This window comes from Sphingopyxis sp. 2PD (assembly GCF_005503695.1).
GTDB lineage: Bacteria > Pseudomonadota > Alphaproteobacteria > Sphingomonadales > Sphingomonadaceae > Sphingopyxis.
Window position 1 is genome coordinate 1 of record NZ_SCMU01000014.1, and the last position, 56,673, is coordinate 56,673.

Consider the following 56,673-nt stretch of genomic DNA (forward strand, 5'->3'; position numbering starts at 1 on the left):
GCGCTGCTCTGGCCGGAGTCCATTCACCCCTCCCCTGAAGGGGAGGGGTGAATGGACTCCGGCCAGAGCAGCGCCGCGGTCTCCGCCGTATCGCCAACGAAATGGCGCGACAGCCGGAACAATTCCTCATCGACCCGCGTCGCCAAGAGCGCCCGAACCATCGCCGACTTCACTGCCGGAAAATCGAGGCTTTCGGTCAGCGCCGCGATCGCCCACCCACGATCCGGGTCAGACGTGTGGCGCAGATAATCGACGATCAGCGCCAGCTTGCTGTTGCGCGAGCGCGTGTAGATCAGCCGATCGATCAGGGCCGCGAACGCCTTCACGCCTCTTCCTCCAGATCGCGGCCGACCATATGTAGCGCGCGCGCTTTGCGCTGATGCAGCTCGCACCAGCGCAGCAGGCCGTCTTCGCTACCATGCGTGATCCACGTCTCCTTGGGGTTCACCTGCGAAATCGTCGTCGTCAGCTCGTCCCAGTCGGCATGGTCCGAAATCACGAGCGGCAGCTCGACCATCCGTTGCCGCGCGCGCTGGCGCACCCGCATCCAGCCCGACGCCATCGCAGTCACCGGATCGGGCAGCCGCCGGGACCAGCGGTCGTTCAGCGCCGAGGGCGGAGCGACGACGATCTGCCCCGCCATGTCGGCCTTGTCGGTTTCGCTCACCAGTCTGAGTTCGCCGAGATCGATGCCGTGCGCGGCATAGAGCGCGCACATTTTTTCGAGCGCACCATGGATGAAGATCGGCGCGTCCCACCCCGCCGCGCGGAGCTCCGCAATCACGCGTTGCGCCTTGCCCAGCGCATAGGCGCCGACGAGCACCGACCGATCGGGCTCGGCGCGCACCGCGCCGATCAGCTTGGCGATCTCCTGCCCCGTCGCGGGGTGGCGGAACACCGGCAGGCCAAAGGTCGCCTCGGTGATGAAGATGTCGCACGGTACGACCTCGAACGCGGCGCAGGTCGGGTCGGCACGGCGCTTGTAATCGCCGGTGATGACAATGCGCTCGCCCGCATATTCCATCAATATCTGCGCGCTGCCCAGCACGTGCCCGGCGGGATGGAAGCTGAAGCGGACGCCGCCACGTTCGAACCCGTCGCCATAAGCGAAAGCCTGATTATGGCTCGCCGCGGCATCGACGCCATAGCGCAGCGCCATGATCGCCAGCGTTTCAGGGGTCGCGAACACCGCGCCGTGGCCGCTGCGCGCATGGTCGGCGTGGCCGTGCGTCACCGCAGCGCGTTCGACGGGGTGCGAGGGATCGATCCACAGGTCGGCGGGCTTCACATAGAGCCCGTGCGGATGCGGTTCGAGCCAGGGCTTGGGTTTGGCCATCAGGCGGCGAGAGCCCGGGCCCGCGCGAGATCGGCGACGAACATCGCCCGCTCCTCGGCGGCGCGCGTCCGATCGGGCAGGCGAAGCAGGAAGGAGGGATGAATCGTCGCGACCAGCTTCGTACCCCCCGCCAGTTCATGCACCGCGCCGCGCATCGAGGCGATGCTCGCGCTCTTGCCCGTCACCCCGCGCAGCGCGCTGCCGCCCAGGGTGACGATCAGCTTGGGCTGGACCAGCGCGCGTTCCTTGTCGAGCCACCAGCGGCAAATGTCGATCTCGCCCGCCGTCGGATTCTGGTGAAGCCGCCGCTTGCCGCGCGGTTCATATTTGAAATGCTTGACCGCATTGGTGAGGAACAATCGCTTGCGGTCGAGCCCCGCTTCCGCCAGCGCCTGGTCCAGCGCCTGCCCCGCCGGTCCGACAAAGGGACGCCCCTGCAGATCCTCCTGATCGCCGGGCTGCTCGCCGACGAGCATGATCTGTGCGTCCGCTGGCCCCTCACCCGCGACCCCCTGCGTCGCGTTGCACCCGATCGGACAGCGATTGCAGCGATCGACCGCGCGCGCGACGTCGGCCAGCGTCTGGATGTCATCGTCGAGGAGCAGTTCATCGGCCACGCGCGTCCGCCATTTGTCGGTCAAGGGGTTGGCCATGGAAACGGCGGCCTCGCGCATCCGTTCCACCCGCGCCTCGGCCGCAGCCAGCAGCGGCGCAATGTCCCGCGCCTCGGGCAGGTTCTTCCAATATTTCTTGGGCATTTCGGCGCGCATCGCGTCGACCTTGACCCGCGCAGGGTTGAAGATGGCGCCATAATAGGTGCGCCATTGATCCTCGACGACGTCGCTGTCCGGCACCTCGTCCTTCGTGCCGCCCGCGCCATAGACCAGCGCCTCCCCGTGCCAGATTGCCCGCGCATCGGGGGTCACGATCGCCCAATCCATGCCGTAAAAGCGCCGCCGAAAGAAAGGCGCGGTGAGCCGCAGGATGCGGTGATCGGGCTCGAACCACGCCGCAAAGGATTCGCGGCCCGCGTCCTCGCCCAGCCGACGGAAGCGCACGAACGCGTGCATCTTGTGGACGTCGCGCCGGATCGCCTTGTCGGCCTTGCGCAGCCAATCAATGTCGGGGTCGGTGCGCCGCGCCAGCAGCTGCAGGTCGCGCGCCGCGCGCCAGACGATGCGGTAGAGCCGGGCGGGAACCGCGGCATCGCGGAGGCAGATGACGCGATCCGCCATCGCCAGCAATTCGCGCGGCAGCGACACAGTGCCGGGCGCCGCCAAGGGCGCCGTGCCGCCAAACAGCGACGCGCCCTCGTCGGCGCTGCGCCAGCTGACATCCTCGGGCGCCACCCCGCCCGCGAGCAGCCCGCGCGCCGCGTCGCGCCATTCGGCGAAATCGCCGGGATGGGCCAGCACGACCTCTCTCATAGCGCCAGCGACAATTGCTCGGCGGGCGGCGCAAAGCGCTCGCGCAGGCTGGCGCTGTCGGTCAGCGAACCCGGCCGCCAGTCGGGGGTGACGATGAACGGCAACAGCTTTTTCACCGAGGCGGTCAATTTGGCGAGATCGCCCAGCCTGAGTTTCCCCAGCCGCCGCGCCGCGACGATCCGGTCGACCGCGCGCGTCCCCAGCCCCGGCACGCGCAGCAGCATCTCGCGCGGGGCGCGGTTGATGTCGACCGGAAATGCTTCGCGCCGCTGCAGCGCCCACGCAAGCTTGGGGTCGATCGCCAGGTCGAGCATACCCCCATGTGCGCCCTCCATGATCTCGGCGCGTTCGAAGCCGTAGAAGCGCAGCAGCCAGTCGGCCTGATACAGCCGATGTTCGCGCATCAGTGGCGGGCGCACCGGCGGCAGGTCGCTGCTCGCATCCGGAATCGGGCTGTACGCCGAATAATAGACGCGGCGTAGGCGATAGCCCGAATAGAGGTTCGTCGCGGTCGCGAGAATGTCGTCGTCGCGCGATCCGTCGGCGCCGACGATCATCTGGGTCGATTGCCCCGCCGGGGCAAAGCGGGGCGGCTTCGCCTTTTTGAGCAACCGCCCTGTCGCCGCCTCGATCGCATCGTCGGCCCCGACGCGCACCGATGCCATCGTCTTGCGGATCGTTGCGGGCTTTTTCTCGGGCGCAAAGCTCGACAGCCCCGCCTCGGTCGGCAATTCGACATTGGTCGACAACCGGTCGGCATAAAGACCCGCGAGCGCGATCAGGCCCGGATCGGCCCCCGCAATTGTTTTCAAATGGATATAGCCGCCGAAGCGATGCTCCTCGCGCAGGATGCGCGCCACCTCGACAAGCTGCTCCATCGTATAATCTTCGGACCGGATGATCCCCGACGACAGGAACAGCCCCTCGATATAATTGCGCTTGTAGAAATCGAGGGTGAGCCGGACGACTTCCTGCGGATTGAACCGCGCGCGCGGCACATTGCTCGACGCCCGGTTGATGCAGAACCGGCAGTCATAGATACAGAAATTGGTGAGCAATATCTTCAGCAGCGAGATACAGCGGCCATCGGGCGCATAGCTGTGGCAGATGCCCATGCCTTCGGTCGACCCGATGCCTTTGGTACCGGTCGAATCGCGCTTCACCGTTCCCGACGACGCGCACGACGCGTCATATTTGGCGGCGTCGGCCAAAATGCCAAGTTTTTCGAGAATCGCTTTTCCAGACATTTCCTACACATAACATAGGAACATAACAGGAACAAATCACATCGCCGCGCTCAGGCGTCGCGCCACCGCGCCGGCAAGGTGATTTCGAGGACCAGCCCCGTCGGTTGCCAGTGTCGCTCGATCGTCCCGCCCAGATTGTTGCGGACGCTGCGTTCCATCAACAGCGTGCCAAAACTGGTTTTTTCGGGCGGGCCGATCGGGCCATGATTGCCGGTTTCGGTCCAGGTGAGCCGGAACAGCCGCGGATCGCTGCCTTCTGCATCCTGCGTCCATTGAATATCGACATCGCCGGCGGCGCCTGACAGCGCACCATGCTTGACCGCATTGGTCGCCAGTTCGTTGAACACCAATGCCATCGCGACGAGGGCGTTTTCGGGGAGCAGGAGATCGGGTCCCGACCAGCGAATGCGCGGAAAGGCGGCCTCGACCTCGCGCAGCAGCGCGTGCATCGACCCGGTCATGAAATTGGCGCCGAGCAGCACATTCTGCGCGCGATTGAGCGCGTCCAAGCGCCCGGTGATCCGCTCTACATAATCGTCGACGTCGGTCGCGGCATGACGGGTGAGCGAGATGATTGCGCTGACCGTCGCGAACAAATTGCGCATCCGGTGATGCAGTTCGCGCATCAACAGATTGGCATTTTCCTGGCGGCTCTTCTGTTCGGTGATGTCGATGCTGATCCCGGTCAAGATCGCGTCGGTGGTGTTGACGTCCCAATCGGCGCGGACCGCAATCCAGCGCACCCCGCGTTCGGGGTGCTGGATGCGATACTCGGTCGCATAATGGCTGCCGCTTTCGATCGAGCCGCCCAGCACGCCGCGCACCATGTCGCGATCGTCGGGCAGCAACCGTTCCCAGAAGCCTTCGATATCGACCAGCGCAGTGGCGAAATCGGCGCCCCACAATTCGGCGACGGCACCGCCCCATTCGATCGATCCGGTCCGCGTATCATAACGCCACGTCGCGATACCCGAAAAATCGAGCGCCCGCTCCAGCGTCTGCCGCGCCTCGTCGCGCTGCGCAACGATGCGCCGCAGATCGGCTTCGGCCATGATGATCGCCGCGAAATCTTCGAGCCGCTCCAGCTCGCGATCGTTCAACAAGGGGCGTTCCTTGCGATCGATCACACATAATGTGCCCAATATCGCCCCGTTATAGGCGCGCAGCGGCACCCCCGCGTAAAAGCGAATGAACGGGTCGCCGGTCACCAGCGGATTGTCGCGAAAGCGCGCATCGCCCAGGACGTCGGCGATCACCACCGGCTTGTCGTCGGCGATCACATATTGGCAAAAGCTGATGTCGCGAGGTGTTTCGGCGGCATCAAGGCCATAAGAGGATTTGAACCATTGCCGACAATCATCGACCAGCGAAACCAGCGCGATCGGTGCATCATAAAGGTCGGCGACCATTTTGGTCACGCGGTCGAACGCTTCCTCGGGATCGGTATCCATGATCCGATATTCACGAAGTGTATCGAGGCGCAGGCGCTCGGCCTGTTCCGGACTTGCATAACCACCGTCCGCCAACTGATGCCCCTCACCTCCGCCGGATCCTGTGGGCCGCTCTGCCATGAATATGGTCCCTACAAAAGTCTGTTTGCCATTGGAAACAGAAAGCGGCCCAATTCCACTGACTTACCGATGGCGGCGAAGCGTCCCGGCTGACTCTACGCATTGCGCGATGACAAGTTGCAGCGCTTCGTCGTGCATTTTTGACCCAAGGTTACGGAACCGTCGCCCGCCGGGGCGCGTATGATGGGCCAAAGCGGGAGGTAATATATGCCGTTGGGTGAAGAGCTTCGGGGACATTTGCCGTATCTGCGGCGCTACGCGCGCGCGCTGACGGGCAGCCAGCAGCATGGCGACAATTTTGTCCACACGACGCTGGAGGTGATCGTCGCTGCCCCGGACGAATTCAGCGCGGGCAACGGCACCCGTATCGACCTTTACCGCAATTTCCACCGCATCTGGGAAAGCGCCTATATCGACGATGGCGAGGGCGATGACGATGGCGAAGACCCGCTGGTTCGCGCCGCCAACCAGCGCCTCGCCCGGATCACCCCGCTCGGGCGGCAGATCCTGCTGCTGACCGCGCTCGAGGGATTTTCGGTCGCCGAGGCCGGGATCATCACCGGCACCGACCATGGCACCGTCGAAACTTTGCTCGCCGAGGCGGTCGGCGAACTGGACCGCGAATCGCGCACGTCGGTGCTGATCATCGAGGACGAGCCGCTGATCGCGATGGAACTCGAACAAATCATCCGCGAACTGGGGCACACAGTCGCCGGGGTCGCCACCACGCATGCCGACGCGGTTGCCGCGTTCGAGGCGACCGACGCGGGACTGGTGCTCGCCGATATCCAGCTTGCCGACGGATCGTCGGGGATCGACGCGGTGCAGGACATTCTGGCGATCGCGCCGGTGCCGGCGATCTTCATCACTGCCTTTCCCGAACGCCTGCTGACCGGGGGGCGCGTCGAGCCGACCTTCCTGATCTCGAAACCCTTCCGCGAGAATACCGTGCGCGCAGCGATCAGCCAGAGCCTGATGTTCACGCCGCAGCTGGCGGCGTAGCGAGGCTTAGGGTCAGGACCCTAGTCGCGCCCCGGACCGTTCGCGGTCAGCTGGTCGACATCGTCCATGATCGACCCGAATACGTCGCTCGACGCCAGCTCGTCGGCGCTGCGCAGCGGCATCGTGCCGCTTTCCAATATCGCTTGCAGCGCGGTGCGTGCGCGCGACACGCGGCTTTTCATCGTCCCGACCGCGCAGTCGCAGATCGCCGCGCCTTCCTCATAGGACAGCTGCCCCGCGCCGATCAGCACCAGCGCCTCGCGCTGGTCGACGGGCAGCATCAACAGCGCGCGCTGGACATCGGCCAAATGCAGGCTGTCGTCCTGATCGTCAGGCGCCACCAGCAGCCGCTCGGCGGCCATTTCGTCATATTCGGCGGTGAATTTCTTGCGCCGCATCTGCGACAGGAAACAGTTGCGCAGGATCACGAACGCCCAGCTTTTCATGCTGGCGGGCCCCGGCACATATTGCGCGCGCGCCTTCCACGCCTTCAGCATCGTTTCCTGCACCAGGTCATCGGCGAGGTCGGCGTTGCCGCACAGGCTGCGGCCAAAGGCGCGCAGATGCGGCAACATCGCCGCCAGCTCGCGCTTGAAGCTGGCATCGTCGAGCGGCTGGGGATCGAGCGGCGGAGGCGTCAGGTCGTTGATAATCTAGCCTTAGTTTACGCAGAAGTCGTTGTTGTGCCCGTCAGGCTTAGCGCGTCGGACCAATGATGCAAACGAGAACCGCTGCACGACATGAAAACGTCAGCCGGCGGGCCGCGTCCGGCGCCCCAACGCGATGAAATTTTCCATCATCAACGCATCCTGGGGGTCAAGCCGGCCGCGCGCCGCCACCCGCGCCAGATCATCGTCATGGCTGCGAAATTCGGGATCGTACAGCATCGTCCATTCGGCAAACGCCCGTTCCGCGATTTCGCGGCGGCGGATTTCCACCATCCCGCTATGCCGCGGATCGTTGCGGATCACCGCCAGACAGGCATCGACCTTGTCGCCCGGCCCTTCCAGCAATTGCAGGAAATTGTGGCCGTTGAAAATCAACGCGCCGGTCAAGGCATCGCGCTGATTGTTGCGACGGGCCTGGACAAGGAGGGCAGCAATATCCTGTTCGCCGATCAACGGATCGGCAACGCTGACATAGATAACGGAAAGCAAGCGACGTCCTCCAGCCTACCGCCACGCGGGAAAGGCAAAGCAAAACCCCTCGCCGCAAGCCTGGTCGCCTACGCGGCGGACCGGATACGGCGGTTGTGACATCTTGGCAACGCTTTCGTCGCAAAAAAAGCAACTGCCGGGAACCCGCGGCGCTTTTCGTCGTTGCTCCGACATGGCTACGCAAGGCAACAACAGGTCGAACGGCACGGGCACCCCGCCCCCGGGGGCTGATGCGCCAAATCGCAAGCAGGGAAGCTTTCCCGGCACCGACAGCGACGAGTGGCATCGCACGCTGACCGGTCGCCAGGCGCCCGAGCCTGTCAGCGCCAAGCTGCGGATGATCTATGGCAACATCGTCTCCGAACAATTGCCCGATCAGATGCTCGACCTCTTGTCGCAACTCGATCAGAAAAGTCCGAAGCGGTAATGGCTGCGTCCGCTGCTGCGGCGCCGACCGGCGGAAGCCTGTCCGACGCCGAATTCAAGGCATTGCTCGCCGCCGTCATCCCGCATCTGCGCGCCTATGGCCGCAGCCTGTCGGGCAATCCCGACCTCGCCGATGACCTGACACAGGACACGATGGTCAAGGCCTGGGCGTCGCGCGATCGATTTGAGCGCGGCACGTCGATCAAGGCGTGGACGTTCGTCATCCTGCGCAATACGTTTCTGTCGCAGATGCGCCGCAACAAGTTCGTCGGCGAATATGACGAAACGGCGGTTGAACGCACGATGTCGACCCCGGCCAGCCAGGAAGACAGCGGCGAAATGGCCGACCTGCAACGCGGGCTGATGGAATTGCCGCAGGACCAGCGCGAGGCGCTGATCCTGGTCGGCGCGGGCGGGATGTCGTATGAAGAAGCGGCCAGCATCTGCGACTGCGCGCTCGGCACGATGAAAAGCCGCGTATCGCGTGCGCGCACCGCGCTTGAGGAAATCATGAACAGCGGGCAATTTTCGCAGAAGCGCGCCGATGCGCCGCCCGCCAGCGAGGCCGTCGACGCGATCATGGACAGCGTCGAGACGATCACCGCGCGGCGTGAGGCGGCAAACCGTTAAGCCCTCTCGACTTTGCCGCACTGCCGCGCCAGATTGGCGTTTCCCTCCCTAGCAAAGCGAGCTTCTGTCCATGAAATCACTGCCGCTCCTCGCCATCGCCGCCGCGCTTGCGGCAGGCGCTTGCTCGGCCACCACGGCCTCGAGCCAGGCCGCCGATCCTGCCGCGCTCGACGCTTCGGGTGAGCACCCGGCGACCCCGGTCGCCGATGCGCCGTTCACCGTGCAAGAGGTCGCGAGCTTCAACGAACCCTGGGCGATGACCTTCATCCCTGGCACCCGCGCCGCGCTGATCACCGAAAAATCGGGCAAGCTGAAAATCTGGCAAGAAAATGGCCCGACGCTGGATGTCGCGGGCGCTCCGGCGGTGGCCTATGGCGGCCAGGGCGGATTGGGTGACGTCATCGTTGCGCCCGATTTCGCGACGAGCGGGACCGTCTATCTGAGCTGGGCCGAACCCGGCGCCGGGGACACTGCCGGCGCGGTCGTCGGCATGGCGAAGCTGGTGCAGGGCGCCGCGCCGCGGCTGGAGGGGCTGAAAACGATCTGGACGCAGTCGCCCAAGGTCAGCGGCAAAGGCCATTATTCGCACCGCCTCGCCTTTTCGCCCGACGGGCAATATCTGTTCATCGGATCGGGCGACCGGCAAAAGATGGAACCGGCGCAGGACAAGAGCGGCACGCTGGGCAAGATCGTCCGGCTCAAACCCGATGGCAGCGTACCGGGCGACAATCCGTTCGCGGCCGAGGGCGGCGTCACGGCCCAGATCTGGTCGCTCGGCCACCGCAACATCCTTGGCCTGACCTTCGACGGCGCGGGCAAGCTATGGAACCAGGAAATGGGGCCGCGCCACGGCGATGAAATCAACCTTGTCGAACGCAGCGCCAACTATGGCTGGCCGGTGGTGTCGAACGGCGACCACTATAATGGCAGCGCGATCCCCGACCACCCGACGCGGCCCGAATTTGCGGCGCCGAAGCTGTGGTGGAACCCCGCGGTTTCGCCCGGCGGCCTCGCCTGGTACGGCGGCGACCTCTACCCCGCCTGGAAGAACAGCCTGCTGATGGGCGCGCTTTCGGGCGAAGGCCTCGTCCGCGCCAGCATCGATGGCGAGCGGCTGAGCAAGGCCGATCGCTGGGACTTCGGCACCCGCATCCGCGAGGTCGAGGTGCGCGATGACGGTACCGTATGGCTGCTCACCGATGGCGAGAATGGCAAGCTGGTCAAGCTGGTTCCGAAGCGCTGAACCGAAACCCTCCTTTCGCGGGAGGGACGGTGATAGGGTTTTTCCATGATCCGCGGCTTCCTCACCCGGCGCGCCGAATGGCCCGCGCGCATTCCCGATCCCGACGCGCTGCCGCCGCTGGGCCTGCTGTGGCGCGAAGTGACAAGCCTCGCGCGTGCGCTCTGGGGCCGCATCCGCCCGATGCCCGCCGAGCCCAATCCCGACAGCGATCATCCGCCGGTGATGGTCCTGCCCGGTTTCCTGTCGGGCGATTGGGCGACCAAGGCGCTGCGCGCCGACCTGCGCCGTGCGGGCTTTCGCTGCTACGCTTGGGGGCTCGGCTTCAACCGCGGCGCCACCTCCGACATCATCGAACGGATCGACAGCCGCGTGCAATGGATCATCGATCGCACCGGTCAGGCTCCCGCGCTGGTCGGCTGGAGCCTTGGCGGCATTTACGCGCGCGAATATGCCAAGCATCACCCGCATAAGGTCGCCCGCGTCGTCACCCTCGGCTCGCCCTTTTCGGGCAGCCGCCGCGCCAATCGGGCCTGGCGCCTCTACCACCTGGTCGCGCGCCATCCGGTCGACAATCCGCCGATCGACTTCCACCCCGCCCCGCGCCCCGAAATGCCGACCTTTGCCTTATGGTCGGCCTATGACGGCGTCGTCGCGGTGGGCAGCGCGCGCGGCCAGCCGCACGAAAGCGATCGCCAGGTCGAGGTCGATTGCGGCCATATGGGCTTTGCCTATGCGCCGACGTCGGTGGCGGCGATCGTCAAGGCGCTGAAGGAAGAGGTTGCTGAGCAGGGTGGCAATGACTGTTAGTGGCCAGAAGTGGACGTGTCTTCTCCCCTCCCTTTTAGGGAGGGGCTGGGGGTGGGTAGCCGCCGAAGGCGGCATTCTGCCTCGGCTCGCTTCGCTCGCACCCACCCCAAACCCCTCCCTGAAAGGGAGGGGAATGGCTTAAAACCACCCCAAAGCCGCCCTCACTCCTGAAACGGCGCCACCACTTCGGCGGTCACGCGCAGCGGCCGTCCGCTTGCCTTGTCGAGCAGCGCCCAGACCGTCCGCGCCCGCACATGCACCTTGCCGTCGGCGCCGGTGAATTCCATGAAGCGGTCGAACTTCGCCCCCTGCGGCTTGTCGGCGACCCACGTCCGCGCGGTCACCGTTTCGCCGGGACCGAGCGCGCGCAGATAGTCGATCTCGTGCCGCACCACGACCCAGACATAGGCGTCCTTATGGCTTTGCGGCGCCGCGGCGTCCCAATGGCCGGTCGCGACCTGCTGGATCCACTGGACCCAGACCGCATTGTTGACATGGCCGAGTTCGTCGATGCTGTCGGGGGTGGCGGTGAGTTGGAGGGTAAATTCTTTCATCAGTCGCCCAGACTATGTCGAGATTCAGTTCGTGGTGGAGCGAGAATGGCTGGCTCCGAGAACCGGCGCGCAGCGTACTTCAGTACGTGAGCACCGGAAGCGCAGGAGACGGCCGTTCGCAGCCCGCCACGGGCTGAATATCGGCATGGTCTAAGCCAGCTCCACCGTCGTCACCATATAGCCCGCATCGCGCAGCGAGGCGACGAGGCTGTCGAGATGTTCGCGGTCACGCGCCTCGCATTCGATGTCGGTGATCAGCCCTTTGGCGGGCAGCGTCGTAAAGATGCGCTGGTGATAGATTTCGATGATGTTGACCTGCTTCTCGTCGAATAGCTTCATCACCTTGAACAACGCGCCCGGTCGATCCTGCAAGCGGATGCGCAGCCGCGCGATGCGGCCCGAGCGCGCGAGGTCGCGCAGCAGCACATTGGCGAGCAGGCGGGTGTCGATATTGCCGCCGGTCAGCACCAGCCCGACCTTGCGCCCGGCGAATTCTTCGGGGTGTGCGAGCATCGCGGCGAGCCCGGCGGCGCCGGCACCCTCGACCACCGTTTTTTCGATCTGGAGCAGCAGGCTGACCGCACGCTCCAGATGCCGTTCGGCGACGAGCACGATGTCGTCATTGAGTTCGGCAACGAGCTTGCGGGTGTAGGATCCCGGTTCCTTCACCGCGATGCCCTCGGCCAGCGTATCGCCCTCGCACGCCATGTCGACGCCGTTCAGCTCGGCGTACATCGACGGATAAAGTTCGGCCTGCACGCCAACCAGCCGCATGTTGTTCTTGATCCCGCGCGCCGCGGTGCCCATGCCCGCAAGCAGCCCGCCGCCGCCGATCGGTACGATGAGGGTATCGAGCTCGGGCACGTCCTCGAGCATTTCGAGCGCGACCGTCCCCTGCCCTGCCGCGACATGCGGATGATCGAAGGGGTGGACAAAGGTCAGCCCGCGTTCGATTTCCAGCAGCCGCGCATGGGCATAGGCGTCGTCGAAGGTCTCGCCGTGCAGCACGATCGTCGCGCCGTGGCTCGCGGTCTGCGACACTTTCACCTGCGGCGTGGTCTTGGGCATCACGATCGTCACCGGCACGCCCAGCCTTTTGCCATGATAGGCCAGCCCCTGCGCGTGATTGCCCGCCGATGCGGCGATCGCGCCGCGGGCCTTGGCTTCCTCGCTCAGCAGCAGCAGCGCATTCAAGGCGCCGCGTTCCTTGTACGCCGCGGTGAATTGCAGATTTTCGAACTTCAGCCACACGTCGGCGCCGACCAGCTCCGAAAGCGTCTGCGACTTCAGCGTCGGCGTGCGCACCACTGCGCCATCAATTCGCTCCGCCGCCGCGCGCACATCGTCAAGGGTGATTGCCGGAAGTTCGGCAGCGGACAGGATGGGTGCGGTCGTGCTCATGATGCCGCTCGCCCTAGCCTATCTGGCGCACCGCGCAAACCATGGTTATGGGTCGTCTTATGAGCGAACAAAAATTGCGCATCAGCTTCATCGGCACCGGCGTCATGGGCGGACCGATGGCGGGCCATCTTGTGAAAGCGGGCCATGACCTCACCGTCTATAACCGCACGCGCGCCAAGGCCGACGCCTGGGTCGCGGCGCATGGCGGCAAGGCGGCAGCGACCCCGGCGGAGGCGGCGCAGGACGCCGATGTCGTGCTGACCTGCGTCGGCAACGACGATGATCTGGCGCAGGTGACGCTGGGGCGCGACGGGGCGTTCCGCGCGATGCGCAAAGGCGCCTTGTTCATCGACCATACCACGGTCTCGGCGCGGATCGCGCGCCAGCTGTCGGTCGAGGCCGACGGGCTTGGCCTGCTCTGCCTCGATGCGCCGGTATCGGGTGGCGAAGCGGGGGCGCAGAAGGGAGCGCTCTCGATCATGTGCGGCGGCAGCAAGGCCGCCTTCGACGCCGCCGCGCCGGTGATGCAGGCCTATGCCGCGCGCATGGTCCATATCGGCGGCCCCGGCGCCGGGCAGACGACCAAGATGGTCAACCAGATCGCGATCGCCGGGGTGCTGCAAGGCCTGTCCGAAGCGCTGCGCTTTGCGCAGGCGTCGAAGCTCGACACGGACAAGGTGTTCGAGGCGGTGTCGGGCGGCGCGGCGGCGAGTTGGCAGATGCTCAACCGCTGGGATACCATGGCAAAGGACGAATTCGACTTCGGGTTCGCGGTCGACTGGATGCGCAAGGATCTGGGCCTCGCGCTCGACGAAGCGCGGTCGAACGGCGCGACGATCCCCGTCGCCGCCATCGTCGATCAATTTTACGCCGATGTGCAGAAGGCCGGACACGGCCGCCGCGACACCAGCTCACTCGTAACAAGGTTGCCGAAATGAACCGCCTCCTGCTCACCGCGCTCGCCCTCACCCTCGCCGCGCCCGCGCACGCCGACACGCTGGTCGACAATGTCAACGGCATCACGCTCGACAAGGACGGCAAGCTGGTCCGCTTCACCGGGCTAGTCATCGACAAGGACGGCAAGGTCAAAGAGCTGCTCGACCGCAAGGACAAGCGCCCCGAACGCCCCGATTTCAAGGAGGATGGCAAGGGCCGCACCCTGATCCCCGGGCTGATCGACGCGCACGGCCATGTCATGGGGCTGGGTTTCCAGCTGATGCTGCTCGATCTGTCCGACACCAACAGCCTTGCCGAAGCACAGGCGGCGATCCGCAAATATGCCGCCGAAAATCCCGAAATGCCGTGGATCATCGGGCGCGGCTGGAACCAGGAAAAATGGGGCCTGGGCCGCTTTCCCACCGCTGCCGACCTCGATGCGGCGGTGCCGAACCGCCCGGTGTGGCTCGAACGCGTCGACGGGCATGCGGGCTGGGCGAACAGCGCGGCAATGGCGGCCGCGAAGGTGACCGCGGCCAGCAAATCGCCGGAGGGCGGCCGCATCGAAATGGCGAGCGGCAAGCCAACCGGGGTGTTCATCGACGCGGCGATGAGCCTGATCGACGGTGCCAAGCCCAAACCGCTCGCGCGCGACCTCGACCGCGCCTTGCTGCTCGCGCAGCAGAAACTGCTCGAACAAGGGATCACCGCAATCGCTGACATGGGGACGTCGATCCTCGACTGGCAGGCATTCCGCCGCGCCGGGGACAAGAAACAGCTTGCGGTCCGCATCCTCAGCTACGGCGGCGACATCGACAATATGGCGATGATCGCGGGCGGCGAGCCGACGCCGTGGCTCTACGACGACCGGCTGCGCATGGTCGGGGTCAAATTGTACCTCGACGGCGCGCTCGGGTCGCGAGGGGCGTGGCTAAAGGCGCCATATAGCGATGCGCCGGGCCAGACCGGCCTGCCCCTGCTCACCCCGGCGCAGCTTCGCAACAAGATGGTGCGTGCGTCGATGGACAAGTTCCAGGTGACGATCCACGCGATCGGCGACGCCGCCAATGCCGAGGCGTTGAATGCGATCGCCGACCTCACCGCCGACCTGCCCGGCGAACGCCGCTGGCGGATCGAACATGCGCAGGTCATCGACCCCGCCGACATCGCGCGCTTCGCCAGCCTGAAGGTCATCGCATCGATGCAGCCGGTCCACCAGACCAGCGACCGGCTGATGGCCGAGGCCCGACTCGGCCCTGACCGGCTGAAGGGCGCTTATGCCTGGCGCAGCCTGCAAGCCGCGGGCGCTCGCCTCGCCTTTGGCTCCGACGTCCCGGTTGAAAGCGCCGATCCCTTTGCAGGCCTCGCCGCCGCCATCTCGCGCACCGACGCGAATGGCCAGCCCTTCGGCGGCTGGCGGCCCGAGGAAGCGGTGAGCCGCGAAGCGGCGCTCGACGGCTTCACCCGCACCGCAGCCTACGCCGCCTTTGCCGAGGACCGCATCGGCACCTTGATGCCGGGGATGCGCGCCGATTTCCTGATGATCGACGCCGACCCGATGCTCGCCAGCCCCGACGAGATTCGCAAGATGGTGCCGCTCGAAACCTGGATCGGCGGCTATCGTTATTACAAAAGGGAAGCGCCGGGTGGCGGGCGATAAACTCCCCAGCCGCCGCGCGCTGCTGACCGGGCTCGCCGCGCTGCCGGTCGCGGCAACTGCCGTGGCCGCCGAGCGCCGGTCCAAAAAGCGCAAACCCGCGAGGCCTGAGGTCCAGCATGTCGATGTCGCGATTATCGGCGCGGGGGTGTTCGGTGCGTGGACCGCATGGCATTTGCTCCGCGCGGGCAAGAGCGTGCGCCTGTTCGATGCCTATGGCGCGGGGCATGTCCGCTCGTCCTCGGGCGGCGAAAGCCGGGTCATCCGCATGGGTTATGGCGCCGACACCATTTATTCCGACATGGCGCGCGAATCGCTACCTTATTGGAAAGCGCTGTCCGACAGCGCCAGCGCGCCGATTTTTCACAACACCGGCGTGCTGTGGTTCGCGCCGCAGGGCGATGCCTATACCGCGCAGTCGCTGGCGTGGCTTCAAGCCAATCGCGTCGGCCACGAGCATGGCGACGTGCGCTGGCTGCAGGACAAATATCGCCAGATCCAATTCTATCAGGGCGAGACCGGCATCCTCGAAACCGAATGCGGCGCGCTGATCGCCGGGCGCGGCGTACAGGAAGTCATCGCCGATGCGCAGATCGCGGTCGAGCGCGTCGTGATGCCCGCGCCCCTGCTGTCGAAACGGATCAAGCGCCACAGCCTGCCCGACGGCGGCACCGCCGATCATCTCGTCTATGCCGCGGGGCCGTGGCTCGCCGAACTCTTCCCGCAGCAGTTGATGAACAAGATCGTCGCAACGCGGCAGGAGGTTTATCATTTCGGCGCGCCGCAGGGCGACACCCGCTTCGCGCCGCCCGAACTGCCGGTGTGGGCCGACAACAGCAACAACGGCATCTTCTATGGCATCCCCGACCTGGAGGGCGCGGGGTTCAAGATCGCGATCGACCGCCACGGCCCGGTGGTCGACCCAGACACGATGGAACGTCAACTGACCCCGGCGGGAATCGCCGAGGCGCGCGCCTATATCGCGCGCCGCTTTCCTGCCCTCGCCTCGGCGCCACTGATCGGCGGGCGCGTCTGCCAATATGAGAATAGCTCGAACGGCGATTATCTGATCGACCGCTTTCCGGGGCAGGAACGCGTCTGGCTGGTCGGCGGCGGATCGGGGCACGGCTTCAAGAACGGCCCCGCGGTCGGCAAGCGGGTCGCGGCGCATGTCCTCGATGCGAAACTCGCGGTCGAACCGCGCTTCAGCTTTGCGTCCAAGGGGACGGTCGCGGCGCGGACAGTATTCTGATGCGCGGCGCGACCCTCTACTCCCGTTCGTGTCGAGCGAAGTCGAGACACGAACGGAGCCATGAAAAGTGAAACTCACCGACTGCCACAATATCGATGACTTCCGCGCCCTCGCCAAGCGCCGCCTGCCCTGGCCGGTGTTCGATTACATCGATGGCGCCGCCGACGACGAGGTCACCCGCCGCCGCAACCTCGCCGCGTTCGACGACTGCGACCTGATCCCGCGCGTCCTCGCCGGGGTCGAAAGCGTCGATATGCGCACCACCTTGTTCGGGCGCGAGATGGCGATGCCGCTATTCCTGTCGCCGACCGCGCTGCAACGCCTGTTCCACTGGCAGGGCGAGCGCGCGGTGCTGCGCGCCGCCGCAGGCGCCGGGACGATGGCGGGTATCTCCAGCCTCGCCACGATCAGCCTTGCCGAAGCGGGCGCGCTGACGGGCGGTCCCAAGCTGTTCCAGCTCTATGTCCACAAGGATGAAGGGCTCAATCGCGCGATGCTGGCCGCGGCGCGCGATGCGAAGTTCGACGCGGTCGCGCTGACGGTGGACACGATCGTCGGCGGCAACCGCGAACGCTGCCTGCGCTCGGGCTTCACTTCGCCGCCGCGCTTCACGGCGGGCAATATGCTGAGCTACGCCGCCAAGCCCGGCTGGGGCCTCAACTATGTGCTGCGCGAGAAATTCAGCCTGCCCAATCTTGCGACGCATGTGTCGGAGGGATCGAGCGTCCCCAAATCGGTCGCCGACTATTTCACCTCGATGCTCGACCAGAGCCTCGACTGGCAGCGCGCCGAAGCGATCCGCAAGCAGTGGGACGGCCCCTTCTGCCTGAAAGGCATCGTCGCGGTCGAGGATGCGCGGCGCGCGGTCGAGATCGGCGCCACCGCGATTATGGTATCGAACCACGGCGGGCGGCAGCTCGACGGCAGCCGCGCCCCCTTCGATGCGCTGGCCGAGATCGTCGACGCGGTCGGCGACAAGATCGAGGTCATCTGCGACGGCGGCATCACGCGCGGCACCCATGTGCTGAAGGCGCTATCGGTTGGGGCGAAAGCCTGTTCGGGCGGCCGCCTCTATCTCTACGCGCTCGCCGCGGCGGGCGAGGATGGCGTCGCCCGCGCCATCGCGCTGCTGCGCGCTGAAATGGAGAGGGGCATGAAATTGATGGGCGCCAAGTCGCTCGCCAGCCTGTCGCGCGACAATCTCCGCTGGCGCTAGAGTCTGTCCTGTTCAGATTTATCCGTAGCCCTGAGCCTGTCGAAGCCTGTCCTGAGCGCCTGCAAGGCAGTCGAAGGGGGCGCTTCTCGTCGACAAGCGCCCTTCGACAGGCTCAGGGCTACGGTGACTTGATTCAGGCTAAGCAGGACAGACCCTAGTCGCACGCACGAAAAAGGGGGCGGCCTCCCCCGAAGCCGCCCCCTTTGCGCGTGGTCGCTGACCCGCTAGGCGATCAGAAAGAAAAGCCCAGCGTAAAGACCACGGTTGGATCGAACAGCGTATCGACGGCCTTGATGCCCGACTTTTTGATGTCGGTGTCGATATATTGAACAGTGAAGGTCGCGGGACCAGCGGCGAACGAAGCGCCGAGCATCCAGTCGAGGTAATTGCCGCCGGGCGCCAGCGCGCCGAGCGAACCGTCAGTGTAGCCGAGCCCGGCATTGAGCGTCACCGGGGTGTCGGGGATGCCGTAGCCAAGGCCAAGGTTCAGGTAGATATTGTCGTTGCTGCCCAGCGAGTTCTGGTCGGGGGCATAGGCCACCGTGCCGGTTGCCGAAACGGGGCCGATGTCGTGCGACAGCTTGCCGATGATTTCGACATAGTCGCTGGGACCGGCAAAATCCTGATTGCCCGGATAGACATAATAGGTTGCGCCGAGATCGACCGTCGTGCCGGGCGCGATTTCGGTCGCGAAGCCCGCATAAAGATCGAGCTCATATTTGCCATAAAGGGGGCTGTCGGGAAGCGTCGACCCCCACACACCGGCGTAAAAGCCGCTTTCGTGGCTGACCGTCAGCGTTGACTGGACCGCCACCTTTTCGTTCGACAGCGAAATACCGCGGAAGCGATAGTCCGAAACGACCGAAACACCGCCCGAAAGCGAGACCGGGCCGCTGGCTTCTTCTTCCTGGGCGAAGGCGGGCGTCGACATGGCCGACGCGGCGAGCAGCATGCCGAAACACGCTTTGGTAAGAAACTTCATGGGTGATCCCCCTAGTAAAAAAACGGATCGTCCCAGCCTGCTGTACGCTGTCCACGCCTCTTTAAAGCGGGCCTGTGACGTCGAACGATTCGAAATTGCCGATTTTGCTGCGCCGCACAAACAAAAATTGCGCCTGCCCATGATTCGGCGACAAACTGTGTCTTTCGCGCAACAGCTTGATCGGAGCGCGCAGGCTTTGCCAAGTCGCCTCGCGACAGCTAAAGAGCGCGCCTGTCCCCTTCTCGATCGAGCCCGAACCCATGAGCGATCACAACCCCGGCCTGCGCCCCTGGCGCGACATCGCGCGGCGCCAATGCCGCCAGATCATGGTTGGCGACGTTCCGGTCGGCGGCGGCGCACCGATCACGGTCCAGACGATGACCAACACGCTGACCAGCGATGCGGTGGCGACGATCGACCAGATTCGTCGCTGCGAGGAAGCGGGCGCCGACCTGATCCGCGTGTCGTGCCCCGATACCGATTCGACCGCGGCATTGGGGAAGATCGTTCGCGCCGCGCGCATCCCGATCATCGCCGACATCCATTTCCACTATAAACGCGCGCTCGAAGCCGCCGACGCGGGCGCGGCGTGCCTGCGCATCAACCCCGGCAATATCGGCAGCAGCGAGCGCGTCGGCGAGGTCGTCCGCGCCGCCAAGGCAAATGGCTGCGCGATCCGCATCGGCGTCAATGCCGGCAGCCTCGAGAAAGACCTGCTCGAAAAATATGGCGAGCCCTGCCCCGAGGCGCTGGTCGAAAGCGCGCTCGACCATATCAAGCTGCTGCAGGATCACGACTTCCACGACTATAAGGTCGCGGTGAAGGCGAGCGACGTCTTCCTCGCGGTCGCCGCCTATGCGCAGCTCGCCGACGCGGTTGACTGCCCGCTCCACCTCGGCATCACCGAAGCCGGCGGGCTGATCGGCGGCACGGTCAAATCGGCGCTCGGCATCGGCAACCTCCTCTGGGCCGGGATCGGCGACACGATCCGCGTGAGCCTGTCGGCCGAACCCGAAGAGGAAGTGCGCGTCGGCTATGAAATCCTGAAGTCGCTCGGCCTCCGCACCCGCGGCGTGCGCGTCGTCTCCTGCCCCAGCTGCGCGCGGCAGGGTTTCGACGTCATCCGCACCGTGCAGGCGCTCGAAGAGGCACTCGGCCACATCAAGACCCCGATGTCGCTCTCGGTCCTCGGCTGCGTCGTCAACGGCCCCGGCGAAGCGCGCGAGACCGACATCGGCATCACCGGCGGCGGCAACGGCAAGCATATGGTGTACCTCTCGGGGGTCACCGACCACCATGTCGCCGATGCCGACATGATCGGCCACATCGTCAAGCTAGTCGAGGCCAAGGCCGCCGAGATCGACGCGGGCAACGCGGTCAGCATGGACGTCACGCACGGCAAGGCCGCGTAAGCGCCGCGCCCCTCGACCGATATAAACTTTGGACCAAATATCTGCTCCCCGGCGAAAGCCGGGGCCCAGGGCGTCAAAAAACAAGCGTTGCGTTATGCCGCTCTGGACCCCGGCTTTCGCCGGGGAGCAGCTTTTCACTTGTCCAGAGGGCTTGATTCCAGGACGGGGAACCACTCGCGAAGCGGTCCCGGTCAGGCGTCCTGACCAACCGCCAACGGCACCAACCCATCCATCACCGCGGTCAATGCCAGCGCATTTTCGCGCTCCATCGCGCTATGCCCCGCGTTGGTGACCACATAGGACACCGGCTCGGCGCCCGCCGCGCACAGCGCGGTGACCAGCCGCGACGCCTGCGTCAGCGGACAGACTTCGTCGAAGCGGCCATGAACGATATGGATCGGGATCGCCGCGAGCGTGGCGATATGGTCGAAGAAATGCCCCGCGGGCAGGAACAGGCTATTGGCGAAATAATGCGCCTCGATCTGGGCAAAACATAGGGCGAAGTCCGCCTCGCCGAACTTGCCAGTGTCGGCGGCTTCGGGGATCATGTTCGAAATCACCCCCTCCCACAACGACCAGGTCAGCGCCGCCTCCAGCTGCCGCGCCTTCTCCGCCGCGGTGGTCGGTACCATGTCAAAGATCGCCTTGTACGACGCCATCACATCGCCGCGTTCGGCGGGGGTCAGGACGTTCAGCAGCGCCGCCCATTCGTCGGGATATTTGATATAGGCGCCCGGCGCGGGCAGGCCGAACGGGTCGGCGTCCCACGTCGCGGCATTGCCCTGATACAGATAGTCGAGATCCTCGGGCGCGCCGAGGAAGATGCCGCGCAGGATCAGGCTGGCGCAATGCGCGGGATGCGCGATCGCATAGGCCATTGCCAGCGTGCTGCCCCAGCTGCCGCCAAAGACGTGCATCGGCCCCGTGATCCCCAGATGGTCGCGCAATTTCTCGATGTCGCCGATCAGGTCGGCGGTGGTGTTTTTGGCCAGCGCGACCGTGGGGCCGGCTGACGCGACATTGGGCTCGCTCTTGCCGCACCCGCGCTGGTCGAACAGGATGACGCGATAGCGCGCCGGATCGAAAAAACGCGCCATCACCGGGGCACAGGCGCCGCCGGGGCCGCCATGCAGGAACATCACCGGCTCGCCCGCCGGGTTGCCATATTCTTCCCAATAGATGCGATGCGCGGGATCGACATCGACCTCCAGCCAGCCGAAGTTCAGGCTCGGCGGCTGCGGATAAACCCAATCGTCGCCGATCTTGCTGCTCGCCTGAAGCCGGGAAAAATCCATCGCCGCTGTCCTCGCTGGTGCCGTTGGGAAAGCACCGGCTTAGCCGCCCCAGCCGCCATGTCCACCCGCCGGGCGGAGTCAGGCCGCGTCGTGAAAGATCACCCCCAGCGTATGCCGCCGCCCCGAGCGGATCGCGCTGACCCCATGGCGCATCGCCACGCGATAATCGCCGCGGCTGCCCGCGACCGGCCGTTCGTTCATCGCAAAGATCACCGCATCGCCCTTGCCCAGCGGCACGACCGCGGCGCGCGACTGCATCCGGGGCCGCTGCTCGGTCAGCACAAATTCGCCGCCGGTGAAATCATCGCGCGGCGCCGACAACAGCACCGCGACCTGCAACGGAAAGACCTCGGCGCCATAGAGGTCGCGGTGCAGGCAATTATAATCGCCCGGCCCATATTGCAGCAGCAGCGGCGTCGGACGCACCTGCCCCGCCGCGTGACACCGCGCCAGATAGTCGGCGTGGCGGGCGGGAAAGCGTTCATCGCGCCCTGTCCGCTCTTGCCAGCGATTGGCGATCGGCGCCAGACGGGGATAGAGTCGCTCGCGCAAGCTCGCAACGAGCGGCGGCAGCGGATAGGCGAAATAGCGATACTCGCCGCGCCCGAACCCGTGCTGCGCCATATGGACATGGCTGCGGAACAGCGCCTCTTCTCCATAGAGCGCCGCGGTGTTGTCGCATTCGTTCGCGGTGAGCAGCCCCGGCAGGACAGCCCATCCCTGCCGGTCAAGCGATGCGGCAATGGCGGGCCAGTCCAGCACCGCAATGCGCGGGGCAACTTCAGGATCGATCGTTTCGGTCATGCAGGACGCCTGCCATGCCGACGCGCCGCCGACGCCCCGTTTCTTGCGGTCAAATCGCACCTCTGCCGCGTGACGATTTGCGCGCTTCAATGCCGCCGCGAAACCGCTTAGGCTGGCGGGCCATCAACCGGGAAGCCCCAACCTCATGACCCTACGCCTCGCCGCCGCCGCGCTCGTCGCTACCGTTTCGGTCCCCGCCATCGCGCAGACTGCGCCCGCTATCGACCCCGCCAACCTCACCGAAACCGTGCGCACCCTCGCCTCCGACCAGTTTCAGGGCCGCGCGCCCGGAACGATCGGCGAAGAACGCACGATCGGCTATCTGATCGGGCGGCTGCAGGCGCTCGGGCTCGAACCCGCGGGCCTCGACGGCGGCTGGACCCAGCCCGTGCCGTTGCTGCACACCCGCCTGGGAACCGCCACGACGCTGGCGTTCGACCGCAAGGGCGCAGCGACGCCGCTCGCTTTCGGCACGGACATCTATGTCTCGACGCTCCAGCCCAAGGATCAGGCGGTTGTACGGAACGCGCCGATGGTTTTTGTCGGCTATGGCGTCACCGCGCCCGAACGCGGCTGGGACGATTTCAAGGGTCAGGACCTGAAGGGCAAGGTAGCGGTTTTCCTGATCAACGACCCCGATTTCGTCGCGGTCAAGGGCGAGGATGCGTTCGGCAAGTTCGGCGGGCGGACGATGACCTATTACGGTCGCTGGACCTACAAGTTCGAAGAAGCGGCGCGGCGCGGTGCGATCGGCGCCCTGATCGTCCATGACACAGAAGGCGTCGGCTATGGCTGGAACGTCGTCAAAAGCGGTGGCGGCGAAAATTACGGCCTCGTCGTACCGCCCGAAAAGACGACGAGCCTGGCGCTGCAGGGCTGGATTTCGGGCGAGACCGCGACGACCCTGTTCGCAAACGCCGGACAGGATCTGACAAAGCTGCGCATCGCCGCGCGGCGCAAGGACTTCAAACCCATCGATCTTGGCACCGACTTCAACGCCGCGGTTCCGGTAACGCACGCGGTTGTGCAAAGCCAGAACGTCCTCGCGAAGATCCCCGGCGCCAAGCGCCCCGAAGAGGTCGTGATGTATGGCGCGCATTGGGACGCCTATGGCGCGGGCGCGCCCGACGAAGCGGGGCGCATCTACCGCGCCGGCGCCAATGACGACGCGCTCGGCGTCGCGGGACTGTTCGAGATCGCGCGCGGCTTCAAGGCCGCGCCGCCGCCCGACCGCAGCATCCTGTTCGCCTTCTGGACCGCCGAGGAACGCGGCCTGCTCGGTTCCGAAGCCTATGCAGCGAATCCGCTCTATCCGGTGGAAAAGACCGTCGCCAACCTCGGCCTCGACATCCTGCAGACCGCGGGGCGCGCCAAGGACGTCATCCTGATCGGCAAGGGACAGGGAACGCTCGAGGATGATCTCGCGCGCGTCGCCGCCGCGCAGGGACGCACCGTTTCGGTGGAAAGCCTGCCCGAACGCGGGCTATTCTACCGCGCCGACCATTTCAGCATGGCCAAGCGCGGCGTCCCCGTGCTGCTGATGATGGGGATCGCGGGTGCCTCCGACCTTATCAACGGCGGCAAGCCCGCAGGGCAGGCGTGGGTCGATGCCTATACCGGCAAATGCTATCATCAGGCGTGCGACGCCTGGGGTCCCGACTGGAACCTCGACGGCGCGGTGCAGGATATTTCGCTATTCTACACGATCGGCGACGAGCTGGCGCGCTCGGATCGCTGGCCCGGCTGGAAAGCCGGCAGCGAATTCAAGGCGATCCGCGACCAGAGCTCCGCGTCGCGTAAATAGCGCAACGAGCCTATAATCTGATCCATCGTCCCGCTGGTGTCGAGCGACGTCGAGACACCGTTCGTCGTTGCGCTACACCGATGGGTGTCTCGACTTCGCTCGACACGAACGGAGACTGAGGTCGTAGCGATTGAAGACACCAAGCGCTGGCACCTCGTGCGGCGGCAGCGAAAAAAAGGGGCCGCCTCTCGGCAGCCCCTTTCCCGTTTCGATAAGCCGAAGGCTTAGTCCTTCAGGAAATCAGGCACATGGCCCTGATCTTCCGGGCCATCGTTGCGTTCGCGGCGCGGGCCGCGATCGCGGTCGCCGTCGCGGCGCGGACCACGGTCGCCACGACCGCCGCCATCGCGGCGCGGGCCACGATCGCCGCGGTCACCGCGCGGCCCACGATCGCCGCGCGGTTCGCGCGGCGGGCGGGTGTCTTCCAGCTCGGCGCCGGTTTCCTGATCGACGACGCGCATCGACAGGCGAACCTTGCCGCGCTGGTCGATCTCGAGCACCTTGACCTTGACTTCCTGACCTTCGCTGAGGACGTCCGAGACCTTTTCGACGCGCTCATTGGCGATTTCGCTGACGTGGACGAGACCGTCCTTGCCGCCCATGAAATTCACGAACGCACCGAAATCGACCAGGTTGACGACCTTGCCGTCATAGATTTTGCCGACTTCGGCTTCCTCGACGATGCCGCTGATCCACTTGCGCGCGGCTTCGATCTGGTCGAGGTCGCTCGACGAGATCTTGATCAGGCCTTCGTCGTCGATGTCGACCTTGGCGCCGGTGGTCGCGACGATCTCGCGGATCACCTTGCCGCCGGTCCCGATGACATCGCGGATCTTCGACTTGTCGATCTGCATCGTTTCGATACGCGGTGCGTGCGCCGACAATTCGCTGCGGGTCTCGCCGAGCGCCTTGTTCATCTCGCCAAGGATGTGCGCGCGGCCTTCCTTCGCCTGGTTGAGCGCGGCTTCGAAGATTTCCTTCGTGATGCCCGCAATCTTGATGTCCATCTGCATCGTGGTGATGCCTTCAGACGTCCCCGCAACCTTGAAATCCATGTCGCCGAGGTGATCCTCGTCGCCAAGGATGTCCGACAGGATCGCATAATCCTTGCCTTCGAGGATCAGGCCCATCGCGATGCCCGACACGGGGCGCTTGATCGGCACGCCGGCGTCCATCATCGCGAGCGAACCACCACACACCGACGCCATCGACGACGAGCCGTTCGACTCGGTGATGTCGCTGGTGAGGCGGATCGTGTAGGGGAACTCGTCCTTGGTCGGCAGCACGGGGTGCAGCGCGCGCCATGCGAGCTTGCCATGGCCGACTTCGCGGCGGCCCGGGGCGCCGAAGCGGCCAACTTCACCGACCGAATAGGGCGGGAAGTTATAGTGCAGCATGAAGTTCTGGTACGACAGGCCGTTGAGGCCGTCGATCATCTGCTCCGCATCCTTGGTGCCCAGAGTAGCCGTAGCAATCGTCTGGGTTTCGCCGCGGGTGAACAGCGCCGAACCATGCGCGCGCGGCAGGAAGTGCGTTTCGGCAACGATCGGGCGGATCTGCGTCGTCGTGCGGCCGTCGATGCGCTTGCCGTCCTTCAGGATGGCGCCGCGCACGATTTCGGCTTCGAGCTTCTTGGTCAGCTTGATGCCCGCCATGACGTCCTGCGGGCTGAGGCCGTCGGCCGTGAAGCTTTCCTTCGCCTTCGCACGCGCTTCGTTCAAGGCATTCGAACGCGCCGACTTGTCGGTCAGCTTGTAAGCCGCCGCGATGTCCTTGCCGATCAGCTTCTTGAGCTTGTCCTTGATCGCGGCATTGTCGTCGCCGGCGGCGACTTCCCACGGATCCTTGGCGGCCTGTTCGGCGAGCTTGATGATCGCCTTGACGACTTCCTTACAGGCATCGTGCGCGAACAGGACCGCGCCGAGCATGATCTCTTCCGACAGCTCATTGGCTTCGGATTCGACCATCATCACCGCGTCGTAGGTCGCAGCTACGACGAGGTCGAGGTCGCCTTCGGCAACCTGCGCGTCGGTCGGGTTGAGGATATATTCGCCGTCGACATAACCAACGCGCGCGGCGCCGATCGGGCCCATGAAGGGCACGCCCGAAATGGTGAGCGCGGCCGACGCCGCGACCATCGCAAGGATGTCGGGCTCGTTGTGGCCGTCATAGCTCAGGACCTGGGCAATGGCGTTGATTTCGTTATAGAAACCTTCGGGGAACAGCGGACGGATCGGACGGTCGATCAGGCGGCTGACCAAAGTTTCCTTTTCGGTCGCACCGCGTTCGCGCTTGAAGAAGCCGCCGGGGATGCGGCCCGCGGCCGAATATTTTTCCTGATAATGGACGGTGAGCGGGAAGAAATCCTGCCCGTCCTTCACCGACTTCGCGGCGGTCACGGCGCACAGGACGACCGTTTCGCCCAGCGTCGCCATCACGGCGCCGTCGGCCTGACGGGCAACCTTGCCCGTTTCGAGCGTCAGCGTTTCACCGCCCCACTCGATCGATACTTTTTTCACGTCAAACATGTGGTTTCCTTCGCCCGCCGGGCCCTATGCCGGGCGGGGCCTCTGTGTCCGGGCAATCCGGCCCGGGGCGGTGTAGGGCGTCTGTCTGCCCTATAGCGGCCCCGCCGGATGCGGGGCGGCCCTTACTCTTTAACGTCGCCCCCGCGAAGGCGGGGGCCGCTGGCGGAACGAACCTCGGTTGATGCCGCCCTGGATCCCCGCCTTCGCGGGGATGACGCAATACGTAAACGGCCCCCGTTACCGGGGGCCGAACGATTACGTCACTTACGAAGACCCAGCTTCGCGATCAGCGCCTGATAGCGGGCCTCGTCCTTCTTCTTCAGATAGTCGAGGAGGCTGCGGCGCTTGTTGACCATCATCAAAAGGCCGCGGCGGCTGTGGTTGTCCTTGTGATGCGCCTTGAAGTGGGCGGTCAGCGTGTTGATGCGGTCGGTCAGGATTGCGACCTGCACTTCCGGCGAACCGGTATCGCCCTTTGCGCGGGCATTGTCGTTGATGACTTCGGTTTTGCGCTCGGCGGTAATCGACATATTCGTTTTTCCTCGAACATCCTTGTTTACAGATTGAAGCCCCGGACGACCTTCAGCGTTCCCGCCAAAGCCTCAATCAGGGCGATCGGACGATCTTGATCGTCCCGTCCCCAATAGAGCCCGTCATCCGTAGCTACCCCGGTCCAGACACGACCCTGACGGATCGCCCCTGCCGCTTCCGGGGAAAGGTTCAGAGCCGGGATGTCGACCAGCCCTGCCTCGAGCGGCAGAAATATCTCTGATTGCGCGGCCCCTTGGCCGAACGCGTTCAATTTGTCCAGCGAAATCGCCTGTGACAGGTCGAACGGCCCGGCTTTGGTGCGGCGAAGCATCGTGACATGCCCGACGGTGCCGACGGCGCGCGCGATGTCGCGGGCAAGGCTGCGGATATAGGTGCCCTTGGAGACGTGAGCGATAAGGGTGATGGATTCGAGATCCTCCCCGGAACGGGGAGGGGGACCATGCGAAGCATGGTGGAGGGGGCTGGCGGCCTCAGCCGACGTCTCAGACCGCCAGCCCCCTCCGTCAGCGCTTCGCGCTGCCGCCTCCCCACAAGTGGGGAGGATTTGGAGCGAATGCACCGTCACCCCCCGCGCCTTCATCTCGACTTCTTCACCCTTGCGCGCGCGATCATAAGCCCGTTCGCCGTCGATCTTGATCGCCGAGTAAGCCGGCGGCACCTGCTCGATCGGCCCGGTGAAGCGCGGCAGCACCGCCTCCGCTTCCGCCAGTGTCGGTCGCACATCGTTTACCGCGACCACTTCGCCCTCGGCATCGAGTCCCGCGGTCTCGGTCCCGAACTTGACGGTAAATTCATAGACTTTGCTGGCGTCGAGCATCCGCCCGCACAGCTTCGTCGCCTCGCCGAGCGCGATCGGCAGCACCCCCGTCGCCAGCGGGTCGAGCGTGCCGCCATGGCCGACCTTCACCTTGCCGAGGCCCGCCTCGCGGCACACGCGCTTCACCGCGCCGACCGCCTGCGTCGAGCCAAGTCCCAGCGGTTTGTCGAGGATGATCCAGCCGTTCAAGCGCGCCCGCTCGCCCATTCGTCGGCCAGCAGCGACCACAGCGCGGTGTCGCGGACATGGCCGGTCCAGGTGATCCGTTCCGACCGCAGCGTCGCCTCCTTGGTACAGCCGAGCTTCGCGACCGCGGCCTGACTGCGCTTATTGCGCTCATCGATGCGAAATTCGATGCGGCGGATACCGGCGGCAAAGGCGTGGTCGATCATCAGCCGCTTCAGGCGCCCGTTGAAGCCGGTACCGCGCGCATTGGGATGGAGATAGCTGTTGCCGATCTCCACCGTCTCGGCCGACCAGTCGGGACGCAGCCACGCGGTCATCCCGACCAGCGTGTCGCCGTCGAAAATCGCATAGGGCATCCGCCCGCCGCCACCGACCAGCGCGTCAAAACTCCGATCGAAATGTTCCCCGCCAAAGCTGGAGGAATAGATCGCCCAGATGTCGTCGTCGGCAGCGCATACCGCGCGCAGCGCCTCGCGATGCGCCTCGGCCAATTTGACGAGCCGCAAATCCCCGTCGGCCAATTCGACATACAGGCGATCGCGGATCATTGGGCGCCCGCGCTCGCGAGCAGGATGGCGAGCCCCACCGACGCGCCGTGCACGCTCTTGGTCTTCTCGACATCGATCCACTCGTCCAGCGCATGCGCGCGTCCGCCCTCGCCGCCCGACCCGATCGTCACCGCCGGAATCCCCAGGCTCATCGGCAGGTTGGCATCGGTCGATGAAAAGGCGGCTCGGGGGGTCAGGCCCAGCGCGCGAATGATCGCATTGGCATTGCGGACAATCGGCTGCGTCGCCGCGGTTTCGCCCGCCGGTCGGTCGCCGATCGGTTTGATATCGGCGGTGATCGCGCCCTCCTTGACCGATCGCGCCGCATTTTCGGTTTCGACACCCTTTTTGACAACCGCGAGGAAGGCTTGCTCCAGCTTGGCAAGCTCGCCCGGATCTTCGGACCGCATGTCGAATTCGATAAAGACCTCGTTGGGGATCGAATTGACCGATGTGCCGCCGCCGGTGACGCTCGCCGCATAGGTCGTCTTGGGCTTCGCAGGGACCGGGATCTTATAGAAATCGACGATCGTCTGGCTCATCGCGGCCATCGGGTTGACCAGCCCGAACGCGCTGAAGCTATGCCCGCCCGGCCCTTTATAGGTGACACGATAGCGCTTCGACCCGACGCCGCCGGTGACGATGCGCGACGGATCGATCCCGTCCATCGAGACAAAGGTCTTCACCCGATCCTTATATTTGCCTTTGGTCAGCAGATAGCGAACCCCGCGCAGATCGCCCGGCCCTTCCTCGCCGACATTGCCGACAAAGATGATGTCCTGCTTCACCCGGACGCCGCTTTCCTTCATCGCGCGCGCATAGGCGAGCAACACCGCCAGGCCGCGCGTGTCGTCGCCGACCCCGGGGGCATGAAGGCGCGTGCCTTCGCGGCGCACCTTGACCGGCGTGCCTTCGGGAAACACCGTGTCGAGATGCGCGGCGATCATCACCGCCGGACCGCCTGCAGGGCCGGTGCCGCGATAGACGCCCATCGCATTGCCTTCCGCATCGATTTCGACATCTGCCAGCCCGGCCTCGATCAACATGTCACGATAGGCAGCGGCGCGGGCGGCCTCCTTGAACGGCGGCGCCGGAATTTCGGTCAGCTTGATGATTTCATCGACCATCCGGTCGTGATCGCGATCGAGGATCCGGACCGCCGACAAATAGCCCTTGGTCTTGAGCACCGCTTCGGGCTTCGGCTGCGATGCGACCTGGACGGGCGCGGCGGCCAGCAGGGCAGCGGCAGTCAGCAACAGCATGTTACGCATGAAAATCCTTTCAAGATAACCAAATTTCTGGCGTGGGCCGGGGATCAGGCGGGCATCCCGGTGGCCGCAGCTTCGCGCCGCTTCGCCATAAAATGCCGCCGACACATCGCCACATAACGGTCGTTGCCGCCAATCTCTGTCTGCGCGCCCTCGACCACCGCACGGCCATTTTCGTCCACGCGCAGGTTCATCGTCGCCTTGCGCCCACATTCGCACACTGCCTTCAATTCGACGAGCGCGTCGGCGATGCCGAGCAGCGCCGCCGAACCCGGGAACAGCTCGGCCGAAAAATCGGTACGCAGTCCATAGCAGAGCACCGGAATGCCGCTTTCGTCGGCAAGCCGCGCCAGTTCCAGCACCTGCGCCCGGGTCAGAAACTGCGCCTCGTCGACCAGCACGCAGGCGAGCGGGCGCTGCGCATGTTCGGCGTTCACCGCCGCCCACAGGTCGCTGTCGGGATCGAACTTATGTGCCTCGGCCATCAACCCGATGCGGCTCGTCACCTGCCCCACGCCATAACGGTCGTCGAGCGCCGCAGTCCACAGCATCGTCTGCATGCCGCGCTCGCGATAGTTGAAATCCGCCTGCAACAGCGTGGTCGATTTGCCCGCATTCATGCTGGCATAATAGAAATAGAGCTTGGCCATGAGGTGCTGCTAGCCTCTCCCCTTGGGAGAGGCAATCGCCCCCCTCTTCGTCATCCCGGCGAAGGCCGGGACCTCGCCCTCTCGCCACGACGCGGCGGCGAGATCCCGGCCTTCGCCGGGATGACGATTTCCTGGAAGGCTGGATCGCTTGACTCACCCCCACCCCACTTTCATGCTGCGCACCAAAGACGCAGCATAAACAGTGGGGAGAGCTGCCATGCGGTTGATGCCGGTGACCGACGCGATGTTCCTCGTCGCCGAAACGCGCGAGACGCCGATGCATGTCGGCGGGGTCAATCTCTACACCCTGCCCGACAAGGTCGACGAGACCGAATGGCTGAACGAGATGCTCGCCTTGCTCCGCCAGCAGGAAGGGCTGCGGCGGCCATTTTCCGAAGTCCTGAAGCTCACCCCGCTCGGCCAATATGGCCCGATCCGGCTGGTCCCCGACAAGGACATCGACATGCATTATCATGTCCGCGCCGCCGCGCTGCCGAAGCCGGGGCGCTATCGCGAGATGTTCGAGCTCGCCTCGCGCCTGCACGGCACCCTGCTCGACCGTACCCGGCCGATGTGGGAAATCACGCTGATCTCGGGGCTGCCGAACCGCCAGATCGCGACCTATTTCAAGATCCACCATGCGTTCATGGACGGCGCCAGCTCGATGCATTTCACCAATGCAATGCTGAGCAACGACAAGAATTACAAACCCACCGCTTCGCCGATGTCGGTCGAAGTCTATGAAGCCTATAAGCGCAAATTCCCGACCGCGAAAAAGGCGCCGACCCCCAGCATCACCGACCTCAAGGCCATCGGCGCCTTTCTGAAGGAGCAATGGGGCAACAGCGTCGGGGTGACCAAGGCCTTGAACCAATATGCGGCGGCGATGTTCGGACTGGGCGGCGGCGACCTTGCAACACCGTGGGCGGGCCTGCCGCGCACCAGCTTCAACCGCAACATCACCGGCGCCCGCCGCTTCGTCGCGCAAAGCTGGTCGCTCGAACGCGTGCGCGCGATGGGCAAGGCGTATGACGGGACAATCAACGATGCCGTGCTCGCCATGTGTTCAGGCGCGATGCGCAAATATCTGCAATCGCTGAACGAACTGCCCGACAAGCCCTTGAAGGCAATGGCGCCGGTGTCGATCCGTGCCAAGGACGACATCGATTCGGGCAATTCGGTCGCCGCGGTCACTGCCAATCTCGCGACGCATATCGACGATCCCGCCGAGCGCATGCGCACGATCCAGGCTTCGATGAACGCGGCGAAGGCGCAGCTGCGCGAGATGACCGCGCAGCAGATCCAGATATACACCGCGATCACGCAAATGCCGCAGATGCTGACCGCGCTCACCCGCACCGCCGACCGATTTCCCGCGTACAGCGTCACCATCTCGAACGTCCCCGGCCCGCGCGAACAGCTCTATTGGAACGGCGCGCGATTGGACGGCATGTATCCCGCGAGCATCCCGGTCGACGGCATGGCGATGAACATCACCCAGGTCAGCAACAACAAGAATATCGACTTCGGCATCACCGCATGCCGCCGCAGCGTGCCGCACGTCCAGCGACTGATCGACTATCTGGAGGATGCGCTGGTCGAACTGGAACAAGCGGCGGGGATCAAGGGAAAATAGATGCCTGCGCCCGGTACATCTTAGCTTTTTACACGCTGGCCGCAGCCGCTTAAATTGCCCCGCGGTAGCAAGCGAGGGGGGATCCGATATGCTGGGCAAATTCGATGCGCTGGACCGGCTGGTCCAGCTGCTGCTGCTGATCGCTGCGATCGGCGCCATCGCCAATGGCGGCTTCATGCTCGTCGATCCGCTCGCCTGGTACGTGTTCATCCCGACCGTCATCACCACCGGGCCACCGAACGCGCATTTCATCCGTGACATCGGCCTCGCCTATGTCGGGTCGGGACTGATCCTGCTCTACGCCGCCGCGCATCCGATCCTGCGCTGGCGCGCTGCGGTCGTCGGTGGACTATGGCTGACGCTGCACGGGCTGCTCCACATCTACGAAGTGCTGGCGGGCATTTGCGGTCCCGCCACATTCTGGGCCGACGCGCCGGGGGTTCTGGGCCATCCGTTGCTCGTCATCGCGGCGCTGGCGATCCTGTTCGCGCGCCAGCGGATCGCCCCCGCGGGCATCCCCGCGCGGCTGTTCGCGCAGGCCGCGGACAAGGCAACCGGCGGCAACAGCCCCTATCTCCCCGACCTGATCGCCGCGCCCGGCCATGCTGCCGAAAAATTCCAGCATTTCATGCCGGTCACCGCGCACCGCCACGCCGCGCCCGCCGACGCCTTCCACGCCGCGCGGATCGGCGCGACGCTCGCTGCCGATTGCGGTCCCTGCGCGCTGATCGCTGCCGAAAGCGCGCTCGGCGACAGTGTCGCGCGCGCCACCGTCAACCGCTTGCTCGCCGGCGACCCGCCCGCCGACCTTGCCGAAGCCTTTGCCTTCGGCGTTGCGATCGGCAGCCACGACCCCGCCGCCGACGCGCATGGCGCGCAGGTCGAAATGCTCTATGGGCGCACCGTCCGCTTCGAAATGGCGCTCACCGCGGCAACGGTCACCGCCTATCCGGCGCTGAAGCGCGGACTCGGCTTCGCGAACAGCTGCGCGCTCCACAAGCTGGAGGTTTGACAGCGACGGCGGCGCGCGACACAGGGCGGACATGACCCTCGCGATCCGCTCCGCCACGCCCGCCGACCTGCCGCTGATCGCGCAGTTCATCCGCGACCTTGCCGACTATGAAAAGCTCGCGCACGAGGTTCGCTTTGACGAGGCAAAGCTTGGCGCCAAGCTGTTCGGCCCGCGCCCTTATGCCGAGGTGCTGATCGGCGAGATCGACGGCGAAGCGCAGGGCTTCGCGCTCTTCTTCCACAATTTCTCGACCTTCGAAGGGCGCCCCGGCATCTATCTCGAGGATCTCTTCGTCCGCCCGACCGCGCGCGGATCGGGGCTCGGCAAGGCGCTGCTCGCGCATCTGGCCGAGCTGTGCGTGACCCGCGACTGCGCGCGGCTCGAATGGAGCGTGCTCGACTGGAACGCGCCCGCGATCGGCTTTTACCAGAGCCTCGGCGCCAGGCTGATGGACGAATGGACCGTCATGCGCGTCGATGGCGACGCACTGACGAAACTCGCCGCGTCCTAGCGACCCGTCATCCCGGATAAGGTCGTAATGACAATGGAGAGCTAGCGGGCCGCCCTTGGCCGCCGCCGTTCCATCGGCGCTTTCGGCAGGTGCAGGTCCGACAATCGCTTCGCCTCGCCCGCCGCGACCCCCAGGTCGGTCAGCACGCGCACCAGCGCATCCGCCGGGGCCACCGCGACATCGGGCGCGACGCCATCGCCTTCCCAATCCTTGCCGGTGACGGGGTCATAGGTTCGCCCGACCGGGATGAACGCTTGGAACCCGCCGCCCAGCTCCTCGCCATAGCCGAAATGATTGGCGCCGCCGGTGGCGCTGCCGACCAGCGTGCCGCGCCCCGTATGCTTCATCGCCAGCGCAAAATGTTCGGCCGCCGACCCACTCGCGCCCGACGTCAGGACAAAGATTTTTGCATCATGCAGTCGCTTGTCGCCATTGGGCGTTGCCCAATGCTCGCGCGCCACCATGCCCGGATCGCCGCCGACTTGGCGCAGCGTCGGAACACCCGCGATCGGCGAGCCGCCCGCCGCATCGACCGAGGCGCGTGTCGCCATCGTCACCAGCCGCGTCGGCTTGTCGAACAGCCACGGGAAAATGACGTCCATCTGGTCGAGACCGCCGCCGCGATGGGTGCGGATGTCAAAGATGATCGCTTGGGCGTCGGCGTGATCGGCCATGAACTTGGCCGCCTGCGCGGTCACCGCCGCGTCCATCGGAAACAGGTTGAAGCGGATATAGGCGATCCCCGGTGCGATCCACCCGGGCTGCTCGACGGGGGGCAGGCTCACCGGCGCCGCGCGCGGCGGGCCGCTCCCCGCTGGCGGCGCGACGGGCGTGCTGCCTTCGGGCGAGCGGACGCGCAAATGGCCATCGGGCGACACCCCATTGACCGTCGCATCGAGCGCTTTCGCCAGCGCGTCGCCCGACAGCGGTGCATAGCGGCCCGACGCCATGGCGGCGCGGATCGCCGCCGCATAGCGTTTGCCGGTGTCGGGATAGACATAATCGCGTTCAAGCAACGCCGCATATTTTTCCGCGATGGCGTTGGCGCCCGCTTCGTCCGCCGCTTGAGCCGGTGCTGCCAGCATCACCGGCGCCAACGCGGCACCGGTCGCCAGCAGCAAGGCGGTGACAATATGCGTCGTCCGAATCATTATCGCTCTCCCGTTCAGCGTAGACCGATCGGCAGTGTATCGTACCAGCAATACAGATCAACTACATTTGTAGTCGATAGTCCAAATCAACGCTTGCGCGCAAACCAGACCAGAAAGATGCCGACCACCGCGAGAACCACCCCGTTGCGCGTCCACGTCGTGTCGCCGAGCATGAAGCTGCTCGCCGGCCAGCGCACGATGTCGAGCCCCTGCAACGCCCACAGCCCGCCGACCAGGATCATCGCGACCCCCAGAATCGCGAAAACGCCCTTCAATGCACCCATGATGACTTCCCCCTAAATGCGCTGCAGTCCGATCAGCGGCCGCAGCCAGCCGATGCTGCGCCCGATCCAATAGAAAAGCCAGCATCCCGTCACCGTCGCCGCGAGCAGAATCAGGAAGGACGGCAGCGCCGCGACCCCGGCGCGGAGCAGATACCAGCCGACAACGACGATGATCGTCTGGTGGATGATGTAAAAGGGAAAGACCGCCTCGGCCAGCATCGCGCGCCGCACATGGTCGCGGTTCCAATATCGGTCGGCGATCCCCAGCAGCGCAATGATCGTCGCCCACCCCTGCACTTGCCGCGCCAGATGATAGAGCAGGATCGCCCAGCCGGGGGCGCGGATGTCGCCGGGCCAGGCCCATTCAATCCAGGCAATAGGCGCAAAGGCGAGCACCGCCAGCACCGCGGCAAGTTTCCAGACCCGCGCCACCGCCTCGAACAATATGGGCCGAACGCGCAGCAGCCAGCCGATCGTGAACGCGACCAGATAGTGGAGATGCGACGGCCCGTCGTCGAACAGCGCATGCGTCTCGTCATGATCGGGAAAGGCCAAATAGATCGCGATCCACAGCAGCATCGGGACGATGAGCAGACCCCATCCGCGCAACCACCGCGCCGCGCCGTCCGACATCCGCGCTCGGGCCGATGCAGGGACAACCGCAATCACCAGCGCCGCAAGCATCGTGTAAACCCACAGATACACGACAAACCACAGATGCTGCCAGGTCGGCAGCGCGATGCCGTCGATGAACTGGAAACCGAAATAATCATATAGCCAGAAATGCAGGAAGCCATGTGGGTAGCCATGCTGCCCCGCCAGATCGATCCACGGCTGCGGCGGGATGATGACGATCACCGCAAAGATCAGCGGGATCAGCAACCGCGCGCTGCGCGACCGCGCGAACGCGCCGCTGCCGCCCAGCTTGGCGAACAGCGCGGCGCTCGCGTAGCCGGACACAAGGAACAGCAACGCCAAGCGCCAGCCGTTCGTCGCGAGCATCGGAATGGTGACCCAATCGAGCGGCTCGGCGATTTTGACGTGCCAGCCCCACGGCACGAAATACATGCCGATATGATAGAGGATCAGCAGCGCGAACGCCCCGATGCGGAGCCAGTCCATGCCGAAATGGCGTTGCGTGGTCATATGCCCTTCCCGAGCCATCCCCTCCCGCAAGCGGGAGGGGCAACGAGGCTTGCCAGCTTGCTGGCTAGCCGCAGTGGGGTGGGCTGGCAACGCCGCGCCATATGCCCACCCCGCTGCGACTAGCGCCTGCTACGCAGGCCCAAGTCTCGCTGCCCCTCCCGTAAACGGGAAGGGAAGTCGCTATTTCACCACCCGCCACGCCAGCTCGGCAAACTCGCACAGGAGCGGCCGTGTATCCCTTGGGTCGATAATGTCCTCGACCCCGAATTTCTCCGCCGTCCGGAACGGGCTGCGCACGCGGTTGAGCCTTTCGCGGATCGCCTCCAGATGCGCCGCCGGATCGTCCGCCGCCTCCAGTTCGCTCTTGTACGCCACCTCGACCCCGCCCTCGATCGGCAGGCTGCCCCAGTCGCCCGACGGCCAGGCGAAGCGATATTGGAAGCGCTCCGCATTCGACATCGCGCTCCCCGCGATGCCATAGGCGCGCCGCACCACCACTGACGCCAGCGGCACGCTCGCGCGATAGATCGCGTTCATCGCCTGCACGCCATAACGGATCGTCCCCGTCCGCTCGGCCTCGCCGCCGATCATGAAACCCGGATTGTCGACCAGATGCACGATCGGCAGCCGGAACTGGTCGGCCAGTTTGACGAAGCGTTCGGCCTTCTCGCTCGTCTTCGCGTCCCACGACCCGCCGAGGTACGACGGATCGCTCGCGAGGACCGCAACCGGATAGCCGTCGAGGCGCGCGAACGCGGTAATCACCGCCCGCCCCCAGCGCGCGCCCATCTCGAAGAAACTGCCCTGATCGAACACGGCAGTCGCGATGCGCCGCATCGAATAAACCTGCTTCGCCTCGCGCGGCACGACCGACAACAGGCTCTCGTCGCGGCGATCGACGGGATCGCTGCACGGCCTACGCTCGGCCCGGTCATCGATCGACGAGGGCAGATAGGAGAGGAACCGCCGCGCCGCCGCAAAGGCCTCCGCCTCGCTCGCCACCTCATCATCGACGACGCCGTTGCGCGTATGGACGTCGCTGCCGCCCAGCTCCTCGCGATCGAGCGTATCGCCGATCGCCGCCGCGACCGCCGGTCCTGCTGCGAACAGCTGCGACAGCCCGCGCACCATGATGCTGTAGTGGCTCGCCACCACCCGCGCCGCGCCCAGCCCTGCCGTCGGCCCCAGCGCCAACGCCACGACCGGCACCGTGTCGAGGTTGGCGATGATCTGGTCCCAGCCGGGCACATGCGGAATATAGGTATAGCCCATATCCTCCAGCGTCTTGACCGACCCGCCGCCACCGGTGCCGTCGATCATGCGAATGAGCGGCAGGCGATATTCATGCGCCATCGCCTCGCACTGGATGAATTTGCGGTGCAGCGCCGCATCGGCCGCGCCGCCGCGCACGGTGAAATCGTCGGCGCTGGCGACCACCGGCCGCCCGTCGATATTCGCGCGTCCGAAAATGAAATTGCTGGCCGCAAGGTCTTCGAGTTCGCCGTCAGCGCCATAAGTTCCGCGCCCCGCGATCTTGCCGATCTCGCGAAAGCTGCCCGGATCGACAATCGCGGCGAGCCGCGCCCGCGCATCCAGCTTGCCGCGCCCATGCTGGCGCGCGACCTTTTCTTCGCCGCCCATCCTCTCGGCCATCGCGCCCCGCGCGGCGAGTTCGTCGATCTCTTTTTCCCAGCTCATGGGCGGGAGGCTATCTTACGTTGACGGAAACGTCATCCGAAACCTATCGTCCAGACATGACGCGTCCGATCACCCTCGCCCTCGCCGCCGCGATGCTCGCAACATCGCCCGCCAGTGCCGCCGAACCACGCACGCTCCCCGGCGTCGAAGATCCGTATAAAAGCACCGCCTTCATCGCCGATCCAATGCCGGCGATCGACGCTGCGCTCGCTACGGCCAAACAATCGGGCAAACCCGTCCTGCTCGTCATGGGCACTGGCGGCTGCCACGACAGCGCCTGGCTCGCGAACCTCATCGCCACCGACCGCTTCGCCCCCGTCCGCGCGCGCTACGAGATCATCTACGCCGATATCGGCATGCCGCACGTCCGCGGCTGGGGCCGCAATCCCGAGGTTGCCAAGCGGTTCCGCTTCAAGATCAAGGGCACCCCGACCGTCGCGATCCTCGACGCCGATGGCCGCGTCCTCAACCGCAAGGCCGCCCCCAAATGGCGCAACGCCGCGAGCCGCAGCGATGACGAAATCTACAACGAACTGATGGGTTAGGGAGAGCGACATGGCCGACATGAACCTTGCGGGGCGCGTCGCGCTCGTCACCGGCGCCTCGCGCGGGATCGGCCGCGGCATCGCGATCGGCCTCGCCGAAGCGGGCGCCGACGTCGCGGTCAATTACACCCGCGGCGAGGAAGCCGCCGCCGAAACCGTCGCCGCGATCGAGGCGCTCGGCCGCAAGGCCAAGGCCTATCAAGCGTCGGTCACCGACGAGGCCGCCTGCGCCGCAATGGTCGCCGCTATCGAGGCCGACTTCGGGGCGATGTCGATCCTGATCAACAACGCGGGCATCGCGAGCCGCGGGCTGTCGGTCGCCGACACGACCCCCGAAGAAGTCGACAAGCTTTTCGCCGTCCACGCCGCGGGGCCGCATCGGTTGAGCCGCCTCGCGCTGCCGCAGCTGCGCACCCACGCCCGCAGCGACATCATCGTCATTTCCAGCATCGCCACCTATGTGAACTCGCCCAACGGCGCGCCCTACACGATGGCGAAGGCGGCAGGCGAAGCCCTCGCGCTCACCCTCGCCAAGGAGGAGCTGAAAAACGGCGTCCGCGTCAACATCGTCGCCCCCGCGCTCACCGTCAGCGACATGGGCGAAAAGCTGTCGCGCGCGATCACCGGCAATGCCGACATCCACCACCTCGACACCAAAATGCCCTTCGGCCGCGTCGCCGTCCCCGCCGACGTCGCCGCGGCGGTGGTCTGGTTCGTCTCGGGCGCGAACAGCTATTGCTCGGGCCAGAAACTCAACATCGATGGCGCGGGGCAAGCGACGTTTCGATAATCGCTTCATTATGGATATTAAATATCCCGTACTGTCATTGAGAGTCTTCTTCTGATGATTTATTCCTGCCCAGTGGTATGGGGAGGATATTTCCATGAGCACGCGCCCAGAACTTGGATCGACGCTCAACTTGCAGATCGATCATATTCCCGAAGGCAGGCCAAATCGTTCCGGTTCTCCATTGCGACCGGAATTCATCACAGTGCACAATACCGACAACAGAGGAAAAACAGCTGATGCCGAGGCGCACTCCCGGTTTCTGAAGAACACGGGCTATTATGTTCACAATGGTAGCAAGCGCTGGGTGTCGTGGCACTACACGGTCGATCATGACAGCTGCGTGCGCCATCTTCCCCTTAACGAGGTCGGTTGGCATGCCGGAAGCAGCTTGGGAAACTCGAGCAGTATCGGCATTGAAATCTGCATGAACGACGCCCTGAATCAGGACATGGCATTCGACAGGGCACAGCGGCTCATCGCTTGTTTGTGCTATGATCTTGGTTTCGATCCCAAAATGGTGGTTAAGCCGCATATGCACTGGTCGGGCAAACTATGCCCATCTCTTCTTCTGACCAACGGCAAGCTGGGCGCAAAATGGGCTAACTTCATCGTCGGTATTCAGGGCTATCTTGACGATATTAGTGACCCGGTGGGAGTTTAACTTCCTACCCGACCGATCCGCCCGGCCAAATTGACGATCCGCCTGCGGGGCTGTTGGTCGGTAAGCCCTCCTCCAATGCTGCGGCCTCAGATAGAAGCGGGCCGATGCGCCCCGATTCGCCCTCTCCCGTCATCCCCTTCCTCATCGCCTGCGCGGGGATCGCGACCTTTTCCGCGATGGACGTGCTGATGAAGGGGCTGTCGATCGACATCGGCGCCTATAACGCGGTGCTGTGGCGCACCGGCGCGGGGACAATCCTCAGCGGCGCGCTCTATTTCGCCTCGCGCCCCGCGATGCCCGACCGCGCGACACTCCGCATCCACGCGGTGCGCTCGCTGTTCGTCGCGGGCATGGCGGTCAGCTTTTTCTGGGCGCTCGCGCGGCTGCCGATGGCCGAGGCGATCGCGATCGCCTTCATCGCGCCGCTCGTCACGCTCTACATGGCGGCGATCTTTCTCGGCGAAAAGATCGGCCCGCGCTCGATCCTCGCCTCGCTGCTCGGCCTCGGCGGGGTGCTGGTGATCGTCGCGGGCAAGCTTGGCCGCGGCGACTATGCGTCCGAAGCCTTGTGGGCGGTCGGTGCGGTAGTCGGCTCGGCGCTGCTCTATGCCTATAACCTCATCCTCGCGCGGCGGCAGGCGAAGATGGCCGAACCGATGGAAATCGCCTTTTTCCAGAACGGCTTCGTCGCACTGATCCTCGCGCTCGGCGCCCCGTGGTTCCTCGCCGTCCCCGGCAGCGACCAGACGCTGCCGATCGTCGGCGCCGCCTTTCTTGCGGTCGCCTCGCTCTTGCTGCTCAGCTGGGCCTACGCCCGCGCCGAGGCGCAGATCCTCGCGACCACCGAATATACGGGCTTCCTGTGGGCGATGCTGTTCGGCTGGATGTTCTTCGACGAAGCGGTGACCTGGCCGACGATCTCTGGCGCGGCGCTGATCGTGATCGGCTGCCTGATCGTGGCGAGGAAGACGCCGCAGCTCGACCCGGTCGAACCGGCGGCGGCTTGAGAAGAATAGTTCGCACGAAGACACAAAGACACGAAGCCGTCGGCAATAGCCCCCCATTCGCTTGCCGATTGCGCGAAGCGCCTTTCGTATAAATCGCCTGCGGCGATAAGCGGACTGAAGAACGGCGACCCGACATCTTCGTGCCTTTGTGTCTTTGTGCGAACCAAATATCACACCGCCGCGCGCGAAAGCCGGTCGTTGATCGCCGCGCCCAACCCCTCGGCAGGGATCGCCGCAACGGCAATCCGCGTCTTCGCGCTCGCCGCCCCGGCGTGCAGCGCATCGAATAGCCGCGCCGCCGCTTCGGTCAGATCGCCCGCCGCGCTCAAATCATAATCGCCCCGAACCGCACCAAATCCGATCCCGAACTCGTCCTCCGCAAAATCCGTTGCCTCCAGCCGCACCGGCTTGCCCGGCGCATAATGGCTTGCCAGCATCCCCGGCGCGACAATCTCGGCTCCCTTGACCCCCATCACGGGAAGCCCGCTCGCTTCGCCTAGCATCGCCGCGGTCACCGGCCCCGGCCGCAGCACCTCGACCGCGCCCTCATTCACGCGCGCGATCGTCGATTCGACCCCTGCCGTCGTCGGCCCGTCGTCGATCACCAGCGCAATCCGCCCGTCCAGCGTCGCGAGCACATGGCTTGCCCTCGTCGGGCTGACCCCGCCGCTCGCATTGGCACTGGGCGCCGCCAAAGGCGCCCCGCTCGCCGCCAGCAAGGCCTGCATCGCGCGATGCCCGGGCACCCTGAGCGCGATCGTCGCCAGCCCCGCTGTCGCGATGCTCGCCACCGGGCAGTCGTCCGTACGCGGCACGACCAGCGTCAGCGGCCCCGGCCAGAAAAGCGTCGCCAGCGCCCGTTCGGCCGCGCCGAACACCCCCAAAAGCTCCGCCGCCGCCAGATCGGGCACATGCACGATCAACGGATTGAAATCGGGTCGCCCCTTCGCCGCATAGATGCGCGCCACCGCCGCCGCGTTGCGCGCATCGGCGGCGAGTCCGTAAACCGTCTCGGTCGGCACCGCGACGGGCTGTCCCGCCGCGACCAGCGCCGCCGCTTCGGCGATAGCTTTACTATCGAACGCGCGAGCCAGCGTGGGATTTGAGGCATGGGCCATGCCGCGCTATAGCGCCCGCGCAACGAGATTCATCAAGAAAGTCGGCCATCGCATGACCTATACGCCGCCCACCACCGAACAGCTCTTCGTCCTCAATCACATCGCGCGCATCGACGCGATGGCGCAGCATGATCGTTTCGCCGATGCGACCCCCGACATGGTCGAGGCGATCGTCACCGGCATCGGCGAGTTCGCGGCCGAGGTGTACGCGCCGCTGAACCGCGTCGGCGACGTCCACAACCCCAAGTGGGAAGACGGCAAGGTCACCATGCCCCCGGGGTTCAAGGAAGCGTACCAACAGTTTGTCAATGCCGGCTGGGGCAGCATCGACGGGCCGACCGAATATGGCGGCCAAGGCCTGCCCTTCACCCTCGCGACCGTGATCATCGAGGCGCTGGGCAGCGCCGACATGGGCTTTACCCTCTGCAACATCCTGACCCCCGGCGCGATCCACGCGCTGATGGCCTATGGCACCGAGGAGCAGCGCCAGACCTGGCTCCCCAAGCTGGTGTCGGGCGCGTGGAACGGCACGATGAACCTGACCGAACCCGCCGCGGGCAGCGACGTCGGTGCGCTGCGCTCGACGGCGGAAAAGGTCACCGAAGGCCCCAACGCGGGCCTCTACCGGATCAAGGGTCAGAAGATCTTCATCACCTTCGGCGAGCATGACCTCACCGACAATATCGTCCATCTCGTCCTCGCGCGCACCCCCGGCGCGCCCGAGGGGACGCGCGGCATCTCGCTGTTCCTCGTCCCCAAATATCGCCTCGACGCGAACGGCAATCCGACGATTTCGAACGGCGTCCATTGCGCCTCGATCGAGCACAAGCTCGGCATCCACGGCTCGCCGACCGCGGTGATGGTCTATGGCGAGGGCGAAGACTGCCTCGGCGAAATCGTCGGCGACGAAATGGGCGGGATGCGCGCGATGTTCGTGATGATGAACAATGCGCGGCTGATGGTCGGTTGCCAGGGCGTCCAGATCGCCGAACGCGCGACCCAGCAGGCGCAGCGCTTTGCCGCCGAGCGCGTCCAGTCGTCGCTCGCGGGTTCGCCCGACCGCACCCCGGTGACGATCGACGAGCACCCCGACGTGCGCCGCATGCTGTGGCGGATGCGCGCCCAGACCGAAGCCGCGCGCGCGCTCACCTATTACGCCGCGGCGCAGACCGATTTCGGCAAATTGGGCGACGAGGACGCGGCGATGCGCGCCGAAGTGCTGATCCCGTTGGTCAAGGCGCACGCCACCGACATCGGCTGCGAGGTCGCCAGCCTCGGCATCCAGGTCCATGGCGGCATGGGCTTCATCGAGGAAACCGGCGCTGCACAGCATTATCGCGACGCGCGCATCGCCCCGATCTACGAAGGCACCAATGGCATTCAGGCGGCCGATCTCGTCGGGCGCAAGCTCGGCATGGCGGGTGGCGACCTCGTCCGCGGGTTGATCGACGACATCACCGATGCCGCCACCGATTTCGCCGAGCTTCAGCAGCTTGCCCATGCGTGCCGTGCCGTGACCGACAGGATGGTCGATGCGAAGACCGCCGACCGGCTCGCGGGCAGCTACCCCTATCTGACCATGCTCGCGACCGCGACCTGCGGCTGGCTGATGGCGCTTCAGCATCGCGCGGCGAAAATCGCGCTCGACGAGGGCAGCGGCGACCGCGCCTTCCTCGAAGCCAAGCTCGCGTCGACGCATTTTTACCTGGCCCAAATCGTCCCCGCGGCGATCGGCCTGGCACCGTCGGCGCTGGCCGGCGACGCCGTGCTGGCTCCGCTCCCGAAACTCGCCTGAATCCGGCGGATTCAAGCCGGTTTCGGGCGCCTCGACCCCGGCAAGAATTTGTTCATGATTAACGCGATGATAACCATCTGAGACTAGGCACATCCGGCAATTGCTGGAGACGTGCGTGCCCATCCCGGTCAAAAGTCTGATCATCAGCTGGCGCACGATCGCCTTGGCGTTGATTCTCAGCCTGATCGTCGGCGTCAGCGGTGCGGGCGAACTGCCCGATCGGCTGATCTCGATGGCGACCAGCCGCCTTGCTGCGCGTGCGGTATCCGGCGAGACGGTCGTTGTCGCGCTCGACGACAAGACGTTGCAGGCGGTCGGCAATCAGGATTTCGCCATCAAGCACCATATGCAATTGGTGCGCGCCATCGACGCATCGCCGGCGAAGCGCCTGTTCGTCGATTTTTCCTACGCACGCCGAACCGAGGATCGGGATTTTCCCGAATTTGCCGCAGCGGTGCGCCAGATGGGCGACCGCATCATCCTCGCGGTACCGTCCGCCGACTTCGCCGGAACCACGGCGACGATGTTGCGGTGGCCCGATCCCCGTTTCGGCAACCAAACCAAGCGCGGTTTCATCGGCTGGGAGTATGAATTCTGGCAAGTGTGGAAAGTGCCGTTCGCGGTAAACGCAGACGGCCGCGTCTTGCCCAGCTTTGCCGCACTGCTGGCAAATCGCCCGCTTGATGCTCCCGGCCAATTCGCCCTCGACCTGTCCTACGACCCGGACACGATCACCCAATATAGCGCGATCGACGTCATGACGGGCAAGCTCGACCCGGAACTTCTCCGCGACAAAGATGTGATCTTTGCCTCGGCGTCGGCGGCCTTGCCTGACCAGCATTATCTGCCCGGCCATGACCAGGTTCATGGCGCCTATATCCATTTGATCGCGGGAGAGGCACTCAAGCGTGGGCAGCCGGTCGATATCGGCTGGCTCCCGGCCCTTGCCGTCAGCTTCCTCGCCATGCTTGCCGCGCTCGTGTGGCGAAACGGGCGGTGGCAGGGCGTGGCGGCCGGGGTGATCACCGCGGCGCTGTTGGTCGTCAAAGCGGTCGGCAGCCTCTCGCTCGTCACGATCCACATCGGCGCGGCCTGTTTCCTGATTGCGGCGATAAGTGCCAACGTCGCGCGCACCCGTCGCCGCTCGTCTGCGCAGCGCGAAAATCCCGTATCCGGCCTGCCCAATTTCGAAGCGCTGCGTACCCAGGCTCCCTTCGGCAGCGCGACCGTTATCGCTGCCAAGGTGGTCAATTTCGAGGATCTCGCCGCCTTCATTCCAGGCGACGGCATCGGCAAGCTGGTCGAACAGGTCACCCGCCGCCTGCAACTGGCGTCGCAGGGGACCACGCTGCACCACGATCTCGACGGCACCTTCGCCTGGCTCGTCCCCTATTATCAGCACAGCCAGATCGAAGGGCAGCTGGCAGGCCTCGCCGCGCTATTCAACGCGCCGCTCACGATCGGCGAATTGCGCGTCGATGTCGCGATCGCCTTCGGGGTCAACGACGAGTTCGAAGGATCGAACGCGCAGCGCCTCGCCGCCGCGCTGGTCGCCGCCGAACGCGCGATCCGTACGCGCGCGCTGTGGACCAAATATGTCCCGCGGCAAAAGGACGATGCCGGCTGGCAATTGTCCTTCCACTCGCAGCTCGAAGATGCGCTGACCGGGGGCGACATCTGGGTCGCGTTCCAGCCGCAATATGCCATCGCGACGGGCAAGCTGGTCGGGGTCGAGGCGCTCGCGCGCTGGACCCACCCGACGCGCGGCCCGATCCCGCCCGACGAATTCATCGTTCAGGCCGAAAAGAGCCAGGACATCTACCGCCTGACCCTGTTCGTCATGGATCAGGCGATCCGCTCGGCGGCGCAGCTTCACGAGCGCGGTCACCGGATCAATATGTCGGTCAACCTGTCGGCGACGCTGCTCGACCATAATGATCTGGTCGGGACGATCCGTGTCATGCTGACCGCGCATCATCTGCCGCCCGAGATATTGACGATCGAGATTACCGAAACCGCGCAGATCGAAAACAGCCGCCAGGCGCGCCAGACGCTCGCGCAGCTCCGTCGCACGGGCATCCGGCTGTCGATCGACGATTATGGCACGGGGCAGTCAAATCTCGAATATCTGACCGAAATCGAGGCCGACGAAATCAAGATCGACAAGCGATTCGTGATGACCATGCGCGATTCGCAGCGCAACCTCGAAGTCGTTAAGTCGACCATTGACCTAGCACATCGCCTGGGCGCCGTAGCGGTCGCCGAAGGCATCGAAGATGCCGAAACCATGACGCTGCTCGGCCAGCTCGGCTGCGACGTTGGTCAGGGTTATCATCTTGGAAAACCGCAATTGTTTTCCGAGCTCACCGCGACCCTTGCTGCACCGCAACAAAACCGTACCGGATAGCTGCCATATTGGTGGCAATTTTATGGTTAAGACTCGATTTACCTTACCAAAGATGGTATATGCTCCGTTAACTGTTCTTCGTGGGCAGTGCCGACAGGAGATATCTTATGGGTTGGTTTTGGAGATGGATGGGCGGCGGCGGCTCCGGCAACGGCGGCGCAGAAGCTTAATCCGAATATCAAACAGAAAAGGGTCCCGGACATGTCCGGGGCCCTTTTTCTTTGCCTGTCATGTTCTTTGCCTGCCATGCGCCCGTCCCCGGCGCGGGCGATTGACGAAACCGCGAATAGCGACCCGGCGAAACGCCGCCTCCGCGTCGCTCCTTGATCACCGCCCGATCCCGCTTGAAAAAACATCGCGCGCGGTCGCGCGGCGCAGCCACCGGGCCTGAGTGGCGGAAACGCTGGCGCGGCGCGCCGCACGCTGGCATCGCCAGCGACGAGACGAATCAAAATATCGACGAACCGAGTCGCTAAAACGTCATTTACCGTCTTGCATCGTCACGCCGACGTGGCACTATAGATGGTGGGTCAGCCGAGGGGGCACCCCAAGCATTAGTGGTTAGCCAAAAATGGCGGATTTCCGTCGCCCGCTGCACATGGGCTCGGAAAACTACTTCGTGCGGCCAAAAATATGTGCCCCCGCGGATCGAATAGATGCTAGGCTGGGGCTTCGTCCCGAGTCGAACAAGACAGGAACATATGCGCCGCGGCGCATGGGCAATCGGGGACGGAAAAGATGGATTTTCGCGAGACAGAACGGGTGGAGACGAGCGACGTGGCGACGATGGAATTGACGAAAAACGAAGCGCCCCCAGCGAACGAATCGACCCCGGCAGCAGCGCCTGGCGCCAAGCTTAACGACAGCAGCGAGGCCAAGGTCCACGCGCGCCGATTCGAAATCGTGACCGACGCCAGCCGCGACGCGCTGCTCACCGACTTCGGCAAGGAAACGCTCGAGGACCGCTACCTCCTCCCCGGCGAATCATATCAGGATCTGTTCGCGCGCGTCGCGTCGGCCTATGCCGACGATCAGGAGCATGCGCAGCGGCTCTACGACTATATCTCGAAGCTGTGGTTCATGCCCGCGACCCCCGTGCTGTCGAACGGCGGCACCGGCCGCGGCCTGCCCATCTCCTGTTACCTCAACTCGGTCGACGACAGCCTCGAAGGCATCGTCGGCACGTGGAACGAGAATGTCTGGCTCGCGAGCCGCGGCGGCGGCATCGGCACCTATTGGGGCGCGGTGCGCGGCATCGGCGAACCCGTCGGTTTGAACGGCAAGACCAGCGGCATCATCCCCTTCGTCCGCGTGATGGACTCGCTCACCCTCGCGATCAGCCAAGGCTCGCTCCGCCGCGGCTCGGCCGCCTGCTACCTCGACATCTCGCACCCCGAGATTGAAGAATTCCTCGAGGTCCGCAAACCCTCGGGCGACTTCAACCGCAAGGCGCTCAACCTGCACCACGGCGTCCTCATCACCGACGAATTCATGGAGGCGGTCCGCGACGGCAAGGAATTCGACCTCCGCTCGCCGAAGGACAACAGCGTCCGCGGCACGGTCGACGCGCGCTCGCTGTTCCAGAAGCTCGTCGAAACGCGCCTCGCGACCGGCGAGCCCTACATCATCTTCATCGACCAGGTGAACCGCATGATGCCCAAGCATCATCGCGACCTCGGGCTCAAGGTTACCACCTCGAACCTCTGCTCCGAAATCACCCTGCCGACCGGCCGCGACCATCTCGGCAACGATCGCACCGCGGTCTGCTGCCTGTCGAGCCTCAACCTCGAAACCTGGGACGAGTGGAACGGCGACAAGCGCTTCATCGAGGACGTCATGCGCATGCTCGACAATGTGCTGCAGGACTATATCGACCGTGCCCCGCCCGAAATGGCGCGCGCCAAATATAGCGCCAGCCGCGAACGCTCGGTCGGCCTCGGCGTCATGGGCTTCCACAGCTTCCTGCAGGCGCGCGGCCTGCCGTTCGAGGGCGCGATGGCCAAATCGTCGAACCTCCGCGTCTTCAAGCATATCCGCGCGCAGGTCGACGCCGCGTCGATGCTGCTCGCCAACGAGCGCGGCCCCTGCCCCGACGCCGCCGATCAGGGCGTGATGGAGCGCTTCAGCTGCAAGATGGCGATCGCGCCGACCGCGTCGATCTCGATCATCTGCGGCGGCACCAGCGCGTGCATCGAGCCGATCCCGGCGAACATCTACACGCACAAGACGCTCTCGGGCAGCTTCTCGATCCGCAACCCGCACCTCGAAGCCCTGCTCGTCGACAAGGCGAAGAACAGCGACGCGGTGTGGAACTCGATCCTCGAACGCGGCGGCAGCGTCCAGCACCTCGACTTCCTGACCCAGGACGAAAAGGATGTGTACAAGACCAGCTTCGAGATCGACCAGCGCTGGCTGCTCGAACTCGCCGCCGACCGCACGCCGTACATCGATCAGGCGGCATCGCTGAACCTGTTCATCCCGGCCGACGTCGAGAAATGGGACCTGCTCATGCTCCACTACCGCGCATGGGAACTCGGCATCAAATCGCTCTACTATCTCCGCTCGAAATCGGTGCAGCGCGCCGGCTTCGCGGGCGGGGTCGAGGCCGACAACACGTCGGAAGCCCCGAAATACGAGCTGCAGACCACCGATTACGACGAATGTCTGGCGTGTCAGTAAATAAAACCCCTCTCCCCTTGTGGGAGAGGGAGGGGCCCGTCGCCGCGTGAGCGGCGATGGGAGGGTGAGGGGGCGAGGCCGCAAAGCCGACCTCCCTTGGTGGACGACCGAACGAGCGCGCCAGCTCCGCCGTAACTCCACCGAAGCCGAGAAGCGCATGTGGCGCGCCTTGCGAGAGGCCTTCCCTCTCGCAAAGTTCCGCCGCCAGCAAGTTCTCGGACCCTATTTCGCCGATTTTGCATCGCACGCCGCGCGGCTGGTGATCGAAATCGACGGAGGACAGCATGGCGAAGCGGTCGCCCGGGATGAAGCGCGGACACGCTTTATCGAAGGCGAGGGTTACAGGGTGATCCGCTTCTGGAATAACGATGTGATGACGAATCTGGAGGGCGTACTGACCTCGATCGCGTCCACCCTCCTTTCTCCCCTGGTGGGAGAAGGTGGCCCGCAGGGCCGGATGAGGGGGAACGGGGCCGACACCCCCTCACCCTCCCAAGGCTGACGCCTTGGGCCCCTCCCTCTCCCACAAGGGGAGAGGGAAAATTGGACCGAATTTGCGACTGGAGTTGAACAATGCCCCTTCTAGAAGCCCGCAAGACCTACAAGCCCTTCGAATATCCCTGGGCGTTCGATTTCTGGAAGCGCCAGCAGCAGATCCACTGGGTGCCCGAGGAAGTGCCGCTGGGCGAGGATTGCCGCGACTGGGCGCAGAAGATCAGCGACCATGAACGCAATTTGCTCACGCAGATTTTCCGCTTCTTCACCCAGGCCGATATCGAGGTGCAGGATTGCTACCACGAAAAATATGGCAGCGTGTTCAAGCCGACCGAAATCAAGATGATGCTGACCGCGTTCAGCAACATGGAGACGGTGCATATCGCGGCGTACAGCCACCTGCTCGACACCATCGGCATGCCCGAAAGCGAGTACGGCATGTTCCTCGAATATGACGAGATGCGCGCCAAGCACGACTATATGGGTACCTTCGGGGTCGAGAATGACGAGGATATCGCGCGCACGCTCGCGATGTTCGGCGGCTTTACCGAAGGCTTGCAGCTCTTCGCCAGCTTCGCGATGCTGATGAACTTCCCGCGCTTCAACAAGATGAAGGGCATGGGCCAGATCGTCAGCTGGTCGATCCGCGACGAAAGCCTCCACTGCGAGGGCATCATCAAGCTGTTCCACACCTTCACCAAGGAACGCGGCTGCCTGACCAAGGCGGTGAAGGAAGACATCATCGACACCTGCCAGAAAACGGTGCGGCTCGAGGATGCGTTCATCGACCTGGCGTTCGAACAGGGCCCTGTCCCCGGCATGACGCCGAAGGAGATCAAGCGCTACATCCGCTACATCGCCGACTGGCGCCTGGGCCAGCTGGGGTTCCAGCCGATCTACATGATCGACGAACACCCGCTCCCCTGGCTCGCCCCGCTGCTGAACGGCGTCGAACACGCCAACTTCTTCGAAACGCGCGCGACCGAATACAGCAAGGGCGCGACGCGCGGCGACTGGAACACCGTCTGGTCCAGCTTCGACAACCGCAAGAAAGCCAAGGCCAACGACGACGGCGCCGCGGCCCCCGCCGCCGAAACCGACGGCGAGGACATGTTCGCGAAGGCGGGCATCGCCGCCGAATGATATAATCCCCTCCCGCTTGCGGGAGGGGCAGCGAAACTTGCGGTCCTGAGCTTGTCGAAGGGCCGCTAGTTGCAGCGGGGAGGGCAAGAAGAGCCCACCCCAAATGAGAACAAGAAGTCAGAGGCCAAAATGACCGAAAAGAAAAAAGAGAAGCTCCTGATCCTCAGTCAGCCGCAGCGCGCCTGCCTGGAAGGCCTGTCGAACCGCCGCCCCCAACTCCCCACCGATCCCGTCCGCGACGAACTCACCGCGCTGGGGCTGGTGGTGAAACAGGGCGCCAAATGGGCGCTGACCCCACAGGGCAAGAAGGTGCTGGCGGCCAGCTCGAACCGGCGCAATGCGGGCGGGTTTTCGGTTTGACGAAAGCACGTCCAAAAATTGTAGTGAGATGATTGTCAGTGCCAAAAGTAGTCATTCCGATTCAATCGACACTGGGCACTGCCGCAGCCGAGAACGACGACTTTTATTTTTCGGAATGCTTCGTGGATACTGGTCTTATAGATCAGCTACTTTCACCCTTGAGCGCGCAATCCATAGTCGCTGGAAGAACGGGTAGCGGAAAATCCGCAATTCTTCGAAAGATTGAAGAGACGTCTGAGCACGTTTGCATTCTGAACCCCGAGACTCTCTCTCTCGGATTTTTAGCAGATTCTTGGCTTCTGAATTTCCTGACGACGAAAGACGTGGATCTCGGCCTATTTTATCAACAACTATGGCGTCACGTTCTAGTAATTGAACTACTTAGATATGAAAAAAACCTTGAGAGCGAATACAAAGTAAAGTCATTTATTCAGTCTTTTTCTGACATCTTTAAAGATAATACAGCCAAGCTTAGAGCTTTTGAATACCTTACAAAATACGGCGGTCAATTTTGGGAAGATACGGAACTAAGAGTACGCCATATTGCCCAGGCCTTCGAAGATAACCTCTCTGCAGAAATGGGCGCAAGCTTTGCCGGGATAAGAAGCAAAATTGAAGCCGGATCGAACGTTAGTCAGACTGAAAGCTCTGAAATTATATCGAATGCACGTAAAATCGTAAACTCGATACAAATGCAAGAGCTTTCAAAAATTATAGATATATTAAATGAAGATGTTTTTGATGATAAGAAACGTCAAGTAATACTTCTTATTGATAATTTAGATCTTCAATGGGCTGATAGCAGAATTCAGATGAAGCTAATCGAAGCCCTGGTTAATGTTATTCCAAAGTTTAGAAAAATTCAGAACATCAAGATTATTATTGCGATGAGAGACGATTTAATCGATCAAGTCCTCTCGCAGGCCTCAACTCCCGGCTTTCAAAGAGAAAAGTTCGCAGATCAGTACAAGAGAATCGTTTGGAACAAAGATAATCTTAAGCTCGTAGTAAATCGTAGAGTTAAGAAATTATATAAATCTCAATATACTAACGAATCTATTGATATTGACGATATTCTCGCGGATCAAGTTTCTCATCAGGAAACTTTTGATTACATATTTGACCGGACAATGATGCGACCTAGGGACGTTCTGTCTTATTTTAACAAGTTATTTGATAAGTTTGCAGGAAAGACTGAACTGCTTCAGAAAGACATACGGTCTATAGAATTAGATTATTCTACAGACCGCAGACGAGCCTTAGTCGATGAGTGGTCCGCGATGTATCCTTTTGCAAATCTAGCAATTGGCTTTTTGGGCCATAAAAAACTATCTTCTGAGTTCCGCTTTGGAAACGTCGATAAAGATATTATTGACGAGTTAGTATTGAATATAATTACAAAACACGAGAACGACAGGGGCGATCTTGTATCTAAAGCTCGCGCGCACTTTAATGGTGGGAATGACACTACGAGAGAAGCTTTTTTTCGCTCTTTAATTGCCGTTTTATATCGAATTGGCGCTATTGGAATAAAAACCCAAGCAAACTCACGAGTAGAGTTTTCCTTTATTTCTCGTCCACTTATTTCTGGAGATGAGCTTGGAGAAAATACGCCTTGCCTAGTTCATCCTATGTTATGGCAAAATCTTGGCCGAAGAGGTGAGTCCAAAGGCCTTTTCACTTAATTCTTCAGCGTCTTAGGGACGGTTCATTGGTTCTGAATCCGGGACAATCCCCTTGGTTCCTCAATGAATTACGGTGGAAGGTGCAACAATCCCCAATTAGCACCACGCCGCGTGGATGCCGGACCAAGTCCGGCATGACGAGGCCCGGGGAAGCATTCGGTTTGGCTTAGATTCGCCACCCACCCCGGACTTGATCCGGGGTCCATCGCCGCCCTAGCCTCCACCCCATGCACGCTGACTTCCAGCCCTGCGTCTATATCACCGCCAGCGCGCGGCACGGCACGCTCTACACCGGCGTCACTTCGCACCTGATCCAGCGCATCTGCCAGCACCGCGACGGCAGTTTCGACGGCTTCACCAAACGCTATGGCGTCAAAACGCTCGTCTGGTTCGAACTCGCCGGGACGATGCACGCCGCGATCGGCCGCGAGAAGCAGATCAAGAATTGGCAGCGCAAGTGGAAGATCGAACTGATCGAGGCGACGAACCCGGAGTGGCGCGATCTGGCTGAAGAATTGGGGTTGCCGCCGCTTGGCAGGTGACGGCCGCCCTACACTTCCCCCTCATTCGTCATGCCGGACCCTTCGACAAGCTCAGGACAGGCTTGATCCGGCATCCACGACTACGGCCGTGGCATGGACCCCGGATCAAGGCGAACGAGTCATGGGCCTCGTTCGCGGGTGACGAGGCGTCGTGACAATCAGGTGGAGCGCCTTGCGTTGTCGCCGCTCAACTGTATGATACGAACAATACAGCAAGGAAACCCGCCATGCCCTTCGCCACCCTGTTTTTCGCCGCCGCCCTCGGCACAACGCCGCCCGTCGCCGCCACCCCCATGCCCACCGGCGAAGCGCTGACCGCGCAAATCGGCGCCCATGACGCGCGCCTCTTCTGGGCCGTGTTCGAAGGCTGCGACGCCGGGGCGCTGCCCGACCTGCTCGCTCCCGAATTCCGGATGATTCACGACAAGGGCGGCCTCGCCGAACCCAGCCGCGATGCGATGGTCGCCGATGTTGCCAAAAGCTGCGCCAATCGCCAGCCCGGCGGCACCCAGGCGGGGTACAAGAACCGCCGCCTGCTCGTCCCCGGGTCGCACCGCGTCCGCGCGATGGGCGACTGGGGCGCGCTGGAGGAAGGCGCGCATGTCTTTTTCGAATGGAACGCCCGCGAAACCCGCTGGGACATGGTCGGCGGGGCGCATTATATGCACCTGTGGCAATGGATGCCCGCCGAAGCGCGCTTCCGCCTGTCACAAAGCTACAGCTATGACCATGCGGGCGCCGCGCCCTATCCGCCCGCGCCCGGACCGCAGCCCCGCAAATGACGCGAACCGGGGCGACGATTTGTTTGCTCAAATCCACTTTCAAGCCCCCGCCCCAATAACCGCTTTCCTACAATTGCTCGCCATGCCACCCTCACGGCTTGGCTCTTTGACCCGTCCGAACCCCCTGCCCCACCGCGCGCCGAACATCGCGGCCGCGCGCGACCTTTGCGACGTTTCGCGCCGCCGCCGCAATGGACGACCTTGGCGATCTTTGCGTCCTATGCCCGGTTGCCAACCGCTTGTTTCCGGGGCCGATGCGGTGCCAAGTTTGACAACTTCCGGCGCCGCCGCCCGCTCAGTTCAGCATCGATCCGCCCGGAAACCCGCGCACCCCGGCGACCGCGAACATCACCCCGCCGCGCACCGCCTCGGGCGCATCCTCCAGCAGGTACAGCTTCACCAGCTCGCGCGTCACCTCGCTGTCGTCGTCGACCACCAGCCGCAGCGACGCGATGCCCAGCTCGCCCTTGGCCACCACCACATCCTGGACCAGCGCCAGCGGCCAGCGCTCGCCGCCGCCGCGATACAGCATCGCGCCATCGTGCCAGATATAGGCATCGCGCCAGCGCCACGCGCGGTGAAAGGCGGCGAAGCCGACCAGCGCCGCGGCGATCGCGGCGCCGACCAGCAGATTGCCAACCAACACCGCGCGCACCACCGCGGCGGCGCCATCGTCCCACACCGGGAGTGCCTGCCGTAGCACGAGGACAGCGGCGGCCAGCGCGCACAGCAATTGCCCCGCCAGCAACGGCTTGGCCTTCAACCGGGCCAGCACCACCCTTCGCGATCCCACAGGCTTCATCGCTCCCGCCCATAGCAGCCTTGCCGCCGGGCGCCAGCCGTCCGTCGCGATCGCGCCGCCGCCTATCGGCAGCGCGGGTGGGTACCGATGTCGCGGATGTCGTAAACGCGGCCATCGGCGACGGTCATCTGCACGCACTGGCGGCTCGCGCGGCGGTTCCACACGCTGTACGCGGTGTTGCCCGATTTGAAGCTGTCGACATTGCTGAACCCGCGGCTGCGCATCGCATCATCGGCACTCGACGCGCGCGCGCCGTTCAGGTCCATATACTGCCCGACCTCGGCATAACCGCCGCCGCCATAATGATGGCCCAGGTTCGAACTGCGCTCGTTCACTCCCGCCTGATAGCCGCTCGAATAGGCGTCGGACCGGCCATAATTATGGTAGGGCGCGTTATACAGGCCGTCGCGGTAACCGCGGTCGAAATCGCCCGTCCCCTGCTGGTCATATTCCTTGTCCTTGTGGTGCTTCTTGCTCGCCAGCGCGGCGATCAGCGCGATCCCGGCGACCGCCGCGACCGCGGCCCCGGCATTGTCGCCGCCGCCGCCCTGGTTGCAGTCGGACCGCGACGCCGTTTCGACCGACTGATATTTGCCGTCCCACGTCACGACATGCGCGCACTGTTTGCTGTCGCGGTTCCACCAGTAACTATGCTTGCGGTCGCCGTCGTTGTGCGTTTCGATATGCGTATAGCCGCGCATTTCCAGCTGCGTTTCGCCGCTCGACCCGCGCGCACCCACCAAATCCTGCAACCCCGGCGCCTGCTTCGCCAGCACCGGCGTTACCAACATCGAAGCCGCGGCCAGCGCCGCGATGCTCTTCATCGAAAAATGCTTCATGCTCTTTCCCCTGTTGCATTGCCACATGGGGGATGGCGCGGCGTTTGTGGCCTGTCGCGCAGCCCGAACGACCCCGCCGGCGGGCCGTTCACGGCCGCGCCGACTGTGCGACTCCAGTACCGCAAAATCGGGTGCGAGTCTTTGACCTTGCGCAAAATCCCGCCCCGGCGGCAGCGCGCGCCGCGACGCAAAAGAAATGGCCCGCCCCAAATACCGGAGCGGGCCATCGCGCCTGATACGTACGCGCGGCGCGCCGGTTATTCGGCCTCTTCGAACAGGTCGACCGCGGTGGCGCCGGTTGCCGACAGGCGTACCGTATCACCCTCCACCGCCGCGACCAGTCCGGCGGGCAGGAAATGATGCTTGCCATCGCCGCTGTCGCCTTTGGTCAGCTTGATCCGCTCGCCGTCGAGATGGTCGACGGTGCCGACATGGACGCCATCGGCGCCGATGACATTCATATGTTCCTTGATCGCACTATGGTCATGCTCAGCCATCGTCATTCTCCTTGCCGCCTTGCGGGACCGCCCGCAAAGTCTGGTGCCCGAACGTCCGGCAGCCGCCATCGATCCGGCGGCGCCGACGAGCCGCCCGAAAGCAACGCCAGGCTTCCTGCGCGCGCCGCCATGCTCTACGCTCTGTCGATGCGTAACCTGCTCTCGCTTGCTGCCGCCGCGCTTGTCGCCGCGCCGCTTCCCGCTGCGGCCTGCTCAGTCGCCGGCGATTACCGGATCCCGACGAACATGGAACTGGTCGAAGGCGCCGACATGATCCTGCTCGCGACCGTCGATGGCGGTACCGCGATCGATGCCATCGACGATCCCGATGCCATGCGGATCGACATCACGCCGGTGGCGGCGATCAAGGGCGAGCGCGC

Annotated in this window: 54 protein-coding genes and 1 pseudogene (1 of these 55 only partly in view); 28 read left to right on the forward strand and 27 right to left on the reverse strand. The window is 64.3% G+C overall.

The features are described from left to right. Positions 1-41: 41 nt before the first annotated feature. From FFS18_RS11030 to FFS18_RS11050, 5 genes and pseudogenes are all read right to left on the reverse strand, one after another. Positions 42-326, reverse strand: a pseudogene (locus FFS18_RS11030) (cisplatin damage response ATP-dependent DNA ligase); the annotation flags it as partial. Then, entirely contained in the window at positions 323-1,336 is a 1,014-nt protein-coding gene (locus tag FFS18_RS11035) for a ligase-associated DNA damage response exonuclease (protein WP_137870864.1), read from the reverse strand. The pseudogene FFS18_RS11030 and the gene FFS18_RS11035, both read right to left, overlap by 4 nt. Next, entirely contained in the window at positions 1,336-2,763 is a 1,428-nt protein-coding gene (locus FFS18_RS11040) for a UdgX family uracil-DNA binding protein (RefSeq protein WP_137870865.1), read from the reverse strand. The genes FFS18_RS11035 and FFS18_RS11040 overlap by 1 nt, the downstream gene beginning before the upstream one ends. Further along, entirely contained in the window at positions 2,760-4,010 is a 1,251-nt protein-coding gene (locus FFS18_RS11045) for a putative DNA modification/repair radical SAM protein (protein ID WP_137870866.1), read from the reverse strand. The genes FFS18_RS11040 and FFS18_RS11045 overlap by 4 nt, the downstream gene beginning before the upstream one ends. A gap of 50 nt (positions 4,011-4,060) precedes the next feature. Next, positions 4,061-5,536 carry a sensor histidine kinase gene (locus FFS18_RS11050; protein ID WP_249340376.1) on the reverse strand — a complete coding sequence of 492 codons (1,476 nt, stop codon included), beginning with the start codon at positions 5,534-5,536 and terminating at the stop codon, positions 4,061-4,063. Between the two features lie 252 nt (positions 5,537-5,788). Here FFS18_RS11050 and FFS18_RS11055 point away from each other — a divergent pair, with 252 nt between their 5' ends. Continuing rightward, entirely contained in the window at positions 5,789-6,583 is a 795-nt protein-coding gene (locus FFS18_RS11055) for a response regulator (protein ID WP_120217130.1), read from the forward strand. Positions 6,584-6,603: 20 nt separating this feature from the next. Here FFS18_RS11055 and FFS18_RS11060 read toward each other — a convergent pair whose 3' ends face one another. Both FFS18_RS11060 and FFS18_RS11065 read right to left on the reverse strand, forming a co-directional pair. After that, complete coding sequence (locus FFS18_RS11060; protein ID WP_120217131.1) at positions 6,604-7,158, reverse strand: sigma-70 family RNA polymerase sigma factor; 555 nt, start codon at positions 7,156-7,158, stop codon at positions 6,604-6,606. A gap of 174 nt (positions 7,159-7,332) precedes the next feature. After that, positions 7,333-7,740, reverse strand: a complete 408-nt coding sequence (locus FFS18_RS11065; protein ID WP_120217132.1) for a BLUF domain-containing protein — start codon at positions 7,738-7,740, stop codon at positions 7,333-7,335. A gap of 172 nt (positions 7,741-7,912) precedes the next feature. Here FFS18_RS11065 and FFS18_RS11070 point away from each other — a divergent pair, with 172 nt between their 5' ends. The 4 genes from FFS18_RS11070 (at position 7,913) to FFS18_RS11085 (ending at position 10,846) form a co-directional block, all read left to right on the forward strand. Continuing rightward, a complete protein-coding gene (locus tag FFS18_RS11070; RefSeq protein WP_120217133.1) occupies positions 7,913-8,167 on the forward strand; it encodes a NepR family anti-sigma factor in 255 nt (84 codons plus the stop codon). Further along, on the forward strand, positions 8,167-8,796 hold the full coding sequence (locus FFS18_RS11075) for a sigma-70 family RNA polymerase sigma factor (RefSeq protein WP_137870868.1): 630 nt from the start codon (positions 8,167-8,169) through the stop codon (positions 8,794-8,796). Before FFS18_RS11070 ends, FFS18_RS11075 begins: the two co-directional genes overlap by 1 nt. Before the next feature lie 70 nt (positions 8,797-8,866). Continuing rightward, positions 8,867-10,039, forward strand: coding sequence for a PQQ-dependent sugar dehydrogenase (locus FFS18_RS11080; RefSeq protein ID WP_137870869.1), 1,173 nt, complete (start codon positions 8,867-8,869; stop codon positions 10,037-10,039). A 45-nt stretch (positions 10,040-10,084) separates the two neighbouring features. Continuing rightward, positions 10,085-10,846, forward strand: a complete 762-nt coding sequence (locus FFS18_RS11085) for an esterase/lipase family protein (RefSeq protein WP_137870870.1) — start codon at positions 10,085-10,087, stop codon at positions 10,844-10,846. 161 nt (positions 10,847-11,007) lie between these two features. Here FFS18_RS11085 and FFS18_RS11090 read toward each other — a convergent pair whose 3' ends face one another. Together FFS18_RS11090 and FFS18_RS11095 are read right to left on the reverse strand one after the other, a co-directional pair. Next, complete coding sequence (locus FFS18_RS11090) at positions 11,008-11,400, reverse strand: acyl-CoA thioesterase (RefSeq protein ID WP_137870871.1); 393 nt, start codon at positions 11,398-11,400, stop codon at positions 11,008-11,010. A 150-nt stretch (positions 11,401-11,550) separates the two neighbouring features. Further along, complete coding sequence (locus tag FFS18_RS11095) at positions 11,551-12,801, reverse strand: threonine ammonia-lyase (protein WP_137870872.1); 1,251 nt, start codon at positions 12,799-12,801, stop codon at positions 11,551-11,553. A 59-nt stretch (positions 12,802-12,860) separates the two neighbouring features. On the opposite strand from FFS18_RS11095, the gene FFS18_RS11100 reads away from it, so the two are divergent. The 4 genes from FFS18_RS11100 to FFS18_RS11115 all read left to right on the forward strand — a co-directional run bounded on the left by FFS18_RS11100 (position 12,861) and on the right by FFS18_RS11115 (position 17,862). Then, positions 12,861-13,739: an NAD(P)-dependent oxidoreductase gene (locus tag FFS18_RS11100; RefSeq protein ID WP_137870873.1), complete on the forward strand. Its 879-nt coding sequence runs from the start codon at positions 12,861-12,863 to the stop codon at positions 13,737-13,739. Continuing rightward, a complete protein-coding gene (locus tag FFS18_RS11105; protein ID WP_137870874.1) occupies positions 13,736-15,397 on the forward strand; it encodes an amidohydrolase in 1,662 nt (553 codons plus the stop codon). Before FFS18_RS11100 ends, FFS18_RS11105 begins: the two co-directional genes overlap by 4 nt. Further along, positions 15,384-16,646 (forward strand): FAD-dependent oxidoreductase, encoded by a 1,263-nt coding sequence (locus FFS18_RS11110; protein WP_171005290.1) that lies wholly within the window; start codon positions 15,384-15,386, stop codon positions 16,644-16,646. The genes FFS18_RS11105 and FFS18_RS11110 overlap by 14 nt, the downstream gene beginning before the upstream one ends. Positions 16,647-16,713: 67 nt before the next feature. Further along, the gene (locus tag FFS18_RS11115) at positions 16,714-17,862 is read left to right on the forward strand and encodes an alpha-hydroxy acid oxidase (RefSeq protein WP_137870876.1); all 1,149 of its coding nucleotides are present in this window, start codon (positions 16,714-16,716) and stop codon (positions 17,860-17,862) included. Between the two features lie 232 nt (positions 17,863-18,094). Here the strand turns inward: FFS18_RS11115 and FFS18_RS11120 are convergent, their stop codons facing one another. Beyond that, positions 18,095-18,844, reverse strand: coding sequence for a TorF family putative porin (locus tag FFS18_RS11120; protein ID WP_137870877.1), 750 nt, complete (start codon positions 18,842-18,844; stop codon positions 18,095-18,097). A 61-nt stretch (positions 18,845-18,905) separates the two neighbouring features. Beyond that, positions 18,906-19,106 carry a hypothetical protein gene (locus FFS18_RS11125; protein WP_137870878.1) on the reverse strand — a complete coding sequence of 67 codons (201 nt, stop codon included), beginning with the start codon at positions 19,104-19,106 and terminating at the stop codon, positions 18,906-18,908. On the opposite strand from FFS18_RS11125, the gene ispG reads away from it, so the two are divergent. Next, positions 19,105-20,256 (forward strand): flavodoxin-dependent (E)-4-hydroxy-3-methylbut-2-enyl-diphosphate synthase, encoded by a 1,152-nt coding sequence (gene ispG, locus FFS18_RS11130; protein ID WP_137870879.1) that lies wholly within the window; start codon positions 19,105-19,107, stop codon positions 20,254-20,256. The two genes, FFS18_RS11125 and ispG, sit on opposite strands and share 2 nt — an antisense overlap. Positions 20,257-20,447: 191 nt before the next feature. On the opposite strand, the gene pip is transcribed toward ispG, so the two are convergent. Then, positions 20,448-21,551: a prolyl aminopeptidase gene (gene pip, locus FFS18_RS11135; protein ID WP_137870880.1), complete on the reverse strand. Its 1,104-nt coding sequence runs from the start codon at positions 21,549-21,551 to the stop codon at positions 20,448-20,450. Positions 21,552-21,629: 78 nt separating this feature from the next. Further along, positions 21,630-22,355, reverse strand: a complete 726-nt coding sequence (locus FFS18_RS11140) for a 2OG-Fe(II) oxygenase (RefSeq protein ID WP_137870881.1) — start codon at positions 22,353-22,355, stop codon at positions 21,630-21,632. Between the two features lie 145 nt (positions 22,356-22,500). Between FFS18_RS11140 and FFS18_RS11145 the strand changes: the two genes are divergently transcribed. Then, complete coding sequence (locus FFS18_RS11145; protein ID WP_137870882.1) at positions 22,501-24,159, forward strand: M28 family metallopeptidase; 1,659 nt, start codon at positions 22,501-22,503, stop codon at positions 24,157-24,159. A gap of 224 nt (positions 24,160-24,383) precedes the next feature. Here FFS18_RS11145 and pnp read toward each other — a convergent pair whose 3' ends face one another. From pnp to FFS18_RS11175, 6 genes are all read right to left on the reverse strand, one after another. Continuing rightward, positions 24,384-26,687, reverse strand: coding sequence for a polyribonucleotide nucleotidyltransferase (pnp, locus tag FFS18_RS11150; protein WP_137870883.1), 2,304 nt, complete (start codon positions 26,685-26,687; stop codon positions 24,384-24,386). A 260-nt stretch (positions 26,688-26,947) separates the two neighbouring features. Next, on the reverse strand, positions 26,948-27,217 hold the full coding sequence (gene rpsO, locus FFS18_RS11155) for a 30S ribosomal protein S15 (protein WP_120217156.1): 270 nt from the start codon (positions 27,215-27,217) through the stop codon (positions 26,948-26,950). 26 nt (positions 27,218-27,243) lie between these two features. Continuing rightward, entirely contained in the window at positions 27,244-28,263 is a 1,020-nt protein-coding gene (truB, locus tag FFS18_RS11160) for a tRNA pseudouridine(55) synthase TruB (protein WP_137870884.1), read from the reverse strand. Beyond that, positions 28,242-28,790 carry a GNAT family N-acetyltransferase gene (locus FFS18_RS11165; RefSeq protein WP_137870885.1) on the reverse strand — a complete coding sequence of 183 codons (549 nt, stop codon included), beginning with the start codon at positions 28,788-28,790 and terminating at the stop codon, positions 28,242-28,244. The genes truB and FFS18_RS11165 overlap by 22 nt, the downstream gene beginning before the upstream one ends. Then, positions 28,787-30,061 carry a M20/M25/M40 family metallo-hydrolase gene (locus FFS18_RS11170; RefSeq protein ID WP_171005291.1) on the reverse strand — a complete coding sequence of 425 codons (1,275 nt, stop codon included), beginning with the start codon at positions 30,059-30,061 and terminating at the stop codon, positions 28,787-28,789. Before FFS18_RS11170 ends, FFS18_RS11165 begins: the two co-directional genes overlap by 4 nt. Positions 30,062-30,105: 44 nt before the next feature. Further along, positions 30,106-30,708, reverse strand: a complete 603-nt coding sequence (locus FFS18_RS11175; RefSeq protein WP_137870886.1) for a thymidine kinase — start codon at positions 30,706-30,708, stop codon at positions 30,106-30,108. A gap of 217 nt (positions 30,709-30,925) precedes the next feature. On the opposite strand from FFS18_RS11175, the gene FFS18_RS11185 reads away from it, so the two are divergent. From FFS18_RS11185 to FFS18_RS11195, 3 genes are all read left to right on the forward strand, one after another. Continuing rightward, entirely contained in the window at positions 30,926-32,344 is a 1,419-nt protein-coding gene (locus FFS18_RS11185) for a WS/DGAT/MGAT family O-acyltransferase (RefSeq protein WP_137870887.1), read from the forward strand. 88 nt (positions 32,345-32,432) lie between these two features. Further along, positions 32,433-33,356 (forward strand): hypothetical protein, encoded by a 924-nt coding sequence (locus FFS18_RS11190; protein WP_137870888.1) that lies wholly within the window; start codon positions 32,433-32,435, stop codon positions 33,354-33,356. A gap of 31 nt (positions 33,357-33,387) precedes the next feature. Beyond that, entirely contained in the window at positions 33,388-33,867 is a 480-nt protein-coding gene (locus FFS18_RS11195; protein WP_137870889.1) for a GNAT family N-acetyltransferase, read from the forward strand. A gap of 41 nt (positions 33,868-33,908) precedes the next feature. Here FFS18_RS11195 and FFS18_RS11200 read toward each other — a convergent pair whose 3' ends face one another. From FFS18_RS11200 to FFS18_RS11215, 4 genes are all read right to left on the reverse strand, one after another. Beyond that, positions 33,909-35,018 (reverse strand): S41 family peptidase, encoded by a 1,110-nt coding sequence (locus tag FFS18_RS11200; protein ID WP_137870890.1) that lies wholly within the window; start codon positions 35,016-35,018, stop codon positions 33,909-33,911. Positions 35,019-35,104: 86 nt separating this feature from the next. Continuing rightward, the gene (locus FFS18_RS11205) at positions 35,105-35,302 is read right to left on the reverse strand and encodes a hypothetical protein (RefSeq protein ID WP_137870891.1); all 198 of its coding nucleotides are present in this window, start codon (positions 35,300-35,302) and stop codon (positions 35,105-35,107) included. Positions 35,303-35,314: 12 nt separating this feature from the next. After that, the gene (locus FFS18_RS11210; RefSeq protein WP_137870892.1) at positions 35,315-36,448 is read right to left on the reverse strand and encodes an acyltransferase family protein; all 1,134 of its coding nucleotides are present in this window, start codon (positions 36,446-36,448) and stop codon (positions 35,315-35,317) included. Between the two features lie 180 nt (positions 36,449-36,628). After that, entirely contained in the window at positions 36,629-38,146 is a 1,518-nt protein-coding gene (locus FFS18_RS11215; protein ID WP_137870893.1) for an acyl-CoA carboxylase subunit beta, read from the reverse strand. Positions 38,147-38,202: 56 nt separating this feature from the next. On the opposite strand from FFS18_RS11215, the gene FFS18_RS11220 reads away from it, so the two are divergent. The 4 genes from FFS18_RS11220 (at position 38,203) to FFS18_RS11235 (ending at position 41,149) form a co-directional block, all read left to right on the forward strand. Then, positions 38,203-38,691, forward strand: a complete 489-nt coding sequence (locus FFS18_RS11220; protein WP_137870894.1) for a thioredoxin family protein — start codon at positions 38,203-38,205, stop codon at positions 38,689-38,691. A gap of 10 nt (positions 38,692-38,701) precedes the next feature. Then, the gene (locus FFS18_RS11225; protein WP_137870895.1) at positions 38,702-39,481 is read left to right on the forward strand and encodes an SDR family NAD(P)-dependent oxidoreductase; all 780 of its coding nucleotides are present in this window, start codon (positions 38,702-38,704) and stop codon (positions 39,479-39,481) included. Positions 39,482-39,575: 94 nt separating this feature from the next. After that, complete coding sequence (locus FFS18_RS11230; protein ID WP_137870896.1) at positions 39,576-40,142, forward strand: peptidoglycan recognition protein family protein; 567 nt, start codon at positions 39,576-39,578, stop codon at positions 40,140-40,142. Positions 40,143-40,246: 104 nt separating this feature from the next. After that, positions 40,247-41,149 (forward strand): DMT family transporter, encoded by a 903-nt coding sequence (locus tag FFS18_RS11235; RefSeq protein WP_137870897.1) that lies wholly within the window; start codon positions 40,247-40,249, stop codon positions 41,147-41,149. A 170-nt stretch (positions 41,150-41,319) separates the two neighbouring features. Here the strand turns inward: FFS18_RS11235 and FFS18_RS11240 are convergent, their stop codons facing one another. Then, entirely contained in the window at positions 41,320-42,267 is a 948-nt protein-coding gene (locus FFS18_RS11240; protein ID WP_137870898.1) for an L-threonylcarbamoyladenylate synthase, read from the reverse strand. Positions 42,268-42,319: 52 nt separating this feature from the next. Here FFS18_RS11240 and FFS18_RS11245 point away from each other — a divergent pair, with 52 nt between their 5' ends. From FFS18_RS11245 to FFS18_RS11285, 9 genes are all read left to right on the forward strand, one after another. Beyond that, complete coding sequence (locus FFS18_RS11245) at positions 42,320-44,062, forward strand: acyl-CoA dehydrogenase (protein ID WP_137870913.1); 1,743 nt, start codon at positions 42,320-42,322, stop codon at positions 44,060-44,062. Positions 44,063-44,177: 115 nt separating this feature from the next. After that, a complete protein-coding gene (locus FFS18_RS11250) occupies positions 44,178-46,469 on the forward strand; it encodes an EAL domain-containing protein (RefSeq protein ID WP_137870899.1) in 2,292 nt (763 codons plus the stop codon). A 738-nt stretch (positions 46,470-47,207) separates the two neighbouring features. Further along, the gene (locus FFS18_RS11255) at positions 47,208-49,148 is read left to right on the forward strand and encodes a ribonucleoside-diphosphate reductase subunit alpha (RefSeq protein ID WP_171005292.1); all 1,941 of its coding nucleotides are present in this window, start codon (positions 47,208-47,210) and stop codon (positions 49,146-49,148) included. A gap of 157 nt (positions 49,149-49,305) precedes the next feature. Continuing rightward, complete coding sequence (locus tag FFS18_RS11260) at positions 49,306-49,650, forward strand: endonuclease domain-containing protein (RefSeq protein ID WP_249340377.1); 345 nt, start codon at positions 49,306-49,308, stop codon at positions 49,648-49,650. A 71-nt stretch (positions 49,651-49,721) separates the two neighbouring features. After that, on the forward strand, positions 49,722-50,786 hold the full coding sequence (locus FFS18_RS11265) for a ribonucleotide-diphosphate reductase subunit beta (RefSeq protein ID WP_137870900.1): 1,065 nt from the start codon (positions 49,722-49,724) through the stop codon (positions 50,784-50,786). A gap of 129 nt (positions 50,787-50,915) precedes the next feature. Next, the gene (locus tag FFS18_RS11270; RefSeq protein WP_011542070.1) at positions 50,916-51,146 is read left to right on the forward strand and encodes a hypothetical protein; all 231 of its coding nucleotides are present in this window, start codon (positions 50,916-50,918) and stop codon (positions 51,144-51,146) included. Between the two features lie 38 nt (positions 51,147-51,184). Beyond that, positions 51,185-52,831: a P-loop ATPase, Sll1717 family gene (locus FFS18_RS11275; protein WP_502704174.1), complete on the forward strand. Its 1,647-nt coding sequence runs from the start codon at positions 51,185-51,187 to the stop codon at positions 52,829-52,831. Between the two features lie 227 nt (positions 52,832-53,058). Continuing rightward, positions 53,059-53,373 (forward strand): GIY-YIG nuclease family protein, encoded by a 315-nt coding sequence (locus tag FFS18_RS11280; protein WP_137870902.1) that lies wholly within the window; start codon positions 53,059-53,061, stop codon positions 53,371-53,373. A gap of 227 nt (positions 53,374-53,600) precedes the next feature. Next, positions 53,601-54,155 carry a DUF4440 domain-containing protein gene (locus tag FFS18_RS11285; protein ID WP_137870903.1) on the forward strand — a complete coding sequence of 185 codons (555 nt, stop codon included), beginning with the start codon at positions 53,601-53,603 and terminating at the stop codon, positions 54,153-54,155. A 295-nt stretch (positions 54,156-54,450) separates the two neighbouring features. On the opposite strand, the gene FFS18_RS11290 is transcribed toward FFS18_RS11285, so the two are convergent. From FFS18_RS11290 to FFS18_RS11300, 3 genes are all read right to left on the reverse strand, one after another. Then, positions 54,451-54,957 carry a hypothetical protein gene (locus FFS18_RS11290; protein WP_249340378.1) on the reverse strand — a complete coding sequence of 169 codons (507 nt, stop codon included), beginning with the start codon at positions 54,955-54,957 and terminating at the stop codon, positions 54,451-54,453. Positions 54,958-55,019: 62 nt separating this feature from the next. Beyond that, a complete protein-coding gene (locus tag FFS18_RS11295) occupies positions 55,020-55,796 on the reverse strand; it encodes a hypothetical protein (protein WP_137870904.1) in 777 nt (258 codons plus the stop codon). Between the two features lie 257 nt (positions 55,797-56,053). Continuing rightward, positions 56,054-56,293 carry a DUF2171 domain-containing protein gene (locus tag FFS18_RS11300; RefSeq protein WP_137870905.1) on the reverse strand — a complete coding sequence of 80 codons (240 nt, stop codon included), beginning with the start codon at positions 56,291-56,293 and terminating at the stop codon, positions 56,054-56,056. Positions 56,294-56,440: 147 nt separating this feature from the next. On the opposite strand from FFS18_RS11300, the gene FFS18_RS11305 reads away from it, so the two are divergent. Then, a protein-coding gene (locus FFS18_RS11305; RefSeq protein WP_137870906.1) for a hypothetical protein crosses the window boundary here: on the forward strand, positions 56,441-56,673 show its 5' portion. Its footprint extends 448 nt past the window's final position; only the first 233 of its 681 coding nucleotides appear in the window; the start codon lies at positions 56,441-56,443; its stop codon lies beyond the right edge, outside the window.

Bases quoted from the DNA above. Each gene is read 5' to 3' on its own strand.
- FFS18_RS11290 (WP_249340378.1), bottom strand. From the start codon at position 54,957: ATGAAGCCTGTGGGATCGCGAAGGGTGGTGCTGGCCCGGTTGAAGGCC.
- FFS18_RS11260 (WP_249340377.1), top strand. From the start codon at position 49,306: ATGTGGCGCGCCTTGCGAGAGGCCTTCCCTCTCGCAAAGTTCCGCCGC.
- FFS18_RS11170 (WP_171005291.1), bottom strand. From the start codon at position 30,061: ATGCGTAACATGCTGTTGCTGACTGCCGCTGCCCTGCTGGCCGCCGCG.
- FFS18_RS11045 (WP_137870866.1), bottom strand. From the start codon at position 4,010: ATGTCTGGAAAAGCGATTCTCGAAAAACTTGGCATTTTGGCCGACGCC.
- FFS18_RS11270 (WP_011542070.1), top strand. From the start codon at position 50,916: ATGACCGAAAAGAAAAAAGAGAAGCTCCTGATCCTCAGTCAGCCGCAG.
- FFS18_RS11145 (WP_137870882.1), top strand. From the start codon at position 22,501: ATGACCCTACGCCTCGCCGCCGCCGCGCTCGTCGCTACCGTTTCGGTC.
- FFS18_RS11200 (WP_137870890.1), bottom strand. From the start codon at position 35,018: ATGATTCGGACGACGCATATTGTCACCGCCTTGCTGCTGGCGACCGGT.
- FFS18_RS11175 (WP_137870886.1), bottom strand. From the start codon at position 30,708: ATGGCCAAGCTCTATTTCTATTATGCCAGCATGAATGCGGGCAAATCG.
- FFS18_RS11090 (WP_137870871.1), bottom strand. From the start codon at position 11,400: ATGAAAGAATTTACCCTCCAACTCACCGCCACCCCCGACAGCATCGAC.
- FFS18_RS11300 (WP_137870905.1), bottom strand. From the start codon at position 56,293: ATGGCTGAGCATGACCATAGTGCGATCAAGGAACATATGAATGTCATC.
- ispG (WP_137870879.1), top strand. From the start codon at position 19,105: ATGAGCGATCACAACCCCGGCCTGCGCCCCTGGCGCGACATCGCGCGG.
- FFS18_RS11255 (WP_171005292.1), top strand. From the start codon at position 47,208: ATGGATTTTCGCGAGACAGAACGGGTGGAGACGAGCGACGTGGCGACG.
- FFS18_RS11060 (WP_120217131.1), bottom strand. From the start codon at position 7,158: ATGTTGCCGCATCTGCGCGCCTTTGGCCGCAGCCTGTGCGGCAACGCC.
- FFS18_RS11035 (WP_137870864.1), bottom strand. From the start codon at position 1,336: ATGGCCAAACCCAAGCCCTGGCTCGAACCGCATCCGCACGGGCTCTAT.
- FFS18_RS11105 (WP_137870874.1), top strand. From the start codon at position 13,736: ATGAACCGCCTCCTGCTCACCGCGCTCGCCCTCACCCTCGCCGCGCCC.
- FFS18_RS11230 (WP_137870896.1), top strand. From the start codon at position 39,576: ATGAGCACGCGCCCAGAACTTGGATCGACGCTCAACTTGCAGATCGAT.
- FFS18_RS11220 (WP_137870894.1), top strand. From the start codon at position 38,203: ATGACGCGTCCGATCACCCTCGCCCTCGCCGCCGCGATGCTCGCAACA.
- pip (WP_137870880.1), bottom strand. From the start codon at position 21,551: ATGGATTTTTCCCGGCTTCAGGCGAGCAGCAAGATCGGCGACGATTGG.
- FFS18_RS11285 (WP_137870903.1), top strand. From the start codon at position 53,601: ATGCCCTTCGCCACCCTGTTTTTCGCCGCCGCCCTCGGCACAACGCCG.
- FFS18_RS11165 (WP_137870885.1), bottom strand. From the start codon at position 28,790: ATGATCCGCGATCGCCTGTATGTCGAATTGGCCGACGGGGATTTGCGG.
- FFS18_RS11205 (WP_137870891.1), bottom strand. From the start codon at position 35,302: ATGGGTGCATTGAAGGGCGTTTTCGCGATTCTGGGGGTCGCGATGATC.
- FFS18_RS11085 (WP_137870870.1), top strand. From the start codon at position 10,085: ATGATCCGCGGCTTCCTCACCCGGCGCGCCGAATGGCCCGCGCGCATT.
- FFS18_RS11245 (WP_137870913.1), top strand. From the start codon at position 42,320: ATGACCTATACGCCGCCCACCACCGAACAGCTCTTCGTCCTCAATCAC.
- FFS18_RS11125 (WP_137870878.1), bottom strand. From the start codon at position 19,106: ATGGGTTCGGGCTCGATCGAGAAGGGGACAGGCGCGCTCTTTAGCTGT.
- pnp (WP_137870883.1), bottom strand. From the start codon at position 26,687: ATGTTTGACGTGAAAAAAGTATCGATCGAGTGGGGCGGTGAAACGCTG.
- FFS18_RS11100 (WP_137870873.1), top strand. From the start codon at position 12,861: ATGAGCGAACAAAAATTGCGCATCAGCTTCATCGGCACCGGCGTCATG.
- FFS18_RS11240 (WP_137870898.1), bottom strand. From the start codon at position 42,267: ATGGCCCATGCCTCAAATCCCACGCTGGCTCGCGCGTTCGATAGTAAA.
- FFS18_RS11210 (WP_137870892.1), bottom strand. From the start codon at position 36,448: ATGACCACGCAACGCCATTTCGGCATGGACTGGCTCCGCATCGGGGCG.
- FFS18_RS11075 (WP_137870868.1), top strand. From the start codon at position 8,167: ATGGCTGCGTCCGCTGCTGCGGCGCCGACCGGCGGAAGCCTGTCCGAC.
- truB (WP_137870884.1), bottom strand. From the start codon at position 28,263: ATGGGCGAGCGGGCGCGCTTGAACGGCTGGATCATCCTCGACAAACCG.
- FFS18_RS11225 (WP_137870895.1), top strand. From the start codon at position 38,702: ATGGCCGACATGAACCTTGCGGGGCGCGTCGCGCTCGTCACCGGCGCC.
- FFS18_RS11120 (WP_137870877.1), bottom strand. From the start codon at position 18,844: ATGAAGTTTCTTACCAAAGCGTGTTTCGGCATGCTGCTCGCCGCGTCG.
- FFS18_RS11185 (WP_137870887.1), top strand. From the start codon at position 30,926: ATGCGGTTGATGCCGGTGACCGACGCGATGTTCCTCGTCGCCGAAACG.
- FFS18_RS11295 (WP_137870904.1), bottom strand. From the start codon at position 55,796: ATGAAGCATTTTTCGATGAAGAGCATCGCGGCGCTGGCCGCGGCTTCG.
- FFS18_RS11235 (WP_137870897.1), top strand. From the start codon at position 40,247: ATGCGCCCCGATTCGCCCTCTCCCGTCATCCCCTTCCTCATCGCCTGC.
- FFS18_RS11055 (WP_120217130.1), top strand. From the start codon at position 5,789: ATGCCGTTGGGTGAAGAGCTTCGGGGACATTTGCCGTATCTGCGGCGC.
- FFS18_RS11070 (WP_120217133.1), top strand. From the start codon at position 7,913: ATGGCTACGCAAGGCAACAACAGGTCGAACGGCACGGGCACCCCGCCC.
- FFS18_RS11280 (WP_137870902.1), top strand. From the start codon at position 53,059: ATGCACGCTGACTTCCAGCCCTGCGTCTATATCACCGCCAGCGCGCGG.
- FFS18_RS11140 (WP_137870881.1), bottom strand. From the start codon at position 22,355: ATGACCGAAACGATCGATCCTGAAGTTGCCCCGCGCATTGCGGTGCTG.
- FFS18_RS11195 (WP_137870889.1), top strand. From the start codon at position 33,388: ATGACCCTCGCGATCCGCTCCGCCACGCCCGCCGACCTGCCGCTGATC.
- FFS18_RS11080 (WP_137870869.1), top strand. From the start codon at position 8,867: ATGAAATCACTGCCGCTCCTCGCCATCGCCGCCGCGCTTGCGGCAGGC.
- FFS18_RS11215 (WP_137870893.1), bottom strand. From the start codon at position 38,146: ATGAGCTGGGAAAAAGAGATCGACGAACTCGCCGCGCGGGGCGCGATG.
- rpsO (WP_120217156.1), bottom strand. From the start codon at position 27,217: ATGTCGATTACCGCCGAGCGCAAAACCGAAGTCATCAACGACAATGCC.
- FFS18_RS11190 (WP_137870888.1), top strand. From the start codon at position 32,433: ATGCTGGGCAAATTCGATGCGCTGGACCGGCTGGTCCAGCTGCTGCTG.
- FFS18_RS11265 (WP_137870900.1), top strand. From the start codon at position 49,722: ATGCCCCTTCTAGAAGCCCGCAAGACCTACAAGCCCTTCGAATATCCC.
- FFS18_RS11040 (WP_137870865.1), bottom strand. From the start codon at position 2,763: ATGAGAGAGGTCGTGCTGGCCCATCCCGGCGATTTCGCCGAATGGCGC.
- FFS18_RS11095 (WP_137870872.1), bottom strand. From the start codon at position 12,801: ATGAGCACGACCGCACCCATCCTGTCCGCTGCCGAACTTCCGGCAATC.